General features: G+C 35.2%; 71 protein-coding genes and 3 pseudogenes. 51 read left to right on the top strand and 23 right to left on the bottom strand.

Translation table 11 applies throughout. The features are described 5' to 3' along the window. The first annotated feature begins 50 nt into the window (after positions 1-50). Positions 51-575 carry a tubby C-terminal domain-like protein gene (locus tag AC1RNS_RS21760; protein ID WP_492995695.1) on the top strand — a complete coding sequence of 175 codons (525 nt, stop codon included), beginning with the start codon at positions 51-53 and terminating at the stop codon, positions 573-575. A 256-nt stretch (positions 576-831) separates the two neighbouring features. Here the strand turns inward: AC1RNS_RS21760 and AC1RNS_RS21755 are convergent, their stop codons facing one another. From AC1RNS_RS21755 to AC1RNS_RS21745, 3 genes are read right to left on the bottom strand one after another with little or no spacing between them, the layout of a single operon-like run. Next, positions 832-3,354 carry an ABC transporter permease gene (locus AC1RNS_RS21755; RefSeq protein WP_492995694.1) on the bottom strand — a complete coding sequence of 841 codons (2,523 nt, stop codon included), beginning with the start codon at positions 3,352-3,354 and terminating at the stop codon, positions 832-834. Then, positions 3,354-4,082, bottom strand: a complete 729-nt coding sequence (locus AC1RNS_RS21750) for an ABC transporter ATP-binding protein (RefSeq protein WP_492995697.1) — start codon at positions 4,080-4,082, stop codon at positions 3,354-3,356. Before AC1RNS_RS21750 ends, AC1RNS_RS21755 begins: the two co-directional genes overlap by 1 nt. Positions 4,083-4,134: 52 nt before the next feature. After that, the gene (locus AC1RNS_RS21745) at positions 4,135-4,596 is read right to left on the bottom strand and encodes a sigma-70 family RNA polymerase sigma factor (protein WP_492995693.1); all 462 of its coding nucleotides are present in this window, start codon (positions 4,594-4,596) and stop codon (positions 4,135-4,137) included. Positions 4,597-5,193: 597 nt separating this feature from the next. Between AC1RNS_RS21745 and AC1RNS_RS21740 the strand changes: the two genes are divergently transcribed. The 12 genes and pseudogenes from AC1RNS_RS21740 (at position 5,194) to AC1RNS_RS21685 (ending at position 19,825) form a co-directional block, all read left to right on the top strand. After that, entirely contained in the window at positions 5,194-6,432 is a 1,239-nt protein-coding gene (locus tag AC1RNS_RS21740) for a DoxX-like family protein (RefSeq protein ID WP_492995692.1), read from the top strand. Next, complete coding sequence (locus tag AC1RNS_RS21735) at positions 6,429-7,040, top strand: DUF4166 domain-containing protein (RefSeq protein WP_492995690.1); 612 nt, start codon at positions 6,429-6,431, stop codon at positions 7,038-7,040. Before AC1RNS_RS21740 ends, AC1RNS_RS21735 begins: the two co-directional genes overlap by 4 nt. Further along, positions 7,009-8,559 (top strand): YndJ family protein, encoded by a 1,551-nt coding sequence (locus AC1RNS_RS21730; protein ID WP_492995688.1) that lies wholly within the window; start codon positions 7,009-7,011, stop codon positions 8,557-8,559. The genes AC1RNS_RS21735 and AC1RNS_RS21730 overlap by 32 nt, the downstream gene beginning before the upstream one ends. 242 nt (positions 8,560-8,801) lie before the next feature. After that, positions 8,802-10,484 (top strand): methyl-accepting chemotaxis protein, encoded by a 1,683-nt coding sequence (locus AC1RNS_RS21725; RefSeq protein ID WP_492995687.1) that lies wholly within the window; start codon positions 8,802-8,804, stop codon positions 10,482-10,484. 80 nt (positions 10,485-10,564) lie between these two features. Further along, complete coding sequence (locus tag AC1RNS_RS21720; RefSeq protein WP_492995686.1) at positions 10,565-11,476, top strand: hypothetical protein; 912 nt, start codon at positions 10,565-10,567, stop codon at positions 11,474-11,476. Between the two features lie 769 nt (positions 11,477-12,245). Beyond that, positions 12,246-14,285 carry a restriction endonuclease FokI C-terminal domain-containing protein gene (locus AC1RNS_RS21715; protein WP_492995684.1) on the top strand — a complete coding sequence of 680 codons (2,040 nt, stop codon included), beginning with the start codon at positions 12,246-12,248 and terminating at the stop codon, positions 14,283-14,285. A 442-nt stretch (positions 14,286-14,727) separates the two neighbouring features. Further along, on the top strand, positions 14,728-16,383 hold the full coding sequence (locus tag AC1RNS_RS21710; protein ID WP_492995683.1) for a right-handed parallel beta-helix repeat-containing protein: 1,656 nt from the start codon (positions 14,728-14,730) through the stop codon (positions 16,381-16,383). A 547-nt stretch (positions 16,384-16,930) separates the two neighbouring features. Beyond that, positions 16,931-17,122: a hypothetical protein gene (locus tag AC1RNS_RS21705; protein WP_283872256.1), complete on the top strand. Its 192-nt coding sequence runs from the start codon at positions 16,931-16,933 to the stop codon at positions 17,120-17,122. 323 nt (positions 17,123-17,445) lie between these two features. After that, a pseudogene (locus AC1RNS_RS21700) lies at positions 17,446-17,951 on the top strand (cysteine hydrolase family protein). A gap of 2 nt (positions 17,952-17,953) precedes the next feature. After that, positions 17,954-18,550: a class I SAM-dependent methyltransferase gene (locus AC1RNS_RS21695; protein WP_492995681.1), complete on the top strand. Its 597-nt coding sequence runs from the start codon at positions 17,954-17,956 to the stop codon at positions 18,548-18,550. Positions 18,551-18,576: 26 nt separating this feature from the next. After that, positions 18,577-19,152 carry a DNA-3-methyladenine glycosylase I gene (locus AC1RNS_RS21690; protein WP_492995679.1) on the top strand — a complete coding sequence of 192 codons (576 nt, stop codon included), beginning with the start codon at positions 18,577-18,579 and terminating at the stop codon, positions 19,150-19,152. Next, the gene (locus AC1RNS_RS21685; RefSeq protein ID WP_492995678.1) at positions 19,139-19,825 is read left to right on the top strand and encodes a DUF1963 domain-containing protein; all 687 of its coding nucleotides are present in this window, start codon (positions 19,139-19,141) and stop codon (positions 19,823-19,825) included. The genes AC1RNS_RS21690 and AC1RNS_RS21685 overlap by 14 nt, the downstream gene beginning before the upstream one ends. 146 nt (positions 19,826-19,971) lie before the next feature. Here the strand turns inward: AC1RNS_RS21685 and AC1RNS_RS21680 are convergent, their stop codons facing one another. Next, positions 19,972-20,181, bottom strand: a complete 210-nt coding sequence (locus AC1RNS_RS21680; RefSeq protein WP_492995676.1) for a hypothetical protein — start codon at positions 20,179-20,181, stop codon at positions 19,972-19,974. 90 nt (positions 20,182-20,271) lie between these two features. On the opposite strand from AC1RNS_RS21680, the gene AC1RNS_RS21675 reads away from it, so the two are divergent. The 7 genes from AC1RNS_RS21675 to AC1RNS_RS21645 all read left to right on the top strand — a co-directional run bounded on the left by AC1RNS_RS21675 (position 20,272) and on the right by AC1RNS_RS21645 (position 23,963). Then, positions 20,272-20,463 (top strand): hypothetical protein, encoded by a 192-nt coding sequence (locus AC1RNS_RS21675; RefSeq protein ID WP_492995675.1) that lies wholly within the window; start codon positions 20,272-20,274, stop codon positions 20,461-20,463. 183 nt (positions 20,464-20,646) lie between these two features. Next, a complete protein-coding gene (locus AC1RNS_RS21670; protein ID WP_492995673.1) occupies positions 20,647-20,970 on the top strand; it encodes a hypothetical protein in 324 nt (107 codons plus the stop codon). 91 nt (positions 20,971-21,061) lie between these two features. Continuing rightward, positions 21,062-21,478 carry a hypothetical protein gene (locus AC1RNS_RS21665; RefSeq protein ID WP_492995672.1) on the top strand — a complete coding sequence of 139 codons (417 nt, stop codon included), beginning with the start codon at positions 21,062-21,064 and terminating at the stop codon, positions 21,476-21,478. 95 nt (positions 21,479-21,573) lie between these two features. Further along, the gene (locus AC1RNS_RS21660) at positions 21,574-22,194 is read left to right on the top strand and encodes an NAD(P)-dependent oxidoreductase (RefSeq protein ID WP_492995670.1); all 621 of its coding nucleotides are present in this window, start codon (positions 21,574-21,576) and stop codon (positions 22,192-22,194) included. Positions 22,195-22,540: 346 nt separating this feature from the next. Next, positions 22,541-22,696 (top strand): hypothetical protein, encoded by a 156-nt coding sequence (locus tag AC1RNS_RS21655; protein ID WP_492995668.1) that lies wholly within the window; start codon positions 22,541-22,543, stop codon positions 22,694-22,696. Between the two features lie 264 nt (positions 22,697-22,960). Then, positions 22,961-23,341 carry a hypothetical protein gene (locus tag AC1RNS_RS21650; RefSeq protein WP_492995667.1) on the top strand — a complete coding sequence of 127 codons (381 nt, stop codon included), beginning with the start codon at positions 22,961-22,963 and terminating at the stop codon, positions 23,339-23,341. After that, entirely contained in the window at positions 23,328-23,963 is a 636-nt protein-coding gene (locus AC1RNS_RS21645; protein ID WP_492995665.1) for an O-methyltransferase, read from the top strand. The genes AC1RNS_RS21650 and AC1RNS_RS21645 overlap by 14 nt, the downstream gene beginning before the upstream one ends. Before the next feature lie 332 nt (positions 23,964-24,295). Here the strand turns inward: AC1RNS_RS21645 and AC1RNS_RS21640 are convergent, their stop codons facing one another. From AC1RNS_RS21640 to AC1RNS_RS21630, 3 genes are all read right to left on the bottom strand, one after another. Continuing rightward, on the bottom strand, positions 24,296-24,457 hold the full coding sequence (locus tag AC1RNS_RS21640) for a hypothetical protein (protein ID WP_492995664.1): 162 nt from the start codon (positions 24,455-24,457) through the stop codon (positions 24,296-24,298). A gap of 83 nt (positions 24,458-24,540) precedes the next feature. Continuing rightward, complete coding sequence (gene csaA, locus AC1RNS_RS21635; protein WP_492995662.1) at positions 24,541-24,873, bottom strand: chaperone CsaA; 333 nt, start codon at positions 24,871-24,873, stop codon at positions 24,541-24,543. Between the two features lie 451 nt (positions 24,874-25,324). After that, entirely contained in the window at positions 25,325-25,468 is a 144-nt protein-coding gene (locus AC1RNS_RS21630) for a YjcZ family sporulation protein (protein ID WP_492995660.1), read from the bottom strand. A gap of 1,049 nt (positions 25,469-26,517) precedes the next feature. Here AC1RNS_RS21630 and AC1RNS_RS21625 point away from each other — a divergent pair. Beyond that, entirely contained in the window at positions 26,518-26,826 is a 309-nt protein-coding gene (locus AC1RNS_RS21625) for a hypothetical protein (RefSeq protein WP_492995659.1), read from the top strand. Positions 26,827-27,000: 174 nt separating this feature from the next. Here AC1RNS_RS21625 and AC1RNS_RS21620 read toward each other — a convergent pair whose 3' ends face one another. Then, a complete protein-coding gene (locus AC1RNS_RS21620; protein ID WP_492995657.1) occupies positions 27,001-27,525 on the bottom strand; it encodes a hypothetical protein in 525 nt (174 codons plus the stop codon). A 142-nt stretch (positions 27,526-27,667) separates the two neighbouring features. Between AC1RNS_RS21620 and AC1RNS_RS21615 the strand changes: the two genes are divergently transcribed. Beyond that, positions 27,668-27,958, top strand: a complete 291-nt coding sequence (locus AC1RNS_RS21615; protein WP_492995656.1) for a DUF5316 domain-containing protein — start codon at positions 27,668-27,670, stop codon at positions 27,956-27,958. 86 nt (positions 27,959-28,044) lie between these two features. On the opposite strand, the gene AC1RNS_RS21610 is transcribed toward AC1RNS_RS21615, so the two are convergent. Together AC1RNS_RS21610 and AC1RNS_RS21605 are read right to left on the bottom strand one after the other, a co-directional pair. After that, a complete protein-coding gene (locus tag AC1RNS_RS21610) occupies positions 28,045-29,403 on the bottom strand; it encodes an anti-sigma factor family protein (RefSeq protein ID WP_492995655.1) in 1,359 nt (452 codons plus the stop codon). Next, positions 29,369-29,920, bottom strand: coding sequence for an RNA polymerase sigma factor (locus tag AC1RNS_RS21605; protein ID WP_492995654.1), 552 nt, complete (start codon positions 29,918-29,920; stop codon positions 29,369-29,371). Before AC1RNS_RS21605 ends, AC1RNS_RS21610 begins: the two co-directional genes overlap by 35 nt. Positions 29,921-30,111: 191 nt before the next feature. On the opposite strand from AC1RNS_RS21605, the gene AC1RNS_RS21600 reads away from it, so the two are divergent. The 4 genes from AC1RNS_RS21600 (at position 30,112) to AC1RNS_RS21585 (ending at position 33,913) form a co-directional block, all read left to right on the top strand. After that, positions 30,112-30,531: a hypothetical protein gene (locus tag AC1RNS_RS21600; RefSeq protein WP_492995653.1), complete on the top strand. Its 420-nt coding sequence runs from the start codon at positions 30,112-30,114 to the stop codon at positions 30,529-30,531. A 168-nt stretch (positions 30,532-30,699) separates the two neighbouring features. Beyond that, positions 30,700-31,374, top strand: a complete 675-nt coding sequence (locus AC1RNS_RS21595; RefSeq protein WP_492995652.1) for a response regulator transcription factor — start codon at positions 30,700-30,702, stop codon at positions 31,372-31,374. Then, positions 31,371-32,738, top strand: coding sequence for a sensor histidine kinase (locus tag AC1RNS_RS21590; protein ID WP_492995651.1), 1,368 nt, complete (start codon positions 31,371-31,373; stop codon positions 32,736-32,738). The genes AC1RNS_RS21595 and AC1RNS_RS21590 overlap by 4 nt, the downstream gene beginning before the upstream one ends. A 236-nt stretch (positions 32,739-32,974) precedes the next feature. Next, on the top strand, positions 32,975-33,913 hold the full coding sequence (locus AC1RNS_RS21585) for an alpha/beta hydrolase (RefSeq protein WP_492995650.1): 939 nt from the start codon (positions 32,975-32,977) through the stop codon (positions 33,911-33,913). 77 nt (positions 33,914-33,990) lie between these two features. Here the strand turns inward: AC1RNS_RS21585 and AC1RNS_RS21580 are convergent, their stop codons facing one another. After that, a complete protein-coding gene (locus AC1RNS_RS21580; protein ID WP_492995648.1) occupies positions 33,991-34,287 on the bottom strand; it encodes a hypothetical protein in 297 nt (98 codons plus the stop codon). 515 nt (positions 34,288-34,802) lie between these two features. Further along, positions 34,803-34,979 (bottom strand): asparagine synthase, encoded by a 177-nt coding sequence (locus AC1RNS_RS21575; RefSeq protein WP_427549297.1) that lies wholly within the window; start codon positions 34,977-34,979, stop codon positions 34,803-34,805. A gap of 172 nt (positions 34,980-35,151) precedes the next feature. Here AC1RNS_RS21575 and AC1RNS_RS21570 point away from each other — a divergent pair. The 4 genes and pseudogenes from AC1RNS_RS21570 to AC1RNS_RS21555 all read left to right on the top strand — a co-directional run. Beyond that, positions 35,152-35,501: pseudogene (locus AC1RNS_RS21570) on the top strand (SDR family NAD(P)-dependent oxidoreductase); the annotation flags it as partial. A gap of 207 nt (positions 35,502-35,708) precedes the next feature. Next, positions 35,709-36,026, top strand: coding sequence for a hypothetical protein (locus AC1RNS_RS21565; RefSeq protein WP_492995647.1), 318 nt, complete (start codon positions 35,709-35,711; stop codon positions 36,024-36,026). A 62-nt stretch (positions 36,027-36,088) separates the two neighbouring features. Further along, positions 36,089-36,355, top strand: a complete 267-nt coding sequence (locus AC1RNS_RS21560; protein WP_492995645.1) for a hypothetical protein — start codon at positions 36,089-36,091, stop codon at positions 36,353-36,355. Positions 36,356-37,082: 727 nt separating this feature from the next. Next, positions 37,083-37,514, top strand: a complete 432-nt coding sequence (locus tag AC1RNS_RS21555; protein ID WP_492995644.1) for a hypothetical protein — start codon at positions 37,083-37,085, stop codon at positions 37,512-37,514. A 317-nt stretch (positions 37,515-37,831) separates the two neighbouring features. Here AC1RNS_RS21555 and AC1RNS_RS21550 read toward each other — a convergent pair. Beyond that, positions 37,832-38,891, bottom strand: a pseudogene (locus AC1RNS_RS21550) (IS4 family transposase). 121 nt (positions 38,892-39,012) lie between these two features. On the opposite strand from AC1RNS_RS21550, the gene AC1RNS_RS21545 reads away from it, so the two are divergent. The 5 genes from AC1RNS_RS21545 (at position 39,013) to AC1RNS_RS21525 (ending at position 40,846) form a co-directional block, all read left to right on the top strand. After that, a complete protein-coding gene (locus AC1RNS_RS21545; RefSeq protein ID WP_492995643.1) occupies positions 39,013-39,210 on the top strand; it encodes a hypothetical protein in 198 nt (65 codons plus the stop codon). Beyond that, complete coding sequence (locus AC1RNS_RS21540; RefSeq protein ID WP_492995642.1) at positions 39,210-39,365, top strand: XkdX family protein; 156 nt, start codon at positions 39,210-39,212, stop codon at positions 39,363-39,365. Before AC1RNS_RS21545 ends, AC1RNS_RS21540 begins: the two co-directional genes overlap by 1 nt. Positions 39,366-39,443: 78 nt before the next feature. Next, positions 39,444-39,632: a hypothetical protein gene (locus AC1RNS_RS21535; protein ID WP_492995641.1), complete on the top strand. Its 189-nt coding sequence runs from the start codon at positions 39,444-39,446 to the stop codon at positions 39,630-39,632. Between the two features lie 189 nt (positions 39,633-39,821). Beyond that, positions 39,822-40,178 carry a phage holin family protein gene (locus AC1RNS_RS21530; RefSeq protein WP_492995640.1) on the top strand — a complete coding sequence of 119 codons (357 nt, stop codon included), beginning with the start codon at positions 39,822-39,824 and terminating at the stop codon, positions 40,176-40,178. Then, a complete protein-coding gene (locus tag AC1RNS_RS21525) occupies positions 40,175-40,846 on the top strand; it encodes a M15 family metallopeptidase (RefSeq protein ID WP_492995639.1) in 672 nt (223 codons plus the stop codon). Before AC1RNS_RS21530 ends, AC1RNS_RS21525 begins: the two co-directional genes overlap by 4 nt. Positions 40,847-40,938: 92 nt before the next feature. Here the strand turns inward: AC1RNS_RS21525 and AC1RNS_RS21520 are convergent, their stop codons facing one another. The 9 genes from AC1RNS_RS21520 to AC1RNS_RS21480 form a co-directional block, all read right to left on the bottom strand. Then, complete coding sequence (locus AC1RNS_RS21520) at positions 40,939-41,436, bottom strand: hypothetical protein (protein WP_492995638.1); 498 nt, start codon at positions 41,434-41,436, stop codon at positions 40,939-40,941. A gap of 3 nt (positions 41,437-41,439) precedes the next feature. Then, positions 41,440-41,889: a hypothetical protein gene (locus AC1RNS_RS21515; protein WP_492995637.1), complete on the bottom strand. Its 450-nt coding sequence runs from the start codon at positions 41,887-41,889 to the stop codon at positions 41,440-41,442. Then, positions 41,828-42,229 (bottom strand): hypothetical protein, encoded by a 402-nt coding sequence (locus tag AC1RNS_RS21510; protein WP_492995635.1) that lies wholly within the window; start codon positions 42,227-42,229, stop codon positions 41,828-41,830. Before AC1RNS_RS21510 ends, AC1RNS_RS21515 begins: the two co-directional genes overlap by 62 nt. A gap of 521 nt (positions 42,230-42,750) precedes the next feature. Continuing rightward, entirely contained in the window at positions 42,751-43,899 is a 1,149-nt protein-coding gene (locus tag AC1RNS_RS21505; RefSeq protein ID WP_492995634.1) for a tyrosine-type recombinase/integrase, read from the bottom strand. A 59-nt stretch (positions 43,900-43,958) separates the two neighbouring features. Then, entirely contained in the window at positions 43,959-44,450 is a 492-nt protein-coding gene (locus AC1RNS_RS21500; protein ID WP_492995633.1) for an ImmA/IrrE family metallo-endopeptidase, read from the bottom strand. A 54-nt stretch (positions 44,451-44,504) separates the two neighbouring features. After that, the gene (locus tag AC1RNS_RS21495; protein WP_492995632.1) at positions 44,505-45,074 is read right to left on the bottom strand and encodes a hypothetical protein; all 570 of its coding nucleotides are present in this window, start codon (positions 45,072-45,074) and stop codon (positions 44,505-44,507) included. After that, entirely contained in the window at positions 45,064-45,555 is a 492-nt protein-coding gene (locus tag AC1RNS_RS21490; RefSeq protein WP_492995630.1) for a hypothetical protein, read from the bottom strand. The genes AC1RNS_RS21495 and AC1RNS_RS21490 overlap by 11 nt, the downstream gene beginning before the upstream one ends. Then, positions 45,506-46,744 carry a hypothetical protein gene (locus AC1RNS_RS21485; RefSeq protein ID WP_492995629.1) on the bottom strand — a complete coding sequence of 413 codons (1,239 nt, stop codon included), beginning with the start codon at positions 46,742-46,744 and terminating at the stop codon, positions 45,506-45,508. The genes AC1RNS_RS21490 and AC1RNS_RS21485 overlap by 50 nt, the downstream gene beginning before the upstream one ends. 214 nt (positions 46,745-46,958) lie before the next feature. Beyond that, entirely contained in the window at positions 46,959-47,321 is a 363-nt protein-coding gene (locus AC1RNS_RS21480) for a helix-turn-helix domain-containing protein (RefSeq protein WP_492995627.1), read from the bottom strand. A 167-nt stretch (positions 47,322-47,488) separates the two neighbouring features. On the opposite strand from AC1RNS_RS21480, the gene AC1RNS_RS21475 reads away from it, so the two are divergent. Together AC1RNS_RS21475 and AC1RNS_RS21470 are read left to right on the top strand one after the other, a co-directional pair. Beyond that, positions 47,489-47,713, top strand: a complete 225-nt coding sequence (locus AC1RNS_RS21475) for a helix-turn-helix domain-containing protein (protein WP_492995626.1) — start codon at positions 47,489-47,491, stop codon at positions 47,711-47,713. 66 nt (positions 47,714-47,779) lie between these two features. Continuing rightward, positions 47,780-47,971, top strand: coding sequence for a hypothetical protein (locus AC1RNS_RS21470; RefSeq protein WP_492995625.1), 192 nt, complete (start codon positions 47,780-47,782; stop codon positions 47,969-47,971). Here the strand turns inward: AC1RNS_RS21470 and AC1RNS_RS21465 are convergent. Continuing rightward, entirely contained in the window at positions 47,964-48,245 is a 282-nt protein-coding gene (locus AC1RNS_RS21465) for a hypothetical protein (RefSeq protein WP_492995623.1), read from the bottom strand. The two genes, AC1RNS_RS21470 and AC1RNS_RS21465, sit on opposite strands and share 8 nt — an antisense overlap. 67 nt (positions 48,246-48,312) lie before the next feature. Between AC1RNS_RS21465 and AC1RNS_RS21460 the strand changes: the two genes are divergently transcribed. The 14 genes from AC1RNS_RS21460 to AC1RNS_RS21395 all read left to right on the top strand — a co-directional run. Continuing rightward, positions 48,313-48,486 (top strand): BC1881 family protein, encoded by a 174-nt coding sequence (locus AC1RNS_RS21460; RefSeq protein ID WP_492995621.1) that lies wholly within the window; start codon positions 48,313-48,315, stop codon positions 48,484-48,486. Between the two features lie 88 nt (positions 48,487-48,574). Continuing rightward, positions 48,575-48,853: a helix-turn-helix transcriptional regulator gene (locus AC1RNS_RS21455; protein WP_492995619.1), complete on the top strand. Its 279-nt coding sequence runs from the start codon at positions 48,575-48,577 to the stop codon at positions 48,851-48,853. Between the two features lie 212 nt (positions 48,854-49,065). Beyond that, positions 49,066-49,734 (top strand): Rha family transcriptional regulator, encoded by a 669-nt coding sequence (locus AC1RNS_RS21450; protein ID WP_492995618.1) that lies wholly within the window; start codon positions 49,066-49,068, stop codon positions 49,732-49,734. A 45-nt stretch (positions 49,735-49,779) separates the two neighbouring features. Next, positions 49,780-50,106, top strand: a complete 327-nt coding sequence (locus AC1RNS_RS21445) for a DNA-binding protein (RefSeq protein WP_492995616.1) — start codon at positions 49,780-49,782, stop codon at positions 50,104-50,106. 137 nt (positions 50,107-50,243) lie between these two features. Then, the gene (locus AC1RNS_RS21440) at positions 50,244-50,513 is read left to right on the top strand and encodes a helix-turn-helix domain-containing protein (RefSeq protein WP_492995614.1); all 270 of its coding nucleotides are present in this window, start codon (positions 50,244-50,246) and stop codon (positions 50,511-50,513) included. Continuing rightward, the gene (locus AC1RNS_RS21435; protein WP_492995613.1) at positions 50,510-50,725 is read left to right on the top strand and encodes a hypothetical protein; all 216 of its coding nucleotides are present in this window, start codon (positions 50,510-50,512) and stop codon (positions 50,723-50,725) included. Before AC1RNS_RS21440 ends, AC1RNS_RS21435 begins: the two co-directional genes overlap by 4 nt. A 60-nt stretch (positions 50,726-50,785) precedes the next feature. Beyond that, positions 50,786-50,920 (top strand): hypothetical protein, encoded by a 135-nt coding sequence (locus AC1RNS_RS21430; protein ID WP_492995612.1) that lies wholly within the window; start codon positions 50,786-50,788, stop codon positions 50,918-50,920. Positions 50,921-51,150: 230 nt separating this feature from the next. Beyond that, positions 51,151-51,309 carry a hypothetical protein gene (locus AC1RNS_RS21425; RefSeq protein WP_492995610.1) on the top strand — a complete coding sequence of 53 codons (159 nt, stop codon included), beginning with the start codon at positions 51,151-51,153 and terminating at the stop codon, positions 51,307-51,309. 100 nt (positions 51,310-51,409) lie between these two features. Further along, positions 51,410-52,129: an ERF family protein gene (locus AC1RNS_RS21420; RefSeq protein WP_492995609.1), complete on the top strand. Its 720-nt coding sequence runs from the start codon at positions 51,410-51,412 to the stop codon at positions 52,127-52,129. Positions 52,130-52,315: 186 nt separating this feature from the next. Beyond that, positions 52,316-53,395, top strand: coding sequence for a phage replication protein O (locus AC1RNS_RS21415; RefSeq protein WP_492995608.1), 1,080 nt, complete (start codon positions 52,316-52,318; stop codon positions 53,393-53,395). A gap of 111 nt (positions 53,396-53,506) precedes the next feature. Next, on the top strand, positions 53,507-53,683 hold the full coding sequence (locus AC1RNS_RS21410) for a hypothetical protein (protein WP_492995606.1): 177 nt from the start codon (positions 53,507-53,509) through the stop codon (positions 53,681-53,683). Between the two features lie 190 nt (positions 53,684-53,873). Next, complete coding sequence (ssb, locus tag AC1RNS_RS21405) at positions 53,874-54,464, top strand: single-stranded DNA-binding protein (RefSeq protein WP_492995604.1); 591 nt, start codon at positions 53,874-53,876, stop codon at positions 54,462-54,464. A gap of 3 nt (positions 54,465-54,467) precedes the next feature. Then, positions 54,468-54,608, top strand: a complete 141-nt coding sequence (locus AC1RNS_RS21400; RefSeq protein WP_492995602.1) for a DUF6011 domain-containing protein — start codon at positions 54,468-54,470, stop codon at positions 54,606-54,608. Between the two features lie 55 nt (positions 54,609-54,663). Further along, positions 54,664-55,247, top strand: a 584-nt coding sequence (locus AC1RNS_RS21395; protein WP_492995600.1) for a hypothetical protein, incomplete at its 3' end; no start/stop codon positions are given.

Below are 55,247 nucleotides of genomic sequence, written 5' to 3'. Positions count from 1 at the left end.
TTATTTTGTGATAGCTTAAAGGGAGCAACAGTAATGAAGGAGCGAATATATTGAAGATTTATACATACAAACAACCAGCGGCGATTGAATCAACAGAATCAGTAGCAATATTGAATGAAGCGGGGAAAGTGTCGTCTACTGTTCAACGTGTTTATTCGAATAAATTGAAAAAGGCATTTGACCGCACAATGGATTATCGCTATTTTGTACGCTTTGATGCCAGTGATATCGCTGGTCAGCCTCTTTTTACATGCAAAAAGGTGTCCCGTCGTGGGCGCGTGCATTTTCAAGGAAAGGATTTCGTCACAGGCAAAGAGTATATGATTGCCTATGATGGCTGGCAAATAATGCTTCCTGATTTAATCATTACAGATGGCACCCAAAAAATTAAGCTCAACAAAGAGATGGAAGACTGGTCTGTATTTTCTGTTGAAGATCAACCGATTGCACGCTGGCAGGCAATCTTTTGTGAGACTCATTTTGAGATAACCCTACAAATTGAAGACAACAGTCCAATACAGCATGAAGCTTTTTTTAGTGCAATTGGACAAGCTGTGTTGTTTGTAGGAGCGTAAATGTGGTAGATGTCGATAAATTTGAAAAAGTGTCCGATAGAATGAAATAGTTGGGCGATAAATCTAAATTATAGGGCGATAAACTGAAACGATAAAGCTTTGTGATATAAAACAAATTTAAAGAGCATGTTTTAATCATTCTAAACATGCTCTTTATAAACAACGAGTGGGTTCTCAAGTCATTTCGATTTGAAGCGTCAATAGCTGCTCCAATTTATCTTTTAATGGCGGTTGTGCCTTTAGGGACTGTTTTCAATTAAATATCCATCATCTCATTCGTTAGTTTCTTACGACTAATCCAGTAACCTTGCAATGTAAAAACAATGAGTGTCGTGCCTAAAAAGACGATACTCGTCAATCCTAATGTAAAGAAGTCATAATACTTAGGCGACTTGTCATCAATTGTATTAATCAATTTCGTTACTAAGAGTCCAAGAAATGTGCCAACAGCCAGTCCATACAATACAAAGGACAACACTTGCGTTAAAATGAGCTTGATTACCCCACCTGGTGAAAGACCAATAAGCCGTTGGATTGCAAAATCGCCTCGTTTTGAGTAAATGGAGTGAAGTAGTGTTTGCAAAACCCCGAGACAAGTAGCGACAATTAAAATAATAAAGACTCCAACAAAAAGGCTCCAACGCTGGAAGAACATTTCATCGTTTTGCTTGATAATTGTCTCTTTATCAGTAATTTTTAAAGCTGGCCAACGCTCTTGTAAGAATGAAAGCTCAGCTAATGCCTGTTCTGTATCATCCGTTTCCACCATAATGTCTTTAATATATGTTTTACCAATGCTGGTCGTATTAATATTTGAAAGGAAAGATGACCAATCAACCATTAAATCGGAAGTATTATTTGGAGCATCTACAATTTCAATGATTTTTAATTCGCCTATAGAGACATTTTTCTGTAATGCAAGATCATAAGCACTTGTTTTTAAATGATCCCCAACTGCTAATTTATATTTTTGTGCATAACTTTTTGTAATAATAAGTCCATCTTCTAAATCAGCTTCAATAGCATTTAGCTTATTTTTTTGAACATATTTTTGAACATCTATCGCAATAATATCAGAGGATTCAAAGAAATCATCAATATATAAGTCGATAGTAGCATAATTACTTTGTGCATAGGCATAAGACACGCTCGGCAATGCTTCGATTTCTTCTATTAATGCTTGTGTAATGGTAGGGGCATTTAATTCATTTTCAATTTTAATTGATGTTTCATATTGAAAGTTTATATTTCCATATGAGCTTTGCTGAATCGTTTTAAATAATGAACTACCGAATGTTAAAATAACCATTAACCCGATAATACTAAGTAAAATTGGCATATTTTTTCGTACCTGTGGCATAAGCTGCTGACACGCTAAGTATGCCTCTTTGCCAAAAATAGTACGAATGGGCTTCAATGAAATTTTAAATAGTGCAGTAAAGAGATATGGCATCATGTAGAGTAAAACTCCACTAACAAGTAATGTGCCAATTATTATCTTAAGAGCACCTTCTCCAGTACTCTTTCCAACTAGATGGGCATTCGAAAATAAGTACAAGACTGCGATTGCAACAACAATTACAACAATTGTTTTCCACCTTGCCCAACGTAAACTTAAATTTTCATTCTCTGTTGCAATTTGTAAAGGTAATAGACTAGAGCTTTTATGAACTTGCCACTGTGTGATTAGTTGTAGTAATAAAAAACTTGCAATAGCAATCACAAAAACAAAAATAATAGGAAAATCAGTTTTTGCTTCTGGTAATTTCATTAAGCTAACGAGTTGTGGTAGCCAACTCTTTATCACCAATAAACTGACCACTGTCCCCAGCAAAACACCGAAGCTAATGATGATCGATAATTGCAATTGTACAATGCGTCCTACTTGCTTTGTGGAGGCACCAAGTGCACGTAATACTATTAGCTGTTCTTTAATTTTGTAGAATAATAGCTGGAATGTTGATAGTAGTAAGACACTTGAAATAAGTAAGATAAAGAATGACAACACAATCATAAAAATCATTAATGCTTGTAAATTTTTCTTAATTTCATCAATGTCACTCACGATATCGACACGTAATGTTTCATCAAGCTGTTTTAAGTTTATACCAACGGAGGTTGCCATATTATCTTCCGTTTTAAGGAGGGCAAACATTCCGGCAGTTTGTTTATCACTAAATTCTAACCATGTTTTCAACACATTATTTTGTATAAGGATAAAATTAGGACTATCTGTGCCTTTTAGTGGTGGAAGGATTTCTTGTATTGTAAAGTTGCTTGTATCTATTTCAATAGAATCTCCAACTGTTTTACTGAAAGTGATGTTTAGCGTATCGCCAACCTTTTTTTGGAAGATGCGTGCCAAATTTTCAGTAATCACAACATCATTCGGGCCAAGATTGACATTAAAATGGTAGCGGCTTTTCACTAAGTCATCATTTTCAACACCAACTGTATAAAATGATGTGTTTTTTTCATTTTCAACATTTGTTTGAGCTAATGACACACTAGAAACATTTGTAACACCAGGTATTGCCTCGAAATTTTCGATTTGCTGTGAAGTTAGCAGCATATTTTGATCAGAATTATAACCGACCATTATATCCATTTCGCCAAATAGTGCTTGTATATTTTCTTTCATTTGACTATTGGCATTCCATATATAAACACTCATTGTCATCACAAGACAAATAGAAATCGTGATAATACTAATACTCGTTAATACATTTGACCAAGCTGCACGAAATAGCTTCACGGCAATGCTACGCATCGTAAACATTAAAGATCACCCCTAGTAATTAGCTTGAACTTCGCTAAAATACAATCCAAATCCTCTGCCGTTTGCTGATTCTGATAGGAATCTACAATGGCCCCATCATGGAAGAATAATACACGATTCGCATAGGTTGCAACATAAGGATCATGTGTGACGAGTAAAATTGTTTGATTCATATTTTTTTGTAAATTCACTAAAAGCTCTAAAATTTCATCCGTCGTATTCACATCTAGCGCACCAGTCGGTTCATCTGCCAACAGGATAGGAGGATTTGCAATAACGGCGCGGGCTATAGCGACTCGTTGCTTTTGCCCACCTGACAGCTCACTTGGTCGATGCTTTGCCCACGCGGCAATATTAAGCTTTTCCATCATGTGCTGTACGCGCACTTTTATGTCTTTACTCGGTACATCATTGAGGATAAGGGGAAGCGCTATATTATCTTCCACAGATAAATCTTTTAATAGATGAAAGGATTGAAAAATAAAGCCGATATTTTCTTTACGGAATTTTGATGCATTTGGCTCCTGATAAATATCATGTGCTTCTTCGCCAAATAAAAATAGTGCGCCTTCAGTTGGTTCGTCAATGGCGCTAATCATGTTTAGTAATGTACTTTTACCAGAACCACTTGTCCCCATAATAGCCACCATTTCGCCTTGGTAAATGGTACAATGAATATTTTTCAATGCTTGTACTGTATGATGCTTTTGTCGAAAGACTTTGGACATACCTTCAAGACGTAGCACCTCTGTTAATCGTCCATTAGGTATTGGAATCGTATTAATGACCTCTTTCAACGGATTGAACCCATTCATCTATATATGCCCCCTTTAATTGTTGTCGTAAAGCCTGTAAGCCACGTCGGATATTTGTTTTCACAGTGCCTTCAGGATATTGTAAAATTGTAGAAATATCCTTTACTGAGTAGTCCTGATAAAAACGGAGTAGCAGAACGGTTTTATATTTTTCCTCAAGCTTACAGAGAGAATGCCAAAGATCTAGCTCCTCTTCGATATATGTATGTGTTGTACTAGTAAAATCCTCTAAAGTATGTGGTTCGACAAGCTGTACCGTATTTTTCTTTGCTATATAGGTTTTACAAACATTAATAATAATGCGCGTTAGCCAGGTTGAAAAATAGTGTGGCTCCTTTAACTGAGGTAGTCCCTCATAGGCACGAATGATTGTTTGCTGGAAAACCTCTACGGCGTCATTTTCATTTTGTACATAGACATAAGCCATGCGATAAAGTTTATGCTGCTCCTGTTCAATCAGCTGATAAAATGCCTGCTCATCTCCGTTTTGAGCTAACTCTACTAGTGAAACTTGCTGTGTAGTAATGAAAATCGCCTCCTTCTACCCATTAGACTTCGCGAACGCCCAATTCGATTCAATTTTTTTGAAAAAGAGTAAATTTGATAATACTGTCCAATTTATGGTGATAAATCAATTTACTGCTATAATGTTATTAGTAGTATAAATCGATTTGAAAATGGAGGATAGTCTTGACGATGATGAAAAATTATTATTAACAGCTATTTAAAGAATGATCCATAAAAAGTGAATGAACTTAATAAAGGGCGATTGTAGGTTGTTTGTCTTGAAGAAGACGAGAATAATTACTATCTATGTCAAATATAGATTTACAAAAGAAGATATAGAATACAAGGATAGCAGATTGATTTTTTCGAAAGAGGAACAGCCTATCATTTAACGATAGAGCCCCAAAGAAAAAAGAGGAAATTATCGTGTAATAGATACTTAACTTTTTCAAGCAACGACTAAACTTGAAAAGGACAATCTATCTAATTAGGTCTGATAATTAAGGAGGAGTAAGTCATGAAGAAAAAGCCTATTTATGTAGAGGTGGATATACTTGCACCTATTGAGGAGGCATGGACCTACACACAAAATCCGAAGCTTCATGAGCAGTGGGATCTACGTTTTACCTCCATTACATACATTGAGAAAAAATCTGCTGAAGAGCCCCAGCAATTTACCTATGAAACAAAGGTAATGCCAGGTGTGGTGGTGCGTGGCTGGGGTGAAAGTAAGGGAGAGCACCAGAAAAAAGATGGTACTAAAACATCTTCATTGCATTTTGGGACACCACAAAAAATATCTCCTATTGCAGAGGGAAAGGGCTATTGGCAGTATATCCCTCATGAAAAAGGGCTGACATTTTTAACACAGTATGATTATGATGTTCGCTATAGAAAATTAGGGAAGTTATTGGACGCTATGTTTCGTCCGATGATGGGCTGGGCAACAGCACTAAGCTTTGATGTTTTAAAGAGATGGCTTGAAAAGGGAGAAAATCCTGCTTCCCAGTATCGACGTTTCTTTTTAACGACCTTAATAAGCATCCTCTTTTGCTTTGTATGGTTATATCACGGGTTTGTTCCCAAAATCATTGTGCAGCATCCGACAGAGGTCATGCTGGTGGAGAAAATACTAGAGAGAGATTTACATCAACCAGGCGAATCTGAGTTGGAGCCGAGCAAAATTGGGGTAGAGCTGAGTGAAACTAAGTTGGAGCCGAGCGAAACTGGGTTGAAGTCGAGCAAAACTGTGGTGAAGCCGAGCGAATCTAAGTTGGGGTTGAGCGAAACTGAGTTGGGGCCGAGCGAAACTAAGTTGGAGCCGAGCGAATCTGAGTTGGGGCCGAGCGAAACTGTGGTGAAGCCGAGCAAATCCGGGAACAAGCTGAGCGAACCAAATGAGGAATCAAGCAAAATCGAGATGAATTTGAGTAAAACAACGGCAAAGCCATCCATAGAAGTAGTTTCTTCTGGTAATGCTAACAAAATCGTCATCGGGATTGGTATAGCAGAGGTTTTGCTCGCGCTTTGTTGGCTGTTGTCACGAAGAAAGCGCATTTTGTTTGGGGCGCAAATTATCCTCTTTCCACTTTTAACAATAGGGACCTTGCTTACGGAAATGACGCTAGCCGCTGCTCCCTTTAATCCAGTGACTTTTAATCTAGCGTTATGGGTATTGTCCATAGTCGGTTTAATAATTAGTAAAGATATGCCAAGTGCCAGAAGCTGCATACTGAAGCGAGAGGAGACAACATGACCATTTATCAAACCATTTTAGGTGAGGATTTTACAAAATTGCATCCAAAACTTCAAGAGCGCTATACATTGCCAGTAGATCAACCATTTTATGCGACAGGAGTTATGCATAAAATTGAATCGGGAGCAAAGTGGCTGCGTCCCTTTTATTCCTTGGCGACTAAAACAAAATTTCTGTTCCCTGAGTCAGGTGAGAATATCCCTTTTTCGATTAGTAATACTTGTCGAACATTGCCAAGTGGTGAGCTTGAAGTTATATGGGAACGCGCCTTCCACTTTCCCAAAAGACCAAGATATTTTAATGCAAGAATGACAGTAGATTTAGTTAATAAAATAGTAAAGGATTATTTAGGTGAACCAGCTCTTTTTTATTCTGATTTGCACTTTGCTGTGACACGGGAAGGGAGATTGCTCATCCGTTCAGGTCTTCAACGTCTGGTTTTGTCCAAAATAGAATGTGCGCTTCCAAGATTTTTGGAGGGTCATGTTGTGGTGGAGGAAGGTTTTGATGATAAAAGAAATGTGTTTACGATTCATGTGTCCATCCATAATCCATTGATAGGGAGGCTGATGATGTATGCTGGTGAATTTACGCAACAATCTAGGTAACCCTGTTATACTATTCGGATTTATACTGGCAGCTATTTGTTTTGGCTTTAGCGAGCAGCCTACCTTTTTGCTGTTACTTACCATTGCACAGCTAATTTTTATACCTGCAATGATAAAAATGGTGGTGGACCTTCCTAGAGGCGGCGATGTAGTCATTGCTGCAATGATGGTTGCAGTTACAATGCTTCACTGGTGGACAGAAGGATGGATAGCTATTGTTCTAGCTCTTATCTATGTTATCTATACAGTGTTTATAGCAATCCAAGGGGTAAAGCGTTTTTTACAACGTGGCTTTACAAATATAGAGGAAATTTCGATTGATATTGGACTTATGTACTTATTTATTGGGGGACTATGGTTTTTTGCTTTTATAGCAAAAATCAATACAGGTTTCTCCCCATTAATTACATGGTTGACAGCCATCCATTTTCATTACTCAGCCTGCCTATTAGCGATTTCAATTGGTCTTTTTGGACGTATTCATCAAAGCAGATTATTCAATTGGATTTTTGTCGTTTTATGGAGTGGACCGTTTCTTGTTGCTCTAGGCATTACGTTCTCTAAAATACTAGAGGTTTTTTCTGTGGGATTATACATCATAGCTATTTACAGCTTATTTATACTTGTGCTAAAAACTAAGCTTACTGCAATTCAAGGTTTACTATTACGTATATCCTATGGTTCTTTATGTATCACAATTTTATGGTCAATCTTGTATGCATTAGGTAATTTGCTTGGGCATTATTCTGTTGGGATACCAGAAATGCTAAAATTTCATGGTGTTATCAATGGTGTATTCTTTGGGGCGGTAGGTGTATTAGCGTGGGCTATCGCTGTTCCTAAAACCAATCATCAACCTGTACAATTTCCAGTTAGTCAAATTCGCGGGAAACTACGTCAGCAAAATGATCCTCATCCAGGATTAGTGGATGTACTTCATGATTTTGTTAATACAACAGCATTACCTCCTGCAATCCCGCATTTTTATGAGCAAACAGAACAGTATCGTTTAAAGGCATCTGTCAAATGGAGAGCCTGGTTTAAACCATTTGCTTTGATTTATCAAGGCTTTAGTCGTTACATACAACAGTTAAATTTACCCTTATCTAGTCAGCAAATAGAGATGACAGGGAGGATTGTAAAAGTAGACGAACAGCAAGATGGACGTCCTGCTCCACGTGCCTGGATTCGAGCAATCGGCAAACAAACAATCTTTGTAGCCATTTATTCAAAGCATACTACAAACCAAACAACTTATATGAATATTGCACTGCCATTACCATTTTCAACGATGATAGGGGTATTGTATTTATATGAGGAGAATGGACGTTTACACTTGACTAGTGCTCATAATGGGGAAGCAGGCATTTATTTAGCCATCCATCAATTTTTATTTCAATTACCTTTACATGAACATTTTATGATAACTGAAAAAGATGAAACACTAACAGCTGTTCATAAAATGCGCATTTTTGGCTTACCTTTTTTACAAATTGATTATCAAATCGAGAAAAAATAACAGGAGCAGCCAATATATTTACGGCTGTTCTTTTTAGTTCAAAAATACCGGTTATAAAAAATCAATAGTTCATTTGGGTTTGTAAAATGAAATCAAAATATGCTGAAAATTACTTAAAAATTGCCTAGTTATTTCTTTAAATATAGAAAAAATTATTAAATCAACCTTGTTTATTTTAATAATGATAGATTACTAATAGTAATAACGAAGGTCCTCATTCAAAAAATAAGGAGAATTTAAACATGAAATTTAAGTCAATTAGTAAAAGAATTGTTTTTTCCTTTAGTATTGTAGTAGTAATTGTGATTTTGTACATAGGATACAATTTCTATTCGGTTAATCAGAGCAATAGTGCAACAGAGCAAATTATTGAAGAGGACTTACAACTTTTAATTGCAGACTATGAACTCGCTTCAACGATTAGCCTAAGAATTGCGGCGGCGAGAGGTTATGTGCTTTCGGGTGATGAAAAATATAAGCATATTTTTGATGATAATGTTGAACGTGCATTAAAAAATGAAAAAATTCGTTTAGCACTATCAGAATCAACAGAATTTAACAAATTTGCGACAATGGCCAAGGAATGGAGTAGCTATGTTGAGAAAAATGTCTTTGATGTTTATGATCAGGGCAATATCGAAAAGGCGACTAAAAATTTAGCCACTATGGACACAAAGGCTACTGAAATAAGAGAAGGCTATGAAGGCTTAGCAGAAAATCGTAAGCAATCCATAAATACTGTAGGTACAGACATTATTACTGCTGGGGATAATAAGCAGATTACCAGTATTATCGTTGGAATCATCCTTGTTGTTGTGTCAATTGGAATTGCCTTAATGAGTGCGCGCGTCATTTCAAGACCTATTATTACAGTGACGAATCGTATGCAACGTATTACAGATGGCGATTTAAGTGAGCCTGCATTGATAGTGAAATCAAGTGATGAAGTAGGGCAACTAACAGAAGCGACCAATACAATGTCTGATATTTTGAATCGTTTTTTAGCACATATTCAACGAGTATCAAACGATGTAGCTGCACATAGTGAGGAGCTTATGCAATCAGCAACAGAGGTCAAGACAGGTACAGCACAAATTGTCGATACAGTCACTGAAATTGCAAACGGTACAGAATTGCAGGCAAGCAATGCATCAGATGTAGCCGCGAATATGATGGAATTTAATACGAAGATGACAGATGTCAATAATAGCAGCAAGTTTGTTTATCAGTATTCACAGGATGTCATGGCATTAACGAAAGAGGGCAAGAACTTAATGAACACATCTACGGAGCAGATGACCACTATCCATTTTATTGTGAAAGATGCTGTTCAAAAGGTGGATGGTTTAAGTAAACAAACACAGAATATATCTAAAATCGTTGCAGTCATACAGGAAATAGCTGCACAGACGAACTTATTAGCGCTTAATGCAGCGATTGAAGCCGCACGAGCAGGTGAGCATGGGAAAGGGTTTGCGGTCGTTGCTGATGAGGTACGTAAGCTTGCTGAACAAGTGGCCGTTTCGGTTGACGATATTACAGAAATTGTGCAAAAGGTTCAATTAGACGCTAAAACAGTTACTTCTTCACTGGAGAATGGCTATAGCGAGGTTGAAAAAGGAACAACACAAATTGCTTCAACGAATGAAACATTTAATCAAATTAATGAGGCAGTTTCCTCAATGTCTGTCAACATAGACAGCATGTCCACGAAGCTAGAAGAGGTAGTTCAAAATACAGCTAGTATTCATAAATCAGTGGATGAAATTGCCGCTGTATCGGAACAATCTGCTGCAGGGATACAAGAAACATCTGCCACAATCGAACAGGCAGCTAGCTCCATGGATGAAATTCAAAATAGTTCAGCTAATTTAGCGGAGATGGCAGAAAATTTAAATAGAATCATTCAAAAATTTAAATTATAAAATTAGTATTAAATCTATCGGAATTTCATACTTTCATCACAATTAGCTTGTATACTAATGCATTGGAAGGTGGAATCATTGTGAGAAAATATTTACTATTAATACTAATGAGCATTTTGTTCATGGCTCCAGTAGCCTATGCCCATACTATGGATAAAAGTACGCTCTATGCAGATGTTTCAGAAACTGCTCCAACGATACAGGAAATCATGGTGCTTCATAGCATTGGATTACTTGGCTATAATGGAAAAGATATGAATTTAAATCCAACAGAAAATTTATCACGAAAACATTTTGCGGGCTGGGTAGGCGGTTTCTTTGGTCTTGAAGGCGCTACAGTTGATGAGCTAGCACAAGCAGCCAAAAATGAGGACTACGTGTCTTCGTTGGAGGGTGACATTACGTATAAAGAAATAAATACAGCCTTATTTCATCATAAACTAGAGCTGGAAAAACCAGATGCGACTTTAACGAAAGAAGAATATATTTCTTTTCTAACAGATCAACTTGATGTTGATATGGGTGGACACTCCTTAATTCAAATGGGAGGCTTTTCAGAAGGACCAACTGGAACAATTGAAGATGTCGTAACAGGTGACGAGACTGGAGTGGTCATCAACGGCACAACCTACATGCTTTCAGGGCACCCACGTATTTTCTCAGATTCAACAGACGCTAAAAGCTGGGTAGGACAAACAGTAGAAAAATCGATTTTCACTACAGGTGACAGTCATCAACATAGTCATGACCAAAGCGGCGATCATCATGAAGGACAGTCTGCGGACACACCTACCCTTCAATACATTCAAATAAGTTCGCCCGCACAAGCTACGAGTAAGACACAGGTACAATCAGAAAACGCTACACCCATAGATCAACAGCAATCTACAAAAGAGTCAAATGAAACTTCATCAAACACTGTATGGATTGCAGCCTTACTTGTACTAGTAGCTGTCATAATGGGCTTTCTATTTGTAAAACGTAAAAAATAATAATCGGACTAAACCAGCAACACCGAAATAATCGGTTATTGCTGGTTTTATTTTTTCAACAGATGTACTGGAATGTAAAAGAGAAATATAAGTTGATTTATTATTAGGTTATAAGATAGGAATTTGGGGTTTTAGTATAGATTTTATTCAATATTCCTGATGGATTGTTTATATAAATTGTTTGTTAAGGTATTTAAAATATTGTTATCTATAATTTCCGACGATAAAGCGAATCTATAGAATCACGTAAGATATTTTCGTCTTGTTCTGATTATTCTAAAGCATTAAACATTTTTTATACTTCGTCACTAGAATCAATACAATTCAAGGAAGAGGAGTGGTTATAAGCCCCCTTACTCTTAAGCGATTGATTTTAGGTTTTGTAACGGATTTTAATAGGTGATGTTGTTTGTATTGTAGTTTATATGGTGGTATACCCCTTTATGACTTGTTTCGGTAGTTCACCCACTGCAGGAAAAAACATAATTATTACAGAAATAAAACAATAGATAATAATAACAAATAGGATGAAATTAATTAGAGTAGTATTTGAAGATTTACACTTAATGTAAAGGGGTTAATTTGTGTAAACAAGGTACCGAATGTATTCGAGAATACAAATTCACAAGAGTAACGACTCCATTAACATTAGTAATTATTTTATATAAAATGGCTTTAACTTTCATGAAAATGCCATTGACATCTATATACAATTTATTACAATAAAATTGATATATTTAAAACATTTAAATGAATGGATGAAAACTATATGTATATTATCAATGATAAAAACTACTCAAAATCACTAGAATGGGAATCAAAAGTTTTAGCAATGCCTAATATTCCACGAGGTAAAGGTTACCCCACTTCACTAAAAACTATTTTAAACGCTTTAAAAGAACAAGAACCATATGAATCTATCATTAATATCGAAGGGAGTGAACGTAAGGATAGTCTAGATGAAATGTGTATAAGACTACGGCCACTCAGTATTGTTAGAGGTAGCGCCAAAACAAAATGGATAATATCCAATGACGCTTTACAATGGCTAGAAACAGAAGACACTTTATATTTGGCTACTATCCTTAATACAAATATTAAATTTTTCTCGGAGATTCTACATATTCTTTCTCAAGAAAAATGTCAGATACAGAAAATATTGAAATCAGCAGTAAATGAATACGGAATTCCCTGGAAGACTAAACAAGAAACCATAGCAAGATTAAATTGGTTAAAAGATTTAAGTTTGATTGAGTATGAAGACTACAGTTACAACTATCTAATCACTGAATTAGGACAAGAATTTTTAAAAAAAGTGGGCTATATAGATTATAAAAGCATCAAAAAAGGAATGGATCAAACTTTAAATGAGTCAAATATTCAAATGTCAGATTGGGCTATGGAATTATGTAAAATAACTGAAAATAATGAAAGAAAAGATGGAATTGGTTATTTTCCAGGTAGTGTTAATAATATGCATGAAACGCTTATGGAGTATTTAAAATTAATGGATGAACCAACTAAAATGAAAGATATCATCGAATATTCAAAAGCAAAATACGGAATAAAAGATAGCTCTGTAAGAGGTTTTATCACTCCATTGAAAAATCTCGGGTTTGTTGAACAAATATCAAAAACCGATTTTCAAATCACAGATGCAGCCAAAAGACTAACGACCGAACATTTGGAATTGGATTTTGCTTGCTGTATTCATAATAAATATAAATTTGTTTTTGAAATACTGGTGGAAATTGGTCATAAAAAGTTAAGAGTAAAAGAATTACGAGATATTGGTAGAAATTCTTATAATTTTATTTATAAAGATGCTTCAGAAATCCACAAAAGGTTACATATATTAAAAAATGCCAAACTAATTCAAGAAACAGGACCTGACTCCTATGGATTAACTAATCGAGGAAAAAACTTTTGCGAGATTATCAAAGGTTATCTTCCGATGAAAACGACTCAAAATGAACAAGTTGAAATCTTAATAATGGAAAATGAAAATTCCAGTTCTTTGAATAAAATCTTATATGAAATAAAAGATGCTTCTCAAGATTCTACAAATCCGAATCGCTTTGAAGAAGCTTTAAAGCTCGGATTTAGCATATTAGGATTTAAAGCTGACCGGATTGGTGGAGCTGGAAAAACAGATGTACTCCTTCACGCATCAACAGCGCCAAAATTTACTTATTCTATAACTGTAGATGCAAAATCAACGTATTACAACGAAGTTCCGGAGTCCTCAGTTGACTTTATCACAATAAACGAACACAAAAAAAAGCACAAAGCAGACTTTGCTGCGGTTATCGGTATAAACTTCGGTGAAAAATCGCGATTAATCAAAAGAGCAGATGAACATAATGTGCTTTTAATCGATGTAAACTCATTATCTAAAATGATTAACTTACATTCTAAAGTACCTTTAAATGCTGATTCTTACAAAAAAATATTTAATCAAACCGGTTTAGTAAATATACAAGTGCTTGAAGAGGATCGTAATAAAATAGAAAGAGAAGGTCTATTAATGCAATCAATTATCGATTGTCTGTCAGAACAAAGCAACGACCCATATACAAAAGGGATGATAAGTGCGCGAGAAATTTATTTTATGTTGAAAAAAGATAAACGATTTGAAGATTCTCCAGGTATAGACGAAATAAAATTGATGCTAGAACTACTTTCTTCTCCTTTGATTGGTTGTGTGGGTAAAGAAAAAGAAGAGTATTATGCTCTAGGCTCATCCAGTGATGCTTCACAAAAATTTCAATTTTATTTTAAGGCATGCGCTGATAATAAAACACTCTAATAAAGAAATTGAAAAAACTAATTTTAGCTATCTTATTGAAACAGGCTTATTCAAAAAGAAGAAGTTCGTTAGATTTACTCAAAACAAATTATTAATAATGATACCTACCTGCTACCAATGTGTTGCCACAACACACACATACCACATATGGAGAGTATGGATTAAATACTTATGCCCAAGTCCTTTTAAGAGTTTCTGCGGTTAATCTATACATGAAGAGTACAAATTGAACCCCATCTTCTCCACCTAAAGAATTAACATCGCGGTTTTAACCACCATATAGCTTTAGCACTCTCAAAATTATTAGCAATCACCTGCCTCATAAGAATTACTTCTAAATTATTTGTACAAATTTGAATAATAGGAAGTTCAATGGGTATATAAATATAATAAAACGCAAGTACGATAATGAGTGGCTTGATTGCGGCAGAGGAGTGTGGAGATGGCGACGCTTGTTGTAAAGAGAAGTATTATGCATCGTTACCAGCGTATTGAGGATGCGATTCGAGATGCTGAACCAGGGGATTTTATTGAAATTCGAGATGGGGTTTATGAAGAGAGCTTTGAAATTTCCAAAAGGCTGACCCTTTATGGAGTTGGAAATGTGACGATTAAAGGTGGTGTATTTATCCGCTATAATACACATGCCCATATGCGGAATTTACGCTTTACACAAGGGCAGGGGATTTATGTTAAAGGGGATTTACAGCTGGAAAACTGTGTGATTGAACAGCAATTGGTACAAACACAGGTGACTGTTAGCTTTGGAAGTCTAATGATGAAAAATGTTGATATTCTAGCTAGTCCAAATAATCATTATGGTTTGCATATTGATAATGGCTCAAGTGTTATTCTTATGGATACTACAATCCAGCACCATACAAAGGCTCAAATTATGGTGCAGAATAGTGAAATTGAATTAACCCATTGTATGCTATTGGAAGGAAAAACAAATGGTATTTTTGCGATTCGCAATGTAAAAATAGATATTGTGGACTGTGAAATTCATGGTCATCAGCAAACACAAATTGTTGCAGCTGCTAGTAGCATGACGATGAGAAATACACTTATTCATCAGGGGCAAGATTTAGGGATTCAGCTGCTCGATCAATCGACATTAACGATGGATGGCTGTGAAATAAAGCGGCATCTGGATACAAATTTGGTTGTTCATAGCAGTGAGGTCTGGCTTACGGATTCTATCTTTTCTGATGGACAGGGGCATGGCATTTATATTGCTGAACAGTCTAACGCAAAACTGTATGATTGCAAGGTTCAAGAACATTATAAGTCACAGCTGATCATTGAAAACAGTAAGGTAGAGATTTGTAAATGCAGTGTGATGAAGGGACAGATGACAGGGGTTACAATTGTAAATGAAGCAAATGTATCTATGTCAGAATGTTTAATTCAGGATCATCAGCAATTCCATTTCATCGTCGATGCTAGTTACCTAAAGCTCAATCAATCTGTCCTTCAATATGGGCAGGCAGGCGGTATTTTTGGGAATGATCACGCAAAAATAATGCTTCACCATACGACTATTCGGGAGCTTGAGGGACATCATCTTTATATTAATAATGCTCGTTTATTTGCAGATAAATGTACATTTGAAGCCATTATCGGTCACACTATCACGTGTATCAAGGCTATTTTTGAGATTGCTAATAGTGCATTTAAAAACAACGGTAAGCAAAGTCCCTATGCACTTATTTGGTCAGATAAGTCGATGGGGCGTATTAAGCATTGTTCGATTGATGAAATGGATTGTGCTTTTTTAGCGTTGTCTAATCAATCAATGTTGGAGATGGAGAATATTGATCTGACGGCTGTAAAGATACCAGCTATCGTGCAAGAGAAGAGTCAATTATTTATTCAAGGGGCGACTGGTGGAACCAAGTGGAAGAGTGATGCCACATCTAAAATCATTGCTATATCTGCAGATGTTAACGATAAAATGAAACAAACGGTGAACCAAATCAATCAAGCAGAATCAATAAATTTGCACAGTCTTAATGAAAAGCTGCATATACCGATTGATGTATTGCAACAAGTAACTTTAATTCTTCAGAACAATAATATTAAAAAAACAATGTAAAAACCGAATAAATGAGTAGGATAAGTAGTTTCACTAATGTTGAAATTACTTTTTTTATGACAGGAACAAAGTAGTAAAAATACAGGGGAGAATTGAAAATGCCTGCTTGGTTTTGACTAGTAAAAAAGAGGGTAAAATTAAGTTCCTTTACTGTCATTAAAAAACGTTGGCAGCTTGCTAAAAAATCGGAGTGAAAAGATTGATCAAATAGATTTGCAATAGGAAAATTGTAAACGGTTTCTTATTTGTTCAATTGACGAAAATTCACAAAATTCGACAAAAAGGTATATTATTTTTATAATTAATAGTGTAAGAGAATTAATCGAGGAAAAGAATTATTATAATTCCTAAAAAGAAAGTTATTTTTAAAAATAATAATATTTTTTGAAGAAAGTAATAATATTATTAAGAAAATGTAGATTTTGGATTGATTAATTTCCATGTTTTAGCCTATAATTAGTAAAAACGGTTCATTAAACATTGTATTTACAAAGATAATAATGATTTTGGAATAATAAATTTATGCGTAAATTAGGGGTGAAAGAGCATGTTTGGGCTTTCGAAAGAAGAAATTATGTTAATGCTAGAGAAGGCGGAGTTAGAGGAGAATCAAAAAAGTGCAATTGCTGAAATTCTACAGCTTAACAATATGCGAATTGAGCAACAACTAGCATTTATTATCCATCTAGTTATAGATGAGCGTGAACGAAATATTTCAAACAATACATATCTAAATTAAAAAATGTCGAAGGAACAGGAAATTTGACTTCGGAGTGATTGATTGATTGAAATCCAACATATTTGAAAGTAAATAGCATTTCAACAAATGGGGCTTTCTTTTAAGTCCCTTTTTTATTTTAGGTTGAAGTCCTTTTTTCAGACAGCCAGAGTTACTATTAATGAGGTATGTTTAATGCCAACTATGTTTAATATAGCCTGCTGAAATGGTAAATAATGAAACTAATTAATTTATTAAAACGTAAAGATAGTAAGCGCTTTAAAACGATTGGGGGATAGAACTTGAAAAAAGCCTTACTGATACTGGATATTCAAAACGATTACATGAGTGATCAAGCCAGACTGCCTATAGCAAAGCAGCAAATGGAGTCTACCATAAATCGCATTAATATTCTCATTCATAAAGTGCAAGAGCAACAGATTTCTATTATCTATATTAGAAATGAGTTTAAGCGAACACAAATACTGTCAAACCTTTTCCGAAAATTTACTGCTTTAAAAGGAACGAAAGGGGCTGAATTTGATGAACGATTAGTCTTGGTGGAGGGAAATATTTTTCAAAAAATAAAGCGGATGCATTTAGTAATCCAGACTTAGCAACGTACCTCTCTAAACAACATATTAACGAATTAATCGTTTTGGGTGTGTTTGTTGAAGGCTGTGTCAGCGCAACGGTTAATGGGGCATTAACAAGGAACTTTAAGGTGGTTGTTGTAGATGATGCAGTGGGAGGAGCCACGGATAAAAGCAAGGCGACAGCCTTAATGAAGTTAGCGAGAAAAGACGTGTTAATCTGTACATCACAACAGATTATAGAGAGAGGAAGTTGAAATTGACACTTTTACAACGCTTGATTGAGCAAGCTAAGAAGCCAAATGGATTTGTGGGGTCAGCGATGTTACGTATAATGAATTTTGCGCATAGTGGTATGAATACATGGCTGATTAAGCATGGTGATGTATATGATGGCGATACTGTGTTAGATATTGGCTGTGGAGGTGGAAAAACACTTCAAACTTTATCGAATATTAATCCAAGTGGTAAAGTCTACGGTATAGATTTTTCTGAGCAGGCTGTCAGGGACTCCATAAAAACAAATAAAATGGATGTGGCAAATGGTAAGGTCATTGTTAAGCAAGCAAGTGTTTCAAATATTCCATATCCAGATCAGTTTTTCGATACGATTACAGCTTTCCAAACACATTATTTTTGGCCAGATTTAGCAAATGACGTGAAGGAAGTCTTTAGAGTATTAAAGCATGGTGGAAAATTTATTATTATATCAGAGCTCTATAAAATTAATTATCATATGAAGGCCTATAAAACAAAATCAGAAATTGAGCAGCTATACGAAAGTATAGGGTTTCAAAGGATTCAAATTATCGAAAATGCGCGCAAAGGATGCCTTTGTATAATAGGCATAAAATGATACATAGAAAAATGGGGGGACTATAAATGAAAAGATGTGAATGGGTAAAGCTAGAGGAGCCTCTATACGTAGAGTACCATGACAAGGAATGGGGGGTTCCCGTCTATGATGATCAGCATTTATTCGAGATGCTATGTTTAGAAGGGGCACAGGCTGGGCTTAGCTGGTGGACCATTCTCCAAAAAAGAAAGGGATATCGAGCTGCTTTTGACCAATTCGATGCTTCAAAAATCATTCTCTATACCGAGGACAAGCTAGAGGAGCTCCGTCAGGATACTCGTATTGTCCGTAATAAACTAAAAATTGCGAGTGTTGTTTCAAATGCACAAGCATTTCTAAAAATACAGGAAAAATACGGCTCATTTTCTCATTATATTTGGGGCTTTGTAGATCACCAGCCAATTGTAAATGAGTGGTCATCTATCGCTGAAGTACCTGTCACGACAGAGATTAGTGATCGAATGAGTAAGCAATTGAAAAAGGATGGCTTTAAATTTGTTGGTAGTACGATTTGTTACTCCTATATGCAGGCAATAGGGATGGTCAATGATCATGTAACAGATTGTTTTTGTCGCACAGGGGGGGCTGATGATGAACATTGATGAAATTAAGGCACAGCTAGTGAGACAGGCTACCATTTTTGCAACAGGAGGTATTCGCCCTACTCATGATCTTCTTGAAAGCTGGATTGGCTTTGTTGGATGGTCATTACCTGAGGAACAGAGACCAAAAGAGTTTCAGCCACTTGCTACACTGTTTTTGAAGGAGCTACCTTTTGTACCAGAATCACTACAATCAATAGAGCTATTGACTGTATTTATCCACGAGGAAATATTTCATCATTTAATAGAGGATGATCTAAGTCGATTTTTTGAAATTAGAGTCTATACATCATTAAAGGGTTTGATACAGCGAAATTGGCAGCATGACCATATTCGTGCATTTCCACTTATGCCTAAGCTAATAGTTAATGATTATCCTTCATGGGATGGGGGAGGTATCCCTTGTGAGGTGGAGGATGAAATTTTAAGGCTCGAAAATGACGAAGAGATAGATTATTTTGATGATATTGTGGAGGAAATTTACGCTGTTCATAAAATAGGTGGCTATCCAGCATTTTGCCAAAGCGGTCATGATTATGGCGAGGACTATCCATTTGTCTTACAGATAGCCTCAGACGAAAAGGCGTATTTCAATATTGTGGATAGTGGGAATTTCTATTTCTTTTTTAACCCAACTCTAAAAGAGTGGCGTGTTCACTGTGATTTTTATTAAACGTAATATCGTCTCTCATTCACAGTGACTTTACTAGTCATAGATCCAACACTCAACAATAGCTTGATAGTATGTACTCATTGTAGCTACGCATAAACGAAAAGCCTTCGCAATGGTCGATGAAAGAGTTTGCGAAGGCTTGCACGTTACATTTGGCAGGGTGGAAAACCATTAACGTCTTGAATCATTTGAAATTCATATTGCTTTAACGCAAATTGAGCTTGATATAAATATTCAAGAACCATAAGTTTCCCTCTAGATACACCACATAATATACCTGATGTTCCTTGACCATTTGCCAATGAAATTCCAACAGGCTGGCCAATTAAATATTGAATTTTATGTTGCCATGGCAATTATGCTCCCTCCTTTTGCTTTATCATATGTGTAGATAAATGGTAGGTGCATATGTTTGTAAACATAAAATTGCTAGAGGAGGAAATATGATGAGGCTTCAAGACAATAAGACAAGGAAGGTGCTAAAATTGGAAAATAAAACAGTTGTGAAAAACGGTATTGGATTTGGTTCTGTTCTAGCGATTACAATTTCTTGGAGTGAAAATCATTCAATACTGTGGGCTATTATACATGGCTGTTTAAGTTGGTTGTATGTTGTCTACTACGCTTTGGTAAGATAGAAGGCTAGTAACAGTGATTCGTTAGCATATGGTAAGTGTTTAAAGGAAAATGGAGAAGGGTACTGTTATAAGAGAAAAGATACATCGTTCATATCTTTTGAGCAATTAGCATACATATTTAAGTGCTCTTTTTTCAGAGAAAATAAACTTAATAGTATGCATTGCAGAAGAAAGGTTGATAGAATGACACATCAAGTAACTGCTGCAAGTAACATTGACTTCAGTGCTACAGGCGTTGATGAAATATTACAAAATGTAGCTTTAATCTTATCTACTTTCGTAATTTCTTGCCCATTTTCAAGAGAAAATGATTTTAGGTCGAATTCTCTTACACCTTTCCAGCTTGTCAAAAGACGTAATACGGCACGTCTTATTGAGAGCATCCAACGCTTTGAACCACGAGCTATCATAATAGATGTGGATTATTTAGGAGATACTTATGTTGGAAAACTAGAACCTGTTGTCAAAGTAGTTGTAAAAAACCGTTCAAGAAAGCTTTTTCGATAAAAAATCTGCCAGGCAGCTTTATGTATAGCCTGGCAATTTTCAGGTGACGGTGAATTTTTTTCTATAAAGGTCATGTCTAGGATAATTACAGATGGAATGGAGAGAATGGATGAAATTCTTAATAAAAAGTAGTTTTATTTTATTTTTCATCATTTTCATTAGTTTGGTACTGTTTGCAACTAAACAACCCTTATATGTACCTGCTATCCAAACTCCTTCCACAACAAATTATGCTGAAGAAATTGGTGACAAGTTACAAACCTCTGATTTTACAAAAAAAACAATCGTCGCACTTAGAGCAGCAGGCTATTCTCCAGATAGTACGATTGGTTACTTAATTGAATCCCCAACTAATCAAATAATGACTATCCACCTACATAACATTGATAAAATTGATAAGAGTACAGAAAGTGAAATCCAATATATTGTAAATAGTATTGCGAAAAATAATAATCTTCATAATTTTATCGTTAATGTTCGACTAGTAGATATGAATTTACAAAGATAGAGATGGAAAAGCTTTAAGAATGTGGTATATACCTCAGCTGAGTAAAATGTGGTAAATTATTTGTGTGTTATAATCCATACGAAGAGGTGAGTATTGTGAGAATTTTAGTACTAGGGGCAACGGGCCGTGTAGGCAGTCATGTAGTTTCACTTGCGTTACATGATAATCACCATGTGACAGCTGTAGTTCGCACGCCCAGCAAGCTAAATTTATGCCATGAAAATTTACATATTATTAAAGGGGATGTCACTGAGAAACGCACTATCGAAGAGGCTATGATAGATATTGATATTGTCATTAGTGCCTTAAGCACAGATGGGACGACTACTCTAACAAAAAGTATACCTGTAATTCTTGATGTTATGTCAGAAGAGAATGTTAAACGAATTATAACTGTTGGAACTGCTGGAATTTTACAGAGTCGTCTGAATCCCAATTTATTACGCTACCAGTCAAGTGAATCAAGAAGAACAACTACGTTCTCTGCTCAGGAGCATCATCAGGTCTTTGAAATCTTGAAACAGTCAGAGCTGGATTGGACCATTGTTTGCCCTACCTATTTACCTAATGGAGCATATACTGGTCACTATCGTATCGAACGAGGCTTTTTACCCGAGGGTGGGTCCGAGATATCGGTAGCAGATACAGCAGAATTTACTTACCAACAAATCCAAAATACTGATTATTTAAAAGCTCGTGTTGGAATTGCGTACTAATAGTTTACAAAAAGTGTTTGAAAAAAGTGAAGTGATATATGGATGTATTTCTATATAGTATTTTTTACCCATGGAATGATTTTGCCTAGTTTATTCAAATGTAAAAAAGTTTTAGTAGCAAATTCAAATGGAGTGGTCATTTTGTTGGGTAGGATAATAATAATTGGTTGATGTCCTTTAGTTTAGAAAATTTGGTTCCCAATTAAAATTCCTATTATTCAAAATGAAATTACCTCATAACTGTTGTTTTATGGCTAAATAAAGAGCAAAATGTAGCGTATATTTTCCTTTTTATAGAAGGTGAATTATACTTTATGTCGAATATATCTTTTAAGAGGTGATTGTTATGGAGAAAGATATTTCGATTGCAATCAAATATCCTAAGCATAAAAAACTATATGAAATTGGAGAAACGACACAATTATATGTAATAAACATAACAAAAGAACATGTTGATAGGTTAATTGAGGAAATTGATAAGACATTAAAGGCGTCTAAATGACGTCTTTTTATTTTGGAAAAAGGTCACCTTCAAAGATAGAAAGTGACCGTCAAAAAGGAGTGCTTTTGTAAGGTTAAAGCGCTGGTATACTACTATAAATATGAAGTAAAAAAACTCTTAGCTCAGCCATTTGCCTTAGATATAAAAATTATAAAAAATGATTGAGCCAATTTAAAGATAATTGACAATGTGTATACATATGTATACAATTGATTTGTGATATAATGTATACATATGTATACAAAAGAAAGGGAGATTATCAATATGAGAAGTGAAATATATAAGGATTTTAAAAAAGAACGGCATCATCGCGGGGAGCGTCTTAGAGGAAGGGATGGTTCTTCACATCGAGGTCCTAAAACATTCCGTCGTGGAAGAGCTATTGCATTTTTAGAAATGATGAATTTAAAGCGTGCAACGATTAAGCAACAATTAGAACAACCAGAGTTTCAATCCATTCAGCCTATTCTAATTGGAGAGTTAAAGGCTATTGATATGGTTATTAATGAATTTATCCAACTATTTGATATTCATGAAAGTGAAACAGAGGAAAATGCTGATACACAAGAAGAAAAGGAAAATTCATCGTTAGAGCCAGCTGTTGTTATTGATGCGGAAGGGAATAGCTTGAATGAAAATAGTTAATCAATACATTGATACTGTCTTTTATGGGCAAGACCCCATTTTAGAGGAGGTTATTTCATCTATTACAGAACATGGAATGCCTGCTATTTCCGTTTCACCTTCATCTGGAAAGTTTTTAACGATGCTTGTTTCCATGACTAAAACTAAAAGTATTCTTGAAATTGGGGCACTTGGCGGATATAGCGGGATTTGTTTAGCTAGAGGCCTTGATTGTGATGGTACATTATTATCTTTAGAGTTAGAGAAAAAATACGCACAATTAGCTTACAACAATGTATCGAAAGCAGGATTTGGTGAACAAGTGAGCTATATGACAGGGCATGCTTTACAAAGCTTAGAAAAGTTAGTTAAGGATAGAAGAAGATTTGATTTTTTCTTTATTGATGCTGATAAAGAAAATTATGAGAATTACTTACATTATTGTGTACAGCTTGCAAATACTAATGCGATTATTGTTACTGATAATGTCCTTGCTGCTGGAAGTGTGGCTGATTCTAATGTGCCACCTAAGCGCTATACAGCATTAATGAAAGAATTCAATGTAACAGTAGCAAACCATCCTCAGCTAGAGTCGGTCATTATACCAATTGGTGATGGCATGACAATTTCAAAAGTGAAGTAAAAAGCACCATGTACATGATCAATACAAAAGCACTAACAGATTATGTGGTTTGTTGGTGTTTTTTCGTAACGTAAAAGTAAAGATAATGGAGAACCTATCCAGCAATGTCAGTTAGGATTCCTACAATCAATTAGACAAGACCATGTGTTTTTGCTTGTTAACGCTTTCTCAAAACAAAGCCCATAGACAGCAATTATGCCACAAAATAATTGAAATAAGACAAATGTGAACATTGCATTAATCCCACCAATTCCAGATTATTGTGGTAGTGACTATACATATAAAAAGACTGTTGGCAAACGCTTCCGGTTTAGCTGCAGTCTTTTATCAATTTAAATATTTTTATTTAACTTTTCTGAAATGCTTTTAAGGATTTCAGTCTGCTCCTGCTGTATTTTAATAAATTTAAATAAAAACCAAATGATAACAATAGCAGGAATAAGATAAAAAATAAAAATGCCTACAAGAGGTAGGAGTGCAAAAATTAGCTCCATATCAAGCTCCTTTTTACATCAATTATAACTTATTATGGAAAAGATGTAATGATGATTTTTAGTTCTTTACGAAAAATCTAGTTTTAGCTTATTTTAGTTCCATTAGGCACAGGTTGATCAGGAGCGAGTAGAATGACGTCTCCTTCTACAGGAACGCCACCAATTACTAAAACTTCAGATTTAAAGCCTGCCACCCGGCGAGGAGGGAAATTGACAATAGCTACGACTTGCTTCCCCATAATCTCTTCTGGTGTATAGCGTTTAGTTATTTGTGCGGATGATTGCTTAATTCCTAAAACATCACCAAAATCAATGTTCATTTTAATTGCAGGAACCCTAGCTTTTGGAAGTACTTCTGCTTGTATAACAGTACCGATTCGAATATCAAGATTAACAAAGTCCTCTATAGTTGCCATTACAGTACTCCTTTTGCGAAATAGTATGAATTGCTAAAAGTAATAAAAAATAAATACCTAGTTGAAGATTTTTCTTTCTAGACATTTTACCTTTATTTACAAAAAATATTCCTAACTATCACTATACCATTTAACAGCACACAATGCAGAAATTATTTATAATAATTGTTATTTTAGACTTTCAATAAAACAAAATTCTAAGCATTAAGGGATAGAAAGTATTTGCAAGAGGTGAAAACTTGAGGAAAAGTTAAGAGACCAGGTTAAGGACAAAAGTAGGAAATAATCAACGCTCAATATTACTTTAAAACAGGGTCACTCATGTAAAAGTGACCCTGTTTACTGTAGTAGGTAAGGTTGACTAGTTAATGCCTGTATGGAGTATTTTTATGGTGACATTGATGAAGGTACTAAAACTTTCCAATCATATTGCGTAGCTAAAAATGAATGCTTAATAAATAAAAGTTGCACCGACAATAATTAAAAGAATAAATAGAACAACAATTAGGACAAATGTTGAACCGTAGCCATTGTTATTGCCTCCACAGTTATAATCGTTCCAGCCGCCTACATTTCCACATTGCCAGTAACCCATAATTTACTCCTCCTTTCTACAATCTATAATATGTAAAGCAATAGATAGGCGGGGAGTTATTCATCTATTAAGACTACGGTATAAATTAAAAAAAGGGTCACTCGAACCAAAGTGACCCTAAACCACAAAACTAGGAGGTGCAAAGCTAAATTAGCTTTACACTACTATTACTATGATTTAATAACTATATTTGTATAGTGAATTGTCTATGAAGTAGATTTAAAAAATAAATAAAGAATAAAGGGCTTTTTTAAGTTACTAATGTGGAATCATAATAGACAGCTGCTCGCGTCGAAGGAAAGCTGCTCAAGCAAACCAGGAACTCGGCTTAGCAGAAAAAGGCTCGGCTGGTCAGAAAACCGCTCCGGTCCCCCTTGAAATAGCTCGGCTGGTCAGAAAAACTGCTCCGGTCCCCCCGGAAATAGCTCGGCTCGACAGAAAAACCGCTCCGGTCCCCCTTGAAATAGCTCGGCTGGTCAGAAAAACCGCTCCGGTCCCCCTTGAAATTGCTCGGCTCGACAAAAAACCGCTCCGGTCCCCCTTGAAATTGCTCGGCTGGTCAGAAAAACCGCTCCGGTCCCCCTTGAAATTGCTCGGCTCGACAGAAAAACCGCTCAGGTCCCCCTGGAAATTGCTCAGCTCAACAGAAAAACCACTCCGGTCCCCCTTGAAATTGCTCGGCTGGTCAGAAAAACTGCTCCGGTCCCCTTGAAATTGCTCGGCTCGACAGAAAAACCACTCCGGTCCCCCCGGAAATAGCTCGGCTCGACAGAAAAACCGCTCCGGTTCCCCATGAAATTGCTCGACTCGACAGAAAACCGCTCCGGTCCCCCTGGAAATCACTCAGCTCAACAGAAAAACCACTCAGGTCCCCCATGAAATTACTCGGCTCAACAGAAAAACCGCTCCGGTAAGATACAATTAAAAATTAAACAGGGGTCACATCTAACTAGGTGTGGCTTTTTATAATGCATTTAATAATTAGAAGGTTAATGATGAAACTCAAAAGAGGTTTTAAGGACCATGACAGTGATTAGAGAGGTGGTACGATGCAATTTACTGATGGTACATGGACGTTTGATACTGAGGTAATCGATGTAGTTGCGAAGAATCAGCAACGAGATGAGCAGGAGGGAGAAATGCTGAATGCACTTGCTCGTTACGCTTACACTCGATACAAGCAAATTAGAGATCATGTTAATCCTCGGAAGTGTAAATATATGAGAATCGATCAAGTGAAGGAACAATTAAAATCACCTGCAAAACGACAAAGAATTTCTAATCTGTTAAATATTACTGAAGAAGAAGTGTATTACATCATAGATTTTGTTAAAAAGTATTTAAAATATGTTAAGTAAGTACCCTACAGGCTTCAAATTACATCATTATCTATTTAAATATTTAGTGTTGGTATCGAAAACTTCTAAAAAGCAGTATTCCCCTTTAAAAAGAGAATCCTGCTTTTTAGTGTGCTGGAAGGAGTGTTAAAGGGAAGGTAATCAAGCCGTCACTTTAACAAGAAGAAGATACTTTTAAATAAAAAAGCCTGATCTAATGTCACCAATTCTTGAGGCCAACGCACCCATATTTGTACTCAAATTCATAGGGGTTTGTTGTTGATAGGATGCCATTGCTTTTGTCTTTGCTGCAGTATTGTTTCCAATTTTTGAGGTAGCACCTTCACCTGCTACAGAAGAATTACTAAGAGCTGCCAATAAAAGATTGGAAGATGATTGGTTGTTACTATTCGCTAGCCCTAAACTGTTAAAAATCTGTTGTTGAATGGTTGATTCACCACTGCCATACAATGCATTAGGATTGAGAGCATTAAGATAACTATTTAGACCATTTGAATTTTTTAGTTCATTGATAATGGATTGTTTCTGTATGTCAGAAACGGCATTAGTTGTACCATTGCCTAAAAGAATTTCCGTTAATACTTCCTTGAAGGCAATTTTTTGTTCTGCAGATAAATTTAATTTTTTGTTATCAGAAACATCTTGTAATAATTTTTGAGTAATCAATAGATTCTCACTAGATAATGAGCTTATCGTCAACGATATTCACCTCACTTTATGTAAATATATACTATCTTCTTCATTGTCTATTATCGTCTTTTCGTTGGAATTTTCCAGTAGAATAAATGTAATTGAAACAAAATATGGGGGTGGCCGTATAATAGGTAATGGGGGTGTTTAGATGAAATATTTATTCATTGGCACAATTTTATCCATCATAGGTGTCTCGGCATCGATGCTTTTATGGGGTATGGAAAGAGCTTATTTCATTTCAGGAATCATTGGCTGCATCTTAATTGTAGTAGCAATGATTATGTCAGGCTCAATGGTGAGTGGAGATCGTATGCGCGCAAACTTTGCTACTGAAACAAGGGAGCATAGGGATGAACGAAATAAATTTACGGCTAATTCGTTTCTAATGGCTGTTCCTAATATATTGATTACTATTATATTATACTATTTTGTGAAATAAATTAGTTTAACCTGATGCATGACCAACTAAAAAACCTTCTGAAATTGGTTGATCCATTTCAGAAGGAGGAATGATTTCAAATAATTTTAGTGAATATCTACAGTAATTGGTTTATCGAAATATACGTATTTTAATTCTGTTTGACCATAAAGAATAAATGAATCAAATGGAATATCCTTTTCTAATGTAAATGTCGTATACAGTTTTTGATTCTCAGTTCTGAATTCGGAGTAATCCCAAGCGGTTTTATGATCAACTGTAATATGCCAATTTTTAATGCTAGTTGTCTTGGCATCTGAAGAAACTTCAAGACGTTGATCTGGTAGAAGCTTCACCTCATAATCTGTACCATTGTAGGTAAATGTATAAGGCAATTGATCAATAGAAAGTGGATGTCTTATATTCGTTGGCAGCTCAAACTTGACGCCCGTTACTAATAAATACCCACCATTTTGAACGCTAGGATAGCCACTAAGTGTTATTGTATGTGCATATCGATCATTTTGGACACTTATGGTATCTTCTGGAATTGATCGACTTAATTTTTGCCCCTCAGCATTAAAAACATCAAAAAGAATTTGTGCATTATAACCTACAAATGCTGATTTTTCATCTTGTGGTAAATCCACAGTGTATTTAGTCACTTGCTGCTCTACAAATGTTGCCATTTCCTCTGTAAACTTTGTTTCGAATTGGATAAGGGAGTTCTCAGGCCCGTGTTGAGCACGGATAAAGTTAACATCAATACCATCCTTTTCAAAAGATGTTTGAAGTGTAACATTTTCGGTTTGTGCTAACATATCCCTGCGATCAATTGGTACTTGAATTGACCATTTTCCATCTATTCCATACAAACGATTAATGTCAAAAAGCAAATTAAATCTAGAATCAGGTACATCAAATAATGGAAACTCAAATGTGACTTCACTCTTTGATTTTTCTGTAATAAAACCAGAGAGCCTGTTTTCTCCATTTGAAAATACCATTGATGTGTCATAATCATCTGGATCATTTAAAAGAAGGTGTTCGCCGTCATAGCCAGATGTAGCTAATGTCACATAGATGAAAGCATCTGATATCTTTACATCCTTGACTTTTATGGATACTGAAGAGGCATTTTGATAGTCTTCCTTTTGGAGTATCGAAAATATCAGAAAAATGAATGCTGCTGTGATCATCACTGTTGCTAAGGTTGCTCGCCAATGATGTTTTTTGGTAGTCTTTTTCTTAGTTAATTTATCCATCACTTGATCTGTAAAGGTAGCCTTTACACTAACAGGTGGGAACAGAGCACTTATTGTATGCTCAGTTTCCAAAAGTTCCTCAAATCGTGCTGAGCAAGAGGGACAATCTTGTATATGTCTTTCATTTTGCGTTATTTTCTTACCATCCATTCGTCCATCGAGAAAATCATACATGTCTTCCATCGATAAGCATTTCACCATTAATGTCTCCTTTCTTCTCTGCTTTTCTTAGCCTAATTTTTGTCCGATATAGTCGATTTCGCACTTCTGCAATGGATATGCTAAGTGTCTCAGCAATCTCTTCGTAAGAGCAATTACTAGCATATTTCAAAGCAAATATTTGACGAGTTTTGTCGTCTAACGTTTGAAGCCATTGCTGGAGCAGCGCATTCTGCTCCTTCGCAATAACTACAGATTCAGGTGTCAGCAATGAGGGAGTTTCCTCAAGCGGTGATGCATCTTCCTTATGTTTTCTTTTAAAATCAATTAGCTGATTCATTGCTATTCGAAAAAGCCAAGCCTTAAAGTGATTACCTTTAAAGTGTTGTAGGTTTTCATAGCATTTTATAAAAGCCTCTTGTGCAATATCCTTTGCCAACTCCTCATCCTTCGTATGATAGTTTAAAAAACTGACAAGCGGCTGCTTATATGTATCGACAATGATACGAAAAGCCTGTTGATCACCAGCTAAGACTTTTTGGATAAGCTGCTCATTCATGAAATACACCTCCTTATCTTAAAAACGCATACTATTAAAAAAAATCTCAAGTAATAGAAAATATTTTTTGAAGGCTATGCAGGTAATAGGTTTAATCTGTCACTTGTCCCTGCCATCCTTCAAAGGCTTTCATTTCTCTTCACTTCATTTTATATAGTATTATTATCTTTAGGATAAAGGAGTGTGAGAATATGAGATTCATTAAATTCCTATTAATATTTCTAATTTTCCTAGGCGTGATTGGTTACGGAGTGTATCACTACGGTACAAAGTTTGCCTCCGATAAAATAGTGGAGACGATTTCAACAGAATTAGAGAATAGTGGTGAAATCGAAGAAATTAAGCAAACGATTGAAAGTGATCCTGAACTAAAGTCGTTTATGGAGGAGGCAAAATCGGCTGACAGCAGCAAATTGCCGTTTACAACTAAAGAAGAGGCTACCAAAGTCTTAATTCAAAAAGTGGGAATCTCGGAGCTGAATACTATCCGAGAAAAAGTTCAAAATGGTTCGATGACGAAGGATGAGGTTCTTCAAGAAGTTCAGGGGAAATTAACAGAGGAAGAGATTACGGCTCTAAAAGTAATCGTTTATAAGGAATTGTATAAATAGAGATTTGAAAACAAAGGATAATATGGGGATTGTAGACAGACTTATGTTTGTTTACAGTCTTTTTTTGTGCAAAGATTATGCTGATAACGGATGCTAACTCCAAAAGGTAATAGAATTAAATTTATTGTATAATTGTAACGTAAATCTAGAAATGAAAAGAGGAAACGAATGCCTACTATACTTGTTGCTGACGATGATGCGAACATTCGCGAACTCGTCTGCCTATTTTTGCGCAAAGATGGATTCACAACAATCGAAGCAAAGGATGGGAAGGAAGCACTGTCCATTTATCACGCAACACATGTTGACCTTGTTGTGCTTGATATTATGATGCCGATAATGGATGGGTGGACTTTATGTAAAGAGCTACGTAGCGTAAATGCTGAACTCCCGTTACTTATGCTGACTGCAAGAGGTGAAACATGGGAAAAAGTGAAAGGCTTCGAACTAGGAACTGATGATTATTTGACTAAGCCGTTTGATCCGTTAGAGTTAACGGTACGTATAAAGGCATTATTGAAGCGCTACAAAATTGGCTCCACACAGACTATTAAGCTTGGTACTATTACACTTGACCGTCGGACATATAAGGTTATGAGAGGAGCCGAGTCCATTTCGCTGCCGCTCAAAGAATTTGAATTGCTATATAAGCTAGCTGGAACACCAGGGCAGGTCTACACACGGGAGCAGTTGATTGATCAGGTGTGGGGAATTGATTTTGCAGGAGATAACCGAACTATCGATGTACATATAAAGCGCCTACGGGAGAGGTTCACAACTTCAACAGAATTTCAAATAGAGACGGTACGTGGGCTTGGCTATCGGCTTGAGGTTTATGAATGATTCGATCTTTATATACACGTGTCGTAGTAACATTCTTAGTTGCCGTAATTGGAGGTACAATCATTTCCTTTTTCGTGGCAACATGGGTGTTTAAAGATAAATTGAACGAAAACTTGCAAATCCCCTTACTGAACTTTGGACAGGACATCGTGCTGATTTTTGATACATTACCATATAATGAAGCGGTGACATTCGTAAGTGAAATGAATCAGCTCCAATCCTATCATATACGCATTTATGAAGAAACGGGGCAGTTTCAAAGTTACGGAGAGTTGGACGGCGATAAATTTGCAGCTGTGACAAATGAACAGGTCAGAAAAGTTTTGGCTGGAGAGGTTGTTCAAGTGGAGTCAAGTGGTGTTTCATCTACTCTCTTAGGAATGCCTTTAACAACTGAAATGGGTACCAAAGCGATGTTTGTAGAACCAATCTCCTTACCTTCTACCTCGTTTGCAATAAAATTGATATTGAATTTTTCAACATATGCCCTTGTATTAGGAAGCCTAGTGTTTTTAGTAGCGGCGATGTTTTTTGTAAAGCCAATCAAAAAATTAACAAAAGCTACTAGGCATATAGCAGGAGGAGATTTCAATGTCGAGCTGAATATTAAGCAAACGGGTGAGTTAGGTACCTTGGCTCGGAGCTTTGAAGAAATGGCACACGATTTACAGCAGCTTGAGCAGATGCGAAGAGATTTCGTATCCAACGTCTCTCATGAAGTACAGTCGCCACTTACATCAATATCCGGTTATGCTATAGCACTGAAGCAAGTCGACCTCTCTGAAGACGAGAAAAGTCGTTATCTCGATATTATCATTGCTGAAGCCAATCGAATGTCCAAGATGAGTGATAGTCTACTAAAGCTGAGTTTGCTTGAATCGAAGGCACAGCAATTACAGCTTGTTACATTTAGCCTTGATGAACAAATTAGGCGTGTTATCATCGCAATTCAGCCGCAATGGTCTGCTCGCAACATCCACTTTAATGTCAATTTACAGGCTGTTCACCTAATGGCTGATTATGATCAATTAAATCAGGTATGGACAAATATTTTTACCAATAGCATCAAATTTTCAAATGACGGTGATATGATTGATGTCAGTATCAAACAAGAGGGCAATAACGTAATAGTCCGAGTAACTGATATGGGTATTGGAATTTCTTTAGAGGATCAAAAGCGTATATTCGAGCGTTTTTTTAAGGCTGATCGCTCCCATAGCCGTAAATATGACGGAAGTGGTATGGGACTGGCTATTGTGAAACAGATTGTATCGCTTCATCAAGGAGACATCCAAGTGCAAAGCCAGCTTGGGCAAGGCACGACTTTCATTGTCACATTACCTATCATAGCACCAACAAATTAAAACCAATTCTAAATGTTACGACTTGTGAACATAAGTTGTAACATTTTTTTATTGTTCATATTGCGTTCATATTGTTGTCATAGAGAATACATCTTCAACATATACACTTTCATTAACAGCCTATAAAGAAGCTGGAATAAGCCAACAGAAATCATCAAGGTGTTATGAAAAGGAGGGAAAGCACGAGTACAGGTGAAAAACGACCTCAACGGTGTTCTAACCTCTCGTGTCTACAGATGAATAAAGTATTAAAGATTATACTTAAATCAATTGGCATAATAGCTGTGACAATTGTCCTTGCACTAGCGATTGTATTTATCGTAAACATTGTCTGCAACAAAATAGAACAAGGAAAAATAGAATCCTATGGTCAGCTTGTATCCGTAAACGGACAAAATATGAATGTCACAATTCAAGGAGATGGCGAAGAAACAGTGGTGCTACTACCAGGTTTTGGAACAGCTGCCCCAGCACTTGATTTTAAGCCGCTTGTGAAAGAGCTAGCTCCATATTATAAGGTCGTCATAATTGAGCCTTTTGGATATGGATTAAGTGATGTTACAGATACAGAACGAAGCACAGAAAATATCGTTAGTGAAATTCATGAAGCCTTACAACAATTGAATATTGACCAATATATTCTTATGGGTCATTCCATTGCAGGTATTTATGGATTAGATTATGTAAATAAATATCCAAACGAGGTCAGTGCATTTGTAGGTATTGACAGCAGTGTACCAACACAGGGTGGTATGGATACAAAGTTTCCTATAAAAACATTTCAATTTCTTAAGAAATCGGGTATAGGCAGATTGATGTTAAAACTAGAAGATGAAGATCCATATGCAGGACTACCCCATGATGACGAGACAAAAGAACAAATGAGGATGATTATGCTTAAAAACTTTTATAATACTAGCATTTCTAATGAAATGATAAACTTTTATAGAAACTTTACAGCAGCAGAAAATCTAACATTCCCTAAAGAGCTACCGCTTATTTTATTTGTGACAGAAGATGAAACCGTTAAAAATTGGATAAATCTGCACGAAGAGCAAGTCAAACACTCAGTACATGGAAAAGTGATGACACTTGAGGGGGAACACTATTTACACCATACCAGATCTAAAGAAATAGTCGAAAATCTTAGAACGTTTATGGAAGAAGTAAAATAAGTGTACTGAAAGATCCCTTTAGACATCTAGAGTAACCTTTGCTCATCGTTAGAGTATTAAGAAAGCATTCAACGAAATCAATTTGTTGAATGCTTTATATTTTTAAATTGATAAATATTATAGCCAAAATCACAAATGGCTACTACATAAAGTATTACACCTAGCCAAAGTATTGATGATTCGTAATTAAACCAAATGATTTCTCTAATAGTAATTAGCCATATTGTCGTTGCAATAAAAAGTGTCGTATCATAAAACATTGAAAGTGGTCGTTTATGTGTTTTGAAAGCAAAATTGAAAAAAACAATTCTCAAAATAATAAATAGTATTAAATATGAAAAAAAGACGATGGTAGAAGTGATTGGATTTATCATATATTTTCCCTCATTTATAGATTTATTAATACGATTCTAAGTCTGCTTTATTATTCATGAATATTAAGAAATTCAATAGTATCAAGATTATCTGTAACTAGTTTTTTCTTTGGTTTAAAATTACAAATAATTGTTTCAGAATTCGTATCTTTAATGGTGACAGTACAATCTATATACTGAATTTTTTTAAAAAATAAATTTTTTAGACTCATTAGTGGCGTTAAGACTATATTTTTCTTTCTCACTTAATTTAATGGGTATCTCTTATTCGATAAGATTATAATTGGGATAATTTTTCATTTAGCATCTCCTAATATTTTAAAGCTATTCCTTTATTTTATTGGAAAATAAAGGAGATGTATAGTTTTAAAATATAATAATCCTTATTTTTTACGCAATAATAAACTTAAGGAGACGGATAGGAAAAAATAGATGAATCATAACCTTCAATATTTAGCAGGGACTTTTTCTACATGTAATTAAAAAGAGAGCTCGAAAAATGAGCTCTCTTCCTCTTAACGACGATGTTCAATAAGGTCTATTGTACCTAATACAATATGCGCTAAACCGAAACCGAATACAGTATTGGCAATCATTTTGTTAGAACCACTTTTTTGCTTTAATGCATAACCAGTAGCAGTAACAGCAGACCCTAAAATTGTTGGGATTAATCCTTCACGAATGTTATTCATAAAATATCCCTCCATCGTAGTTTATAGGTGTGTTTGCACCACTATTACTATTCACTGCAAATCAAAAAGTTATACTAATAATATGAGTCGGTCAAAAGTTTTTAAGCACATATCCAACGAATGTAAGAGTATTTAGTTTAAAAAATGAATAGTTTAATTTTAAATCATTTGTCGTGCTGCTTATGGTGCAACAAAAGCGGGAGTTGCCAATATGACAAAAAATATAGCCACTCAATATGGAAAAGATAAAATCCGCTGTAATGGCGTCGCACCAGATCTAATTTTAACACCGGTTGCTAAAAGTAATATGCTGCAAGAGATGCTCGATTTTTATTCAAAATTTAATGCTTACCATACCATGATGAAGCAGATGATATCGGACATGCAGTACTATTCCTAGCTTCTGATGAATCGAAATTTATGACTGGTCAAACCCTTCAAATAGAGGGTGGGCATTACCTTGCTAATACAACGATTGCTGATACAAATAACTGGGTGGCATCTCTACAAAATAAAGCTTAGACTAAGTTTTAAAGGCTGTCTCTTTGGTTCGTATAAATAACCTTTGAGAGCAGTCTTTTTCAATAACTACAAACAGAAGAGAATGTTAAAATGATTACTTGTACAGAGTATAATTGAGGATTTTAGACTACTAATATGTAAATCATTTTTTGAAATGACAAAACATCCTATTTATCCTATGATATAGGTAGATTGGAGGATGTTACATTGCATGACTATATAGAGCAAGTGAATGAAATATTAAAAGAAACATTAGATTTTTTTAGGAATTTTAATAGTGATAATACTGATGAAAGTGATTCAACTACAAAGAGTTTAGAGGATGGTTTAGAAATTCTTCGAAAAGCAAAGGGGAAATTAAAAGAGCTAGATCCAGGAAGCATGATGAAAAACAATCATAATCAGCTTACAACAGCATTTGAAAATAAAATAAATGCAATGGAACAAATAATGAATTTGATTCATATTAATAAAATAGACTCAGAAGAGTTAAAATTACTGATGAAGGAGCTTCAAAAAAGTTAACATACGTTTTTACTTCTATACACATTTAGCATTGATGCTATAGTGCTTCTATCTCATTAGAATTGCTGCAAGAATACTTAGCTGATGCAGACATCATTGCATATACCAACTTTGAAGAGTCTGTAGAGGCATTGGAACAAAAATTAAAAGATATTCCACTTGGGAACAGTATCCCTGCGGTACAAAAAGAAAATGTTTATTATTATTCAGTCAAAGACACTATTATGAACTATGACTATGCCAGTCAAATGATTACGCTTGATAAATTTGTAGATGATTTACTACAATTACCTATTGCAAACCCAATAGGCAACCGTTTATTTTTATAGGAAGATGGGTAATGGATGAGGCAAACATGTATCTTTACAATAAATCCTTAGTGTTCAGAAATTGTTCAGGCTGCTATGATATGCTAAAAATGTCTTTTCAATTCCTATTTCTACAACAAAGCAAGAAGGGCCAGGTACTCGATTTTATTGAGCCTGGTCTTATTTATTTTTAAATAAATAATAATTCTCTATAGAATAGGGGTTAACAGAAGGTTTTATTCAGAATTACATTTGGAGGATTTAAAGAATAGTATGAAGACATCAGTTTGCATATGCCTCTGACGGGATTCGAACCCGTACTCCTTTCGTAAGCATAGGCTAGGGGGAACACGCTTCCCTACGGACTTTCACCAGCTAGGAATTTCACCTGCCTCAGCTCATTTGCTTTTCGGTGCTTCTGAAACCCTTGCCTTGCGACCCGGTATCTACAATGTTTTCCGGCGCTCTTCCCTTCTATAGCTACAGAGGCAACTTACTATATTTTAAGTATACATATTTTCCAGTAAAAAGGGGACTGAAATGAACACTCAATACTGAAGCACCGCAGGAAATACAAGATCTGTATCGTGATTATCTTGAAAAAATAAAAAGTTCCATGAGAGAACGCGCCCATTTCGAGAAATTTTATATAAAGAAATGAGAGAAAATGACTAGTAAAATACACATTGGGAACAATCTCCATTTTGTTTCGTTTGTATAAATAGAAAAACAAAAAGGGGATGGGTAAATGAAGAGAATACTACCGTTATCAATGACAGTTTTATTAATAATTATTTTATCAGCCTGTACGGAAACTTCTGAAGATTCAATTGAACCGAACAATGAAAATATGATAATTAATATAAAAAATAATGCTAATTTTGATATCTACGGAGTGGAAGTAAATATATTAGAATACTCACCAACAAGTGTTAATGCTGACGGTTCTAAAATTAAAAAACGTGATTCACTTAGGTTTGAATTTCTTGCTGAAGACATCAAGTTAGATGGCGAGACTACAATGGAAGTATCGATTTTAATAAATAACAACACTAAAAATAATGACAATTTAATACCAATAAATAAAAAAATTACACTTGAATTGGACAATAATAAAGAACTATTCTTTGAGATTACTGGTGACTCAATAAATGATGCTGATATAAAAAGAATAAATTGAATTCGTGAAGAATTACACTTAAACTAACGTGCTTTAGTTGAACAAGAATTAAACAACTTTATTATTCATTTTTTGGTGTTAACACATTTATTTGACGAGAAATCAAATAACTTTAAAGAAGCTTTCTACAGTCGAATGTAGAAGGGCTCTTATATTTTTATATTAAAATTCACTAGCATTGCATAAATATTAACCGAAATTTCAGTTTTATTTTTTCCTACATTAGAAGAAAACAAAGACACGTAAGCAGTGGTAGTGAACATCCATTTTTTTTTTTACTATAACCTTTAACGAGGACAACAGAGATGAGAAATCCCTTATGGTACGTACTTTCCTTTGATTTTTCGAAGCCAGATGGGGGCAGATTTCCACCACGATACCTTCAAGAAACGACCAATTTCTAAATATGTATGCGAACTATTTGTGTGGAGCTGTGCCAACACGTTTAAGCAATATACAATCATCGCGATATATACTTGGTTATGCACCGCCTGTTCACTGTGACCGTAGAATTTCTTAATGTTCAAATGTTGTTTCATCCATTTGAAGAATAATTCGATCACCCAACGTGACTTGTACAATTCAGCGAGTTCATCTGCATCTAAGTCGAACCGATTCGTTAGGAGTTGTAGCTCATTCCCTTTTGAATCGATTACTTTCAATAAGCGAAAGGCGTTTTCAGAGCGATTCTGCGTCGTACCAATGACAACCATTTCATCCGATAAAACCAGTGAATCCTCAGGTAACCTGAGCGTTTCCATAACGCGTGTTACCGCATTTTTACGTAAGCGCGAGACAAAGAAATAGCCGTCATCAGTCATCCAATCAAAACGCTCATAATCTAAGTAGCCTCGGTCGAATACGTACATACATTCTTTATCGTCGACCAACACTTCAAGCTGCCCGCTATCATGTTCTATTGCATTCGTGAGCACCGCCTTGTCGGGATAAGAACAGTCTTTTTCCATGTAGACGAGGCGTAAATGCAATTTGACACCCGATTTGGTTTTGCGAAACTTAGCCCACTTATGATTGTTCAAATTCAGTTTTCATATGAATTTGCGCCACCAAATCGAGAAAAATCTGTTGAAAGAATTCGGTTGGTACCTGATTCAATTGGCGTCCTAATTGCGAGTTGCTAATCGAATCTAAATTGGTGAGCTGCCGGAGTTCTTCTGAAAACATCGCGCCACGCACAGCACGCATACTTTCGGTTTCGTTCAATTGTTCATACAAGAGTATTTTTAGAAAGGAAGCCATATACAGCTTCTTTGTATAGTAGTTTAATTGGTGGCTTTCCACGTATTCCTGCATTTTTTCTGTTGAAATCGGTGAAAACCATTGTTCAAATGATGTTTTTCGTGTAATCTTATCCATGAGATGAGTCCTTTTTATTGGATTTGGATAGGTTACTACCACCAAACCATTATAAAGGACTTTTTTGTTCTTACATGAATCTAATTTTGGGGGTGCTTGAATAATGTAGAGACGGAGAAGATTGCCAGATGGTACATTTGGTGAGCTCGAAAAAGTAGGTACCATCCCCACAACAGAAGAACAAGTCATGTCTTTAGGTGAACAGTTGGCCCAAGAGATAGTGAGAAATATTCAAAAGGACATTCTTTTAAATAATCTAGGTACCCCGTTAACACAACTAAAACTCGATATGATTTCAATGAATGGCGGTGGAGGCTGATGAATTTTTGGCAAATTGCTTTTATCTCGAGATGGATAACAGCAGAACAATTACGTATTTCTGTAAAAACTGATGCCAATCCTTTCGGTGAAATCACTCCAGAGCAGTATAAAGAAATCACTTGGCAAGAATTTAAAACGCAAGCAGAAGCTTAGCGTTATTTTTATTGTCTAAATTTGGAGGAAATCCTTTCCTTCTTGTCGAAATGTAGTGAAATGAGAGGAGAGGATTTTATGGGAAATGTAAAATGGGAATATCAAACTTATACATGGGATTCTGAAAATACAGAAATCTTAATTAATGAGCTAAACAGATTAGGTGAAGAATATTGGGAAGTAGTTAGCTCTGTTCCTAAAGTGACTGGACAGAATAATAAAGTTGTATTCGTTTTGAAAAGAGTAGTTATGTTTAAATTTTTTTAAATCAATGTGTCTTCCATAAAAAATGGAAGACATTTTTATATGCTATGAGAAGCATTGAGAATCAGTAACATGTACTGTTTCGATGCTTCTCATGGCTTTTTATTTTGAGAAAAGGAAGGTGTCAGATGGAACAAATCTAACGATTATTATTTTAGGAGTGTCTAGCTTTGTTACGCATTTTTTAGGTGGTTGGTCCATATTACTAACTGCTCTGATTATTTAAAATGCTTTAGACTATGCAACAGGTTTACAGCTAACTGGCGTAAACGTTCATCTTATAAAGCTTTTCGGGGTGGAGTTAAAAAGGGCATTATGTGGATGTGGGTGGGCGTATCCAATCTAATTTATTTGATTTTAATTGAGCTTGGATATGATGCAGGAGAGATACTACCCAACTTCGTTACTTTGTATTTTATTATTCTTGAATTAATTTCACTAGAAGAAAACTCAAAGAAGCTCGGTTTAGACATGCCGACGCCTTTGAGTTTTTTTATTGGTAAGTTGAAAGAAATTTTTAATAGTCGAACTGGAGGGAATATGAAATGACTAGTATAACAACTACTTGTCGTGATTTAACCAAGCTATTACCAGCTGCACAAACAGCTTGCCGATTATTATTTCAGGAGTGTTTTAAAGCTGGGATTAAAAATATCTTTATTACGGAGACTTATCGCTCGCAGGAACGACAAAATTACTTATACGCTCAAGGTCGTACTAGACTAGGGCAGATTGTTACTTGGACACTAACCAGCAATCACAAATCACGCCTAGCTTGGGATATTGCTGTAGGTTCTCCACAGTCTTTATATGATGTAACTACACTTACTCGAGTAGGGGCTATTGCTAGAAAGCTAGGTATTACGTGGGGTGGTGATTGGGTTGGCAGTATTGATCGACCACACTTTGAGGTAAAGTCAAATTGGAAGATGCCAAAAGGTTATAAATTAGGACAAGTGATAGTACCAAGCAACAGCAAGATGAAAGTTCAATTAATTATAGAAGATAAAGAGGTTAAAAAGGAGGAAATTAAAATGACTCAAGCGTGGAATCCAGGCTCACCAGCTATGAAAACGGAAGCAGAGAACTTTATGGCACAGGCGATTAAAGATGGTGTTATTCAACAATCTCATTTAAAGGATTTACAGAATGGTACAATAACTACCGACCGTTTAATTGGTCTGTACATTACAATTCAGCAAAGACGTGGTAAATAAATTAAAGTAAGCCCCTATAAGATAAACACTTTAAAAAGTCACCTTATAGGGGCTTTTGATTGACATTAAGTCTAACTTAAATACATAAAAGTTTATTTAATAATTTCCAGTAAATTGTCGAATTCTTCTTTCAAAAAAACAAATGTTTTATATGTTGCAATTTTATTATCAACTTGTTTTAACGCTTCTAAATATCGTTGTAGCTCATTTATATACGCCACAGTAAAATCCATTAAATTAAATGTATATACCCATTCATTTTTTCCTTCAAATTGACTAAAATTCGTAATAATAAGATTGTTACCTTTTCTTTCTAAGGTTATAATATTTGCATTTCCAAATGGATCTATTTTTTGCTCTTCTCCTGTTTGATGAAGCATTATCAATTTTCTAGCGAATTCATCCAAGATAGTACTATGTCCAGTAGTTGTAAAGAAAAGTAAAATCTCTACATCGTTATTCTTTAAATATACCTCTAAATAACTATCAAAATAAGAATTATAACAATAGGCTGAACCAAACTCTTTATCATTTAAAATAGATGTATCATTTTCCAATTCAAATCTTATTTGCATAACATATGCCTCCATACATTACTTCCTTCTAACCGATGTTCCACCAGTAGGGAAAGAAGTCTTAATAATATTGTCACCTGTCACAACAGTTTTAATCTCATCAATACCGTGCTTATTCAATTGATATGTAAATACCATAGTTCCATCTTTTGGATCAACACTTTGTAAAGTTCCCTTTTCTATGGATTCCATAATTAAATTTTTAATTTTTGCTTCACCAAGATGATTTGGAAAAAGTGTCGTTCCCTTAGTAGCAGAAGTTCCTGAAACATGCCTTTTATCAATATGTTTCCATCCAATAGAACTAGTTCCATCCATCAAAATTCCCTTACTATTATACTTTTGAACTTTCCCCAAACCTGCAAAAGCATCAGCGATATCTTTTTTGCCAGATTGCTTTAGTAAATTATATACTTTCCCGGACTTTACAACTTTGCCAGCTGGAAATAGTGAAATGACAGCTGGCAAAGTTGTAAAGTTTTCCTGCATTAGGGTCAAAGATAGTTTTCACGTCATCTAAAACTAAGAAATCTATCCCTGCTTTTACAGCATCCTTCACAAAATTTCCAGCATCTTTCAACCACTGAACACTGGAATTTGCCCAATCTTTTACCTTATCTAGTAAATTGGAAGAAGACTGTTTAGCTGTTTGTTGTTTTTGTCTAGAACTATCTGAAATGGTTACAGAGTCATTAGTGTTTGGGTTTTCACTTTTATATCGATCTGCGCCGACAACAATTCTATCATAATCTGAATACGAAGTTGTAGTATAAGTGTTAGTAGAATATCTGTTAATACTAGAAACCATTTTAAAATCTCCCTTTATTTGTTATTTTATAAAATTATTATATTAATTAGTAATAAATTATTTAATAGTAATTTTGTGTAAAATATTATTATGAAATTAATATGGTATAAATTAATTACAGATGTTATTTTGATTCTAAGAACAATTTGAGAGTCGATTTGAATAATAAAAATATTAGATTAATTCCATTTTTTGGGTGTGTAACGACCAGAACTTTAACACCACTTCGTTACACAAAAAAGTCACCAAAATCACGAAAAAGTCACATTTCCCCCGAAAACCTGCGAAATTAGATAAAAGCATGTTTTTGTACATTCGTGAAAAACCTTGCTATAATAAGCTTTGCGAATACATATGAAAGAGGGTAAAAACATGAACGCTTACGATGAATATAAGGTGTCAGATTTTGAAGAAACATTGATATATCAACGTTTGTAGGGGATAAATGAAGCTGATTTTGCAAAAAAGCAACCAAACAGCAACATTTATCCTTTTTTTGTTCCAAATAGAGTTTTTGAGGTTTAATCATCGAGTAGGGCAGTGAATTTAGCATGCATTTTTTGTGAAGCACTTTCACGCATGCCTCCTGTTACATGAAGGTAAATTTTAGTCGTCGTGTCTGAGTTTTTATGGCCAACACGATTCATAATGTAGTTCAGGTCTACCTCAGCTTCAGCAAGAAGGCTAATGTGAGTATGACGTAAAATATAAGTGCGAAAAGGCTTATCAATATTCGTTCTTGCAGCAATACGTTTCACAGCTCTATTTAGCATTTTGACGGTGGTAGGGAAGCCATCCTGCTCACCAAAAACATAACCATCATTGTTCCAATTGTTGCTTTTACGAAAATCTTTAAGTTCTTGAATTTTATCCACTACAATGTCATCTATATCTATTATTCGGACACTACCGATTGTTTTTGGTGGTGTTAATTCAAAATCTTTCTTTCTATCACTTTTCGCATAATTGGTTTTATTAATACGAATCGTTTTGTTAATCAAATCCACATCCTCAAGTATCAATGCGAGAGCTTCGCCTGGTCGCATTCCTGTAAAGGCAATCGTATATATAACCGTTCGATAAGCGATATTGGGATATTTATCAACTTCTCTTAAAAACTCTTTTAATTCATTGGATTCTAAAAATAATTGTTCGACATCTTGGCCATTTACTTGTTCTAAAGTCATTTTCTTTTTTGGGACGAATGCGCCATCTACTGGATTAATCTCAATAAGACCTATTTCTTTTGCATAATTGAACATCATCTTGGCTGCATTTTGAATGCCTCGTAAAGTAAAGTAAGCACATTCTTTTTCAAACAAATCATTAATCACATCTTGATAACGAATCGTAGTAATATTAATAACTTTATCGCTCGCTAAATATTTATTTAGGACTGATAAGCAGTATTCTCTATATTTAACTGTAGTTTCTTTATTACCCTTAAGACGATAGAGTTTTAACCATTGTTCAATAAATTCTGTAAAGCGTATTTCTGGATTGTATGTAGATTGATGTTGTAGTGCAGCAATACCTTTCTTTACCTTTTCTTCAGCCTCTTTTTTTGTTTTTCCACGCCTAGTAACTTGTCGGCGTTTGCCAGTAATAGGGTGACGAGGACCTTCTCCAATACATCGCCAAGTATGTTTGTCGATTCTCTCATAAAACATAGTAATCACCTCTAAATCAAAACTTTGTTACTTTAATCTTCCCATAGAAACTTGAAAATTCAACGTTTCTCGCTGTTCCAATCTGGAACGAGCCGGTGATTGTTTAGATATTGTGTAATTCGCTTCAAAGCAAATTCGTATTCAACATTAAACAGTTCTTGAAGTTTCATGACCGTTTGTGGCGTACTATCATTCAGTTGCAATTCATCTAACATAAAAGTAGGCATACAGGCGTGATACATAAAATTGTTAGCTTTATGTTCCTGGTATTCACGGAAGAGGGGAGACATATAGAATTGATCCCCAGTATGTAGTAATACGTGAGCTAATTCATGACAAAAATCTTGCCATTGTTGCTGTTGGCTTAGTGATTCGTTTAAAAATATAAAAGGTCTTTCATTAGCAAATAATGCTTGGCTAGAATCTGGCCAATAAAATACTTTAATTCCTAGATTTTTTGCAATTACATGAAAATCTAAAAGGGAAGGGGTACTCATCTCCATTTGCATATAGAAGTCTTTGGTGAAATCTTCCAAGTGACTGTAATACATTAAAACACCTCGGTTTAGAACAGACGTTCTTTTTTATTGTATAATAAAACCCCACTATTTTGTAGTAGGGAGATAAGAATTAATTTGTTCAAATAATTGAACTAAAGTCTTTATTTCTACATCTATTATCTCAAAATGATCTTCACTTTGAATATTTTCATCCTGCATTAATCTGTTTAAAATTCGATAGTACTTGATACAATAAATAAAAAAATCATCAACATCTATTTCTGTTTTAATTGAAAAAAATACTTGATCCGAAATTGAATAACAGAGAGCGGTTTTTATTTCATCGGTTGAAGAAGCTTCATCCAATTTTAAGAGTGCATTATTGTTCGTATTTATTTCTTTTAATATTAACTGTCTATATGTATTTTTTTTTGTAACTTGAATTTGATTTGCTTGTTCATAATCTTTTTTTAGTTGATATCTAGCAACATAATAAGCTACAAAACCAGTAATAATACCACCAACAATACCACCCAAAATACTTCCGCTAGCTCCTATAATGGCACTAACAAAAGTAATATATTCTGATAAATGGTTGTTATCTAATTGAATTGGGGGTTGGATAATATAAGGAAAAATAACAAACAATAGTAAACGTAAGATACTAATTATCATTTAGATAGTAGCTTGTTGTCAATTTTGCTTGATTGAAGTCAGTTAATCCAACCCCAAAAGACTTTCCCTCATCATTATTTAATACAGAAGGTTTTTCAGAAGGCTCTTCTAATAATTCAAAGTATACTCGAATATCTTCGTCAAAATTTATAGGAAATTCAACTTCTGTATCTGGATCAGTATATGTTCTAGGGATATCATTTTGATTATAAACAGAATTAATTCTTAAACCTTTTTCTCGTATGAAAATATCATAACGAGGTTTTAAAACATTATATTCGTCTTTAGATGCTAAAACAAATAAACCTAATGAAATTTCTTCATCAACGCCAGAATATTTGCTGAAATTATAAGGACATAAATAATTTTTTACAGCCGTTCTTCTTGAAGCTAACCAATAATCAAATTGTTCAACTAATTTTTGATTTATTTTATTTGTACCATTCGAATCCATTATATTTTCTAAGCTTTGAAAATACATATGACTCAACCTCTCTACTAAGTTTAATGAACTGGAAATTAATGGCGATATAACGAACTCCAGCAAAGAACTTACATGTTACTTTTCCAGAGTTTACTAAAGTGTTTGGAATAAACCAATCAATTAACAACTGGTCTATTGTAGAATTTTCTGATAACGTTTTTCTTGTATCAAAAAAGATATCACAAACCTCTAACGTATCGTCTGTTTTAGTACCTGCATGCGCCCTTACCGATGCACCCGTTGGATCAGTAAATTCAATTTTTGTAATTATACCATCTTTACCCTCTCCGTGCCCCATGTATTCATCGAAATTTTCTTGAATAATTACTCTTTGAATCAAATCTTCAAGCCTGCCCGAAAATAATGATAAAGATGTCTTTTGTTGAAACAAATCTCTTCGGTCAGCTAATTTCAACATTTTTTCTATACTTTCATTTGCTGTTTGAAATCTTTCTAAAAATGGACGCTCAGCAACTTCAAAAACGTCTTTGGCTATATTATATAAAGTTTCTTTAAAAGTATGCATTTCTTCAAAACTAATTTCAAATGCATCTCTAATTAATTCCAAATAGTGTACAAACATTTTATTAGATTGATGATATTCCCCAAAATGAATACCTGATGAGGGAATTCTAAAGCATATTATATTTTCTAAAACATTAATTTCAATCCAAACAAAATTTTTAGAATCAGTAATTTCTTCTGTTTTTTGATCTTTGTTTTGTTCAAAACGAGTAAAACATATTTCAATTTTCTCTACAGATTTGTTTTGTTTATCTTTTTCAATATGTAAAAATTCAATACTATCTACTTCAAATTTGTTTTTAGCTAAAATATTTGTTTGACTGCTATTTAGAATATTGAAATTTATAGGATTTTCAATTTTAGAATCCAAATTCATTATTGAACTAATAATATGGCTATAATTCTTTAGTTTGGATTGGTAAATTTTTTTAAACTTAGTGATATACAAAAATCGTCTATCTCCATATTTGATATTATCTACTAAAAACTTTTCAGCCTGTGCTGAATTCAAGATGCATTCATTATCATTGACGCAATTTTCGAAATGTTTTATCAGATTACCTTTATATTTTGCTGTTGGTATATCTAAATCTTTTAGAAACTTTTCTAACTGCATTATTACAATTTCATCTTTTATAAATCTTTGAACTTTAAAACTCATATAGCACCTCTAAAGTTATTTTTTTAGAATGAATTTACTATTTATATTAGATACATTTGACTTGAGTAAATATGCCTAGATTTATAATAAAAAAATATCAATATCCAATATAGTATATATTTTACATACAAGGGTTATTTTAAAGGACATGTAATATAGACATGTCCTTCAATCTGAACTTATTGTTTATCATTTTAATCCTTTATTGAGATGGTTATATCTCACCATTATCCTTCAAAATCTCCCACATTTTTCGCAACTTCTCTAAATCCTCCTCACGTGACCTTGGTAATTCTTTATACCACTTTTGGAGAGTAGGGTTGTTGGCGAAAGCCTGAAACTCAGCTTCATTTTTTTCTTCGGATGTGGGGATTGATGTGTCTGTACGGCCAAGAAGATAATCGGTGCTAACGTCTAGTACATTTGCTAGATTTAATAGTTCGTTATCTTTAAGTGGTCTTTCGTTAGACTCAATTCGATTCATTACACTAACATTTAGATTAACTCGATTAGCTAGCTCTTTTTGAGTCCACCCTCGCTTTTCCCGCAATGAAATTATTTTTTTTCCTATATCCATATTTTCACCGCTTTCAGTGAGTTCATAATACTAAATATACCATGTTTCCATTTTAGAAATAAAATAATTTCTGAAATAGCAATAAAATGCTTGAATTTCTAAAATAGCAATGATACATTATGTTCAAGGAGTTGCTAAATCAGCAATTTTAAAGTGAGGTGATAATAGTGAAAGTGTTTAGTTTAGATTTTATCAAGCAACGCCGACAAGAACTAAATATGACACTACAAGAAGCAGCAAATGCAATGGAAATGAAGAATGCATCTACTTATCTAAAGTACGAAAATGGAGTTTATGCATTTAAGGCAGAGCAACTTCCTTTATTAGCATCCATGCTTAGATGTAGTGAAGAAAATTTTTTTGAATATAAAATTTCTAAAACAGCAATATGAAGATGTTTATTAGTCCTCATAGCTCACGAAGCAGTTGCAACGCTAATCCAGGGAAGGGGTGAGAGCATGGAACATAAAACAACTGAAGAAATACTCCGCCAACAGTTGCAGCTATTGGCAGAGCGTAGTGCTAATGAAGCGAGTATATCGGATTTACCGCAACTTACATTAGCAATGGTGAAAATGTATGAAGCTTTATCACCACTAAACGAGAAATCCCGTTTTGGAAGGGTGTGTGAAGATACAAAAACTATCTGAAAATATTTTCATTCATGTAATCCCATTGTTCTTCTGGTAACCAACCTTGTTTGTTATCAATGACTTCAATAACTAACCAATTATCATTTGAATCTGCTGCACTCTTGATATTTGCAGATATTTGATCTGCTGTTAAGAGAGATTTTATTAAAAATACAGATTTTAGAGGTTTGCACCAAGTGCCATTATAAGAAGATTTTTTAATAACTTCCAAGACACCAGTGTAGTTTTTATCCTGATTATTTAAGTCATAGGAAATAAGATATGCGTTCATAATATATCACCTCCAATCTACCAATAGTTTAACAGATTGGAAATTTAAAGGGAAAGAAGGTGGGTAAATGGAACAAAAATCAATTTATGTATTACCAACGAAAGAACTGCATGAGAAGTTGGCTAATCGTGAAGGTGTGTCTGAAATCATTATTCCACCGTATGAAACTTTTAAGATTGTTCAAGGTCAGCGAGTACATGAGTTTACTGGTCCAGCAACCGTGCTAATAAATCAAGATTAGGCATGTTGCGAATACAGCAGGTTAGTTTAGTCAAATGTCCTTTTACTAGCCACTCAATTGAATATAGGCACAAAAGGAGGTGTAGTGTGTGGGTTGGAGTATGACAAAACCAAAGCGTAAAAAGAAGTCCAAACAATCGTTTCCATCTGAAGAGTTTCGTAATTTAAAAGGTTCTAAGCGTGATCGGCTAATCGCAGAAAGAAAGTCGAGAAAGCTTACACAGGCTCAATTAGGAAAGCTTGTAGGCTGTTCAAGTTCTATGATTAGCTCTTTGGAAGCTGGACGTGTAAAACCAAGTGTTGAAATATCCTTAGAATTAGAAAGGGTTCTTCAAACATCTTTCTTTGAATTGTTCCCAGATTTATAAAAAAAGCTTGACAAGACATTCTTGGAAAATTTCCAATTTTATTTTGTAAAAACGAATAGTAATGAATATGAGTGAAAGTGCAATTAAAAGCAGCTAATTTTAATTTACGAAAGTGAATGAGGAAGAATATTTAAATACCCATAATTCACCTAAAATGGAAATTTAGCAATTTGCTAATATGAAATCTATATCATTTCAATGGAGGTTTTATCATGACTCAATTACCAAGAAATATTTCAAGTTTAGAAGTTGCTGAAATGGTGGGACGTAGACACGATCAAGTATTACGTGACATCAAAACAATTATAGAACACCTTGGAGATGACCACAAAAGTGTGGGCAACTACTTCATAGAAGAAACTTATCAGGACAATCTTAATCGTACTAAACCTTGTTTTCTACTTATGAAAAAAGGTTGTGAGTTATACGGCACACGCATGACTGGTGAAAAAGGAACACAATTTGCTGTCGCATATATCGAACGATTCAACGAAATGGAACAACAATCGCAAAAGGTGGTCCCTCTATCCAAAGATCAAGCGTTAGTAACAGTATTACGTACAACTGCCGATTTGGTAGAAGATACTCAAGCAATAAAAGAAGAACAACATGAAATACGTAAGGAACTTTCAAAAATTAATGAAAAAGTAGAAGAACAAATAACACTAGCATCAGGTGAACAAAGAGCTGTTCAAAGGGCTGTTGCCACTAAAATTTATCAAGTAGAAGAAGATCCAAAAGTACGTTCCAAATTATTTAAAGAATTATATCGTGAAATTAAAGATCGTTTTGCTGTAGCTAGTTATAAGGATATTCGCCGTCAAGATTTACAACTCGCACTTCGTTATATCGATTCTTGGATTCCTCGAAAAGTTTCATAGAAAAAGGTTGCCAGGCAAAGCAACCTAATGATTGGAGGGCTGAAAATGTTTAGCGAGGAATTTAAAGCACAAATCATGCAAGAATTTCGCATCATGATCCGTGAAGAAATGGCAGCGATATTACTAGATTCCAATATGCAAATTCAACAATTGCCACCACTTTTAACAAAAGCCGAATTGAAAAAATTGCTTAGAATTGGTGACACAAAAGCCTCAGAACTTCTAGGACGATCAGATTTTCCTGTATTGCGTGAAGCGGGTGTATTAATACCGACTCACTTATTTTTTCAATGGGTAGAAGCTAACACGCAGTGGATAGATGTAAATACTGGGTTAGCTCCTAATTTTCTTAGTAGGTTAAGGGCAATTTAATCCATCAACTAGATTTACTACTTAGAGGTAAGGGCAAATAACCTCTTGCCCATATATTACCTTAATTTTCGTAAAAATATGGTTCCGGATTCGCTATCTCTGTTCCAGTTTGGAACATTGAGACAGGAGGTGAGACAGTGCAATACGGAGCTATTTTAAAAGCATTACGAGTAAAAGCAAATCTTACTCAGCAACAATTAGCAGATAAATTACATCGCAGCCGATCATGTATTTCCAAGTTTGAAAAAGAAACAAAAACGATTGATATGCCAACCTTCATGCAGTGGGTCCAAATTACAGATGGACAAGTTGCAGCGGCTGCCATGATGTATGGGGTGGATGCCTTATCAATTATTAATCAAGTATTACCAATTATAGGAGGAGGTTTTATTTGGTGGTTGCTATGACAATAATCAAGCATCGAAAGGCAATTTACGGAGCTTTTGGAGCTATTGAAACCAATATGATTTTGGAAGATTACGATATTGCCATTGAACGAGCCTATGACATTATCAGAAGTTTAGAAGCTTTGCAAGGTAGTCAAAAAATTGACTTTGCGGAGATTGATAAGGTCATAAAAAACCTTCAACAGATGGAAGTGCAGAATGTTCAAATTTAAAAAGTGGGACAGATTATCGTTACAACAACGCTTAGTATCTGTGGGAAATTGGTGGTTCAGATGGTGAAATGGCTAGTGAACTATTTGTATATGCCTGATGATGGGCGAGATCAAAGGCATAGGGAGTTTTGTGTGAAATGTGGACTACTCACGATTGTCATTGGTATTCCAGTAATCATGATTTGCTGGCAATAAAAAAGCTGCTTAATCGGTTGCAACGATTAAACAGCCAGATCATATAAACAAATCAATCATATCACATTATTTATTTCTCGGGAAATGGTAAATCAAATTAAGTAATTAGGCGGTTGCGAGTCTACTCGCTCTCGTCAAGCAGTTCATAATCCTACTCCTTGAATTGGTCGATTAGCCAAAACATTATGAGCTGCTTGATGGGACAATCCATCTGAAAGTAGGTGAAAGACATGCGTATTGTTTTCTTCAAGCGTTTATCGGATCAAAAAGAATTTCGATTTTTACAAGTAAAGAACACGGGGGTTGAAGGAGTCGCTAAAGATGGTGAAGTAGTGACATTGAAATTTGTTGAACGTACACCTCTTTATTCTCAATCTTGTACAAAGTAAAAACCACTGTTTGCGACAGTGGTCTGAAAAAAATATTTACAAAAATAGTTACTTAGTATTTTACGCCATGGGCTTCAAAAAATCAACTAGGGGGAAGAATATGCTTTTTTCCGAAAGTAATGTAAACATTTCAGCGGCATTGGCGAAAGCTTGGGCTACTATTCAAACGCCTAAACACAATGCAAAAGTGAATGTACGCACTAAAAATGGTGGTTCATATACGTTTGAATACACTGATCTAAATGGCATTTTGGATGCCGTCAGACCTATATTTGTTCAAAATCATTTATCGATCATTCAGAACAGCTATACAACAGTTGAAGGCAATTTAACAATGGCTTGTGTAGAAACCATATTCTTGCATGAATCAGGAGAGTATGTGAAATCTTATCCACTTAAATTCCCAGCAGCCACAAGTATGCAGGATTTCGGTGGTCAGATTACTTACATGAAGCGCTATAGTTTGTCGGCTATGTTAGGGCTCGCTACAGAGAAGGATGATGATGCCAATGGTGCGAGTGGAAACGAGTATCAATATATGAATCAACCACCTCCAAAACAGCCAAATACTAGTGGACAATCACAACAACAAAAGAATCAGCCTAACAACACTGGTCTAAGGACTCAAGAACAATTTAATACAATAGCGAACTTGTTGAGTGAAGTTGCTGCAGTTTATGGCTCAGATCCTAATACAGTTTATAACGGTGCCATGCAGAAATGTAAAATACCTGATAAGAATTCGGATATTTTAACAACGAAAGAAGCGGATAGCTTAATTCAGTATTTGCGTGCTATCAAAATGCAAGTAGCGCAATGAATTATGTACCACATAGAGTTTTATTGCCTCAATGGATTTTTGAGCAGGCAAAAGGAAATAAAGATGAAATAAGGCGTCTGGTGCTCACATACATGCAACGCTACCCACATTACAGAACTACTGAAATACGTGGTAGTTTCGCAATATGTGAGCGAAAAGACGGCTTTTTATAGGAGGGCAAACCAAATGTTTACAACAGGTAATACAACCGTAGATGCAATTGGGAATATGCATTTGGAAGGGAATGTGATACCACATACCTGGTATGAAAATATTCGCTTGGAAAGTACAGGAAAACCCGATTTAATTGCCATTACCTTACTAAGTGAAATTGTGTATTGGTACCGTCCTTCCTATGTGAAAGAAGAAGAGTCAGGACGATTGATAGGCATGAATAAGAAGTTCAAAGCTGATGCTTTACAACGTTCCTATGACAGTTTTGTAGCCCAATTTGGCTTTAGTAAAAAACAAGTCAGAGAAGCAATGGATCGCTTAGAACAATTAGGCTTAATTATTCGAGATTTTCGTACTATCTCAAAAAATGGAACTAGCTTATCTAACGTATTATTTATCAGTTTAAATGTAGGACTTTTAGAAGGTATTACCTTTATAGGCAATAGGGTGTTACCCAAAAAGGAAACAGGGTCTTTCCCATATGGTAAGGAGGGTCTTACTGATATGGGCAATAGGGTATTGCCCGTACGGGAAACACCTATTACCGCTGAGGGTAATACGTATACAGAGATTACTACAGAGATTACAAATACAGAGATTACTAAAAAGAAAAGCGGAAGTCGCAAACGAGTTTACGACGAATCCTCCATCCATTATCAATTGGCTTATATGCTCTATGAAAAAATTTTACAAGACGACCCTAGTTTTAAATTGCCGAACATGGATAGTTGGTCAGATCACATACGGTTGATGATGGAAAGAGATAATCGTAATGAAAAACAAATCGAGTATTTAATCAACTGGTCTCAAAATAATTCATTTTGGAAATCCAATATTCTATCTACGAAAAAATTACGTGAAAAAGCAACAACCCTTATTCGGCAAATAAAAGCTGAGCATACTCCCTCGTCGATTCAGCGTCGACAAGGAAATGGACGCACAGAAATCGTACCTGAATGGTTCCATAAACGTAACGAGGAGAAGCCAGTACCTGTACCTGTAGAAGTAGGACAAGAGATAGACTTTGAAGCTGAACGACAAAAAATCTTAGCCACATTAAAAAGCTTTGGAAAGAAGGTTGGCAATGAGTAGACATCAAAAAATCCGCAATCATTTAATAAAAGCGCTACAAGCTAAAGGTGTACAGGTAAGTAATTTCACTGATATAGCAATTGTACAAGCGTTGAAAAAGGGAGAATGAGTATGGCTCCAGTTAAATCCGTACCATTCCGTATTGTTACAGAACCTCGAACTGTTCAGGTGGGTGAAAAAATTGAGTTTGAGGAAAGCTCAGCACGTATTACGACCATCAAAAAAATTGAGTTTTTACCTGGTGATTATATTGCAGTTATTGGTCTATGTAGGGAGGTTAGAGTGTGATTACAAATGAGCAAGTAGCAGAACGCATTAACCAGCTCATTAAAGAGTATGAGTTCCCGCTTCCAGTCCTACAAGACGTACAAAAGTGATTAAGTGACAGCAACTGTCCACACTATGCTATGCAGCAACTAAGGTACTTAGAAAATAACGTACATGCTGGCATCGCAACAAAAAGGGAGGATTCAAACAAATGATAAATCGTACTGTTTTAGTTGGTCGGCTTACTAAAGACCCTGAACTACGTTACACACCAAACGGTATTGCATCATGCCGCTTCACAGTTGCAGTCAATCGCACATTTGCTAATGAACAGGGAGAACGTGATGCTGATTTTATTAGCTGTGTAGCATGGCGTAAACAGGCTGAAAATCTAGCAAACTATCAACGTAAAGGCGCATTAATTGGCTTAGAGGGGCGTATCCAAACAGGTAGCTATGAGGGTCAAAATGGTCAAAGAGTTTATACCACTGACATTGTAGCGGATAGCATCCAATTTTTAGAACCACGTAGTAATACTGGTGGAGCTCAAAGCAATCAGCCATATTATCAAAATCAACCGAATGCACATCAGCCTCAATATGGTGGACAAGCATACGGAAATAATCAACCAAATCAATCATTTGGTGGCTCTATGTCTGGACAGGGTTCATTTGGCGGCAATACAGCTTATCAGCAAAATCAGCCTCCTATGAATCAGCCGAATTATAAGCGTGTAGATGAAGATCCATTTGCAAACAATAGAGGACCTATTGAGGTATCTGAGGATGATTTACCATTTTAACGGATGATAAGGGGAAGTATCATGAATCGTTGTAAAAGATGTAACAGACCTTTAAAAAGCGGTGAATCTATAGTACGACGATATGGGTTCACATGCTGGCAACGGCATTTGGATGATTTGGAAGAGGAGTTTTTGAAAAATTAGCTCACTATATATGACGTGCTAGAAGCGGAAAATCAAGAAGAGATGGGGATGCAGGGTGCCAACTAAACAACGCAAAAAAGGAAAATGTGTTAATGCTGGTGTTTGTACCAATTTGAAAGTGGGGGAGGAATATTTCCTTTTTCCACATGGGGGATTAGCTTATAACGTAAGCAGATTCCCTCATCCGGGTGCTCATTTCGGCACCTACCAAAAGAGCCGCTTTGAGTTAGTAGAGGCTACTATGGAAGTGCCAGCGCAAATAACAAGCAAATACCGAGCTCGTGTCGTTAAGCCTCCTTCGCATTTTTATAGGGTTGGCGAGGAGTATGTCATCACGGAACCGAAAGCAAACGGCTACTACGATGTGTTTTTGAAATCCCGCCCTGATGTTGCTCCTGTTGGTTCTTACAAGAATACTAGTTGCTTTGAACGTATAGAGCACTTAGGCGAATCAGAAGCAGCTGTGGTCGGTGACATCGTAGAAATTATGGATGAATCGCTCATAAGACGTAAACATTATGAAAATGGTAAACAGGCAACAGTGATAGAAAACTTTTATGGCTGTATATCAATTCAACTAAACGAGCAGCCAGTAGATAAAAAGGTCATAGGTAGCGTGCTTTTAGTAGGTGATGAACT

The sequence above is a fragment of the Lysinibacillus sp. GW821-FHT14F06 genome, assembly GCF_058803665.1.
This window is presented reverse-complemented; position numbering and strand designations above follow the sequence as displayed.

Excerpts from the sequence above, each read along its gene's own strand:
- AC1RNS_RS21755 (WP_492995694.1), bottom strand. The coding sequence starts at position 3,354 with ATGTTTACGATGCGTAGCATTGCCGTGAAGCTATTTCGTGCAGCTTGG.
- AC1RNS_RS21750 (WP_492995697.1), bottom strand. The coding sequence starts at position 4,082 with ATGTCCAAAGTCTTTCGACAAAAGCATCATACAGTACAAGCATTGAAA.
- AC1RNS_RS21745 (WP_492995693.1), bottom strand. The coding sequence starts at position 4,596 with ATGGCTTATGTCTATGTACAAAATGAAAATGACGCCGTAGAGGTTTTC.
- AC1RNS_RS21740 (WP_492995692.1), top strand. The coding sequence starts at position 5,194 with ATGAAGAAAAAGCCTATTTATGTAGAGGTGGATATACTTGCACCTATT.
- AC1RNS_RS21735 (WP_492995690.1), top strand. The coding sequence starts at position 6,429 with ATGACCATTTATCAAACCATTTTAGGTGAGGATTTTACAAAATTGCAT.
- AC1RNS_RS21730 (WP_492995688.1), top strand. The coding sequence starts at position 7,009 with ATGCTGGTGAATTTACGCAACAATCTAGGTAACCCTGTTATACTATTC.
- AC1RNS_RS21725 (WP_492995687.1), top strand. The coding sequence starts at position 8,802 with ATGAAATTTAAGTCAATTAGTAAAAGAATTGTTTTTTCCTTTAGTATT.
- AC1RNS_RS21715 (WP_492995684.1), top strand. The coding sequence starts at position 12,246 with ATGTATATTATCAATGATAAAAACTACTCAAAATCACTAGAATGGGAA.
- AC1RNS_RS21710 (WP_492995683.1), top strand. The coding sequence starts at position 14,728 with ATGGCGACGCTTGTTGTAAAGAGAAGTATTATGCATCGTTACCAGCGT.
- AC1RNS_RS21705 (WP_283872256.1), top strand. The coding sequence starts at position 16,931 with ATGTTTGGGCTTTCGAAAGAAGAAATTATGTTAATGCTAGAGAAGGCG.
- AC1RNS_RS21690 (WP_492995679.1), top strand. The coding sequence starts at position 18,577 with ATGAAAAGATGTGAATGGGTAAAGCTAGAGGAGCCTCTATACGTAGAG.
- AC1RNS_RS21685 (WP_492995678.1), top strand. The coding sequence starts at position 19,139 with ATGATGAACATTGATGAAATTAAGGCACAGCTAGTGAGACAGGCTACC.
- AC1RNS_RS21675 (WP_492995675.1), top strand. The coding sequence starts at position 20,272 with ATGAGGCTTCAAGACAATAAGACAAGGAAGGTGCTAAAATTGGAAAAT.
- AC1RNS_RS21670 (WP_492995673.1), top strand. The coding sequence starts at position 20,647 with ATGACACATCAAGTAACTGCTGCAAGTAACATTGACTTCAGTGCTACA.
- AC1RNS_RS21665 (WP_492995672.1), top strand. The coding sequence starts at position 21,062 with ATGGAATGGAGAGAATGGATGAAATTCTTAATAAAAAGTAGTTTTATT.
- AC1RNS_RS21655 (WP_492995668.1), top strand. The coding sequence starts at position 22,541 with ATGGAGAAAGATATTTCGATTGCAATCAAATATCCTAAGCATAAAAAA.
- AC1RNS_RS21650 (WP_492995667.1), top strand. The coding sequence starts at position 22,961 with ATGAGAAGTGAAATATATAAGGATTTTAAAAAAGAACGGCATCATCGC.
- AC1RNS_RS21645 (WP_492995665.1), top strand. The coding sequence starts at position 23,328 with ATGAAAATAGTTAATCAATACATTGATACTGTCTTTTATGGGCAAGAC.
- AC1RNS_RS21640 (WP_492995664.1), bottom strand. The coding sequence starts at position 24,457 with ATGGAGCTAATTTTTGCACTCCTACCTCTTGTAGGCATTTTTATTTTT.
- csaA (WP_492995662.1), bottom strand. The coding sequence starts at position 24,873 with ATGGCAACTATAGAGGACTTTGTTAATCTTGATATTCGAATCGGTACT.
- AC1RNS_RS21630 (WP_492995660.1), bottom strand. The coding sequence starts at position 25,468 with ATGGGTTACTGGCAATGTGGAAATGTAGGCGGCTGGAACGATTATAAC.
- AC1RNS_RS21625 (WP_492995659.1), top strand. The coding sequence starts at position 26,518 with ATGCAATTTACTGATGGTACATGGACGTTTGATACTGAGGTAATCGAT.
- AC1RNS_RS21615 (WP_492995656.1), top strand. The coding sequence starts at position 27,668 with ATGAAATATTTATTCATTGGCACAATTTTATCCATCATAGGTGTCTCG.
- AC1RNS_RS21610 (WP_492995655.1), bottom strand. The coding sequence starts at position 29,403 with ATGGTGAAATGCTTATCGATGGAAGACATGTATGATTTTCTCGATGGA.
- AC1RNS_RS21605 (WP_492995654.1), bottom strand. The coding sequence starts at position 29,920 with ATGAATGAGCAGCTTATCCAAAAAGTCTTAGCTGGTGATCAACAGGCT.
- AC1RNS_RS21600 (WP_492995653.1), top strand. The coding sequence starts at position 30,112 with ATGAGATTCATTAAATTCCTATTAATATTTCTAATTTTCCTAGGCGTG.
- AC1RNS_RS21595 (WP_492995652.1), top strand. The coding sequence starts at position 30,700 with ATGCCTACTATACTTGTTGCTGACGATGATGCGAACATTCGCGAACTC.
- AC1RNS_RS21590 (WP_492995651.1), top strand. The coding sequence starts at position 31,371 with ATGATTCGATCTTTATATACACGTGTCGTAGTAACATTCTTAGTTGCC.
- AC1RNS_RS21585 (WP_492995650.1), top strand. The coding sequence starts at position 32,975 with ATGAATAAAGTATTAAAGATTATACTTAAATCAATTGGCATAATAGCT.
- AC1RNS_RS21580 (WP_492995648.1), bottom strand. The coding sequence starts at position 34,287 with ATGATAAATCCAATCACTTCTACCATCGTCTTTTTTTCATATTTAATA.
- AC1RNS_RS21575 (WP_427549297.1), bottom strand. The coding sequence starts at position 34,979 with ATGAATAACATTCGTGAAGGATTAATCCCAACAATTTTAGGGTCTGCT.
- AC1RNS_RS21555 (WP_492995644.1), top strand. The coding sequence starts at position 37,083 with ATGAAGAGAATACTACCGTTATCAATGACAGTTTTATTAATAATTATT.
- AC1RNS_RS21540 (WP_492995642.1), top strand. The coding sequence starts at position 39,210 with ATGAATTTTTGGCAAATTGCTTTTATCTCGAGATGGATAACAGCAGAA.
- AC1RNS_RS21535 (WP_492995641.1), top strand. The coding sequence starts at position 39,444 with ATGGGAAATGTAAAATGGGAATATCAAACTTATACATGGGATTCTGAA.
- AC1RNS_RS21525 (WP_492995639.1), top strand. The coding sequence starts at position 40,175 with ATGACTAGTATAACAACTACTTGTCGTGATTTAACCAAGCTATTACCA.
- AC1RNS_RS21520 (WP_492995638.1), bottom strand. The coding sequence starts at position 41,436 with ATGGAGGCATATGTTATGCAAATAAGATTTGAATTGGAAAATGATACA.
- AC1RNS_RS21510 (WP_492995635.1), bottom strand. The coding sequence starts at position 42,229 with ATGGTTTCTAGTATTAACAGATATTCTACTAACACTTATACTACAACT.
- AC1RNS_RS21505 (WP_492995634.1), bottom strand. The coding sequence starts at position 43,899 with ATGTTTTATGAGAGAATCGACAAACATACTTGGCGATGTATTGGAGAA.
- AC1RNS_RS21500 (WP_492995633.1), bottom strand. The coding sequence starts at position 44,450 with ATGTATTACAGTCACTTGGAAGATTTCACCAAAGACTTCTATATGCAA.
- AC1RNS_RS21495 (WP_492995632.1), bottom strand. The coding sequence starts at position 45,074 with ATGATAATTAGTATCTTACGTTTACTATTGTTTGTTATTTTTCCTTAT.
- AC1RNS_RS21490 (WP_492995630.1), bottom strand. The coding sequence starts at position 45,555 with ATGTATTTTCAAAGCTTAGAAAATATAATGGATTCGAATGGTACAAAT.
- AC1RNS_RS21485 (WP_492995629.1), bottom strand. The coding sequence starts at position 46,744 with ATGAGTTTTAAAGTTCAAAGATTTATAAAAGATGAAATTGTAATAATG.
- AC1RNS_RS21480 (WP_492995627.1), bottom strand. The coding sequence starts at position 47,321 with ATGGATATAGGAAAAAAAATAATTTCATTGCGGGAAAAGCGAGGGTGG.
- AC1RNS_RS21470 (WP_492995625.1), top strand. The coding sequence starts at position 47,780 with ATGGAACATAAAACAACTGAAGAAATACTCCGCCAACAGTTGCAGCTA.
- AC1RNS_RS21465 (WP_492995623.1), bottom strand. The coding sequence starts at position 48,245 with ATGAACGCATATCTTATTTCCTATGACTTAAATAATCAGGATAAAAAC.
- AC1RNS_RS21460 (WP_492995621.1), top strand. The coding sequence starts at position 48,313 with ATGGAACAAAAATCAATTTATGTATTACCAACGAAAGAACTGCATGAG.
- AC1RNS_RS21450 (WP_492995618.1), top strand. The coding sequence starts at position 49,066 with ATGACTCAATTACCAAGAAATATTTCAAGTTTAGAAGTTGCTGAAATG.
- AC1RNS_RS21445 (WP_492995616.1), top strand. The coding sequence starts at position 49,780 with ATGTTTAGCGAGGAATTTAAAGCACAAATCATGCAAGAATTTCGCATC.
- AC1RNS_RS21435 (WP_492995613.1), top strand. The coding sequence starts at position 50,510 with ATGACAATAATCAAGCATCGAAAGGCAATTTACGGAGCTTTTGGAGCT.
- AC1RNS_RS21430 (WP_492995612.1), top strand. The coding sequence starts at position 50,786 with ATGGTGAAATGGCTAGTGAACTATTTGTATATGCCTGATGATGGGCGA.
- AC1RNS_RS21425 (WP_492995610.1), top strand. The coding sequence starts at position 51,151 with ATGCGTATTGTTTTCTTCAAGCGTTTATCGGATCAAAAAGAATTTCGA.
- AC1RNS_RS21420 (WP_492995609.1), top strand. The coding sequence starts at position 51,410 with ATGCTTTTTTCCGAAAGTAATGTAAACATTTCAGCGGCATTGGCGAAA.
- AC1RNS_RS21415 (WP_492995608.1), top strand. The coding sequence starts at position 52,316 with ATGTTTACAACAGGTAATACAACCGTAGATGCAATTGGGAATATGCAT.
- AC1RNS_RS21410 (WP_492995606.1), top strand. The coding sequence starts at position 53,507 with ATGGCTCCAGTTAAATCCGTACCATTCCGTATTGTTACAGAACCTCGA.
- ssb (WP_492995604.1), top strand. The coding sequence starts at position 53,874 with ATGATAAATCGTACTGTTTTAGTTGGTCGGCTTACTAAAGACCCTGAA.
- AC1RNS_RS21400 (WP_492995602.1), top strand. The coding sequence starts at position 54,468 with ATGATAAGGGGAAGTATCATGAATCGTTGTAAAAGATGTAACAGACCT.